This is a genomic window from Actinocrispum sp. NPDC049592 (assembly GCF_040675465.1).
In the GTDB taxonomy this organism is placed as follows: Bacteria; Actinomycetota; Actinomycetes; order Mycobacteriales; family Pseudonocardiaceae; genus Kibdelosporangium.
On record NZ_JBFAPA010000005.1, the window covers coordinates 282,628 to 340,298 of the forward strand.

General features: G+C 68.3%; 43 protein-coding genes (2 of these 43 only partly in view). 13 read left to right on the forward strand and 30 right to left on the reverse strand.

All coding sequences use genetic code 11. The features are described from left to right. The 3 genes from AB0J95_RS15970 to AB0J95_RS15980 all read left to right on the forward strand — a co-directional run. Positions 1 to 81: the 3' end of a hypothetical protein gene (locus tag AB0J95_RS15970; RefSeq protein ID WP_364757660.1), read on the forward strand. The gene continues 468 nt to the left of window position 1, outside the view; the window shows 81 of its 549 coding nt (coding positions 469–549); its start codon lies off the left edge, out of view; it ends in the stop codon at positions 79 to 81. 431 nt (positions 82 to 512) lie between these two features. Then, complete coding sequence (locus AB0J95_RS15975; protein ID WP_364757662.1) at positions 513 to 1,052, forward strand: flavin reductase family protein; 540 nt, start codon at positions 513 to 515, stop codon at positions 1,050 to 1,052. 274 nt (positions 1,053 to 1,326) lie between these two features. Further along, entirely contained in the window at positions 1,327 to 2,061 is a 735-nt protein-coding gene (locus AB0J95_RS15980) for a GAF and ANTAR domain-containing protein (protein WP_364757664.1), read from the forward strand. A gap of 76 nt (positions 2,062 to 2,137) precedes the next feature. Here the strand turns inward: AB0J95_RS15980 and AB0J95_RS15985 are convergent, their stop codons facing one another. The 12 genes from AB0J95_RS15985 to AB0J95_RS16040 form a co-directional block, all read right to left on the reverse strand. Beyond that, positions 2,138 to 2,509, reverse strand: a complete 372-nt coding sequence (locus tag AB0J95_RS15985) for an STAS domain-containing protein (protein ID WP_364757665.1) — start codon at positions 2,507 to 2,509, stop codon at positions 2,138 to 2,140. 204 nt (positions 2,510 to 2,713) lie between these two features. Further along, the gene (locus tag AB0J95_RS15990; RefSeq protein WP_364757667.1) at positions 2,714 to 3,358 is read right to left on the reverse strand and encodes a class I SAM-dependent methyltransferase; all 645 of its coding nucleotides are present in this window, start codon (positions 3,356 to 3,358) and stop codon (positions 2,714 to 2,716) included. Beyond that, entirely contained in the window at positions 3,309 to 4,352 is a 1,044-nt protein-coding gene (locus AB0J95_RS15995; protein WP_364757669.1) for an endonuclease/exonuclease/phosphatase family protein, read from the reverse strand. The genes AB0J95_RS15990 and AB0J95_RS15995 overlap by 50 nt, the downstream gene beginning before the upstream one ends. Beyond that, positions 4,349 to 5,368, reverse strand: a complete 1,020-nt coding sequence (locus AB0J95_RS16000) for a glycosyltransferase family A protein (protein ID WP_364757671.1) — start codon at positions 5,366 to 5,368, stop codon at positions 4,349 to 4,351. Before AB0J95_RS16000 ends, AB0J95_RS15995 begins: the two co-directional genes overlap by 4 nt. A gap of 7 nt (positions 5,369 to 5,375) precedes the next feature. Next, positions 5,376 to 6,674 (reverse strand): endonuclease/exonuclease/phosphatase family protein, encoded by a 1,299-nt coding sequence (locus AB0J95_RS16005; RefSeq protein WP_364757673.1) that lies wholly within the window; start codon positions 6,672 to 6,674, stop codon positions 5,376 to 5,378. Further along, positions 6,671 to 7,570, reverse strand: a complete 900-nt coding sequence (locus tag AB0J95_RS16010; RefSeq protein ID WP_364757675.1) for a class I SAM-dependent methyltransferase — start codon at positions 7,568 to 7,570, stop codon at positions 6,671 to 6,673. Before AB0J95_RS16010 ends, AB0J95_RS16005 begins: the two co-directional genes overlap by 4 nt. Then, the gene (locus tag AB0J95_RS16015) at positions 7,567 to 8,526 is read right to left on the reverse strand and encodes a lysylphosphatidylglycerol synthase domain-containing protein (RefSeq protein WP_364757677.1); all 960 of its coding nucleotides are present in this window, start codon (positions 8,524 to 8,526) and stop codon (positions 7,567 to 7,569) included. The genes AB0J95_RS16010 and AB0J95_RS16015 overlap by 4 nt, the downstream gene beginning before the upstream one ends. A gap of 5 nt (positions 8,527 to 8,531) precedes the next feature. Beyond that, positions 8,532 to 9,515, reverse strand: coding sequence for a glycosyltransferase family 2 protein (locus AB0J95_RS16020; RefSeq protein WP_364757679.1), 984 nt, complete (start codon positions 9,513 to 9,515; stop codon positions 8,532 to 8,534). A gap of 3 nt (positions 9,516 to 9,518) precedes the next feature. After that, positions 9,519 to 10,511 carry a glycosyltransferase family A protein gene (locus tag AB0J95_RS16025; RefSeq protein ID WP_364757681.1) on the reverse strand — a complete coding sequence of 331 codons (993 nt, stop codon included), beginning with the start codon at positions 10,509 to 10,511 and terminating at the stop codon, positions 9,519 to 9,521. Beyond that, positions 10,508 to 11,434, reverse strand: a complete 927-nt coding sequence (locus AB0J95_RS16030; protein ID WP_364757682.1) for a UbiA prenyltransferase family protein — start codon at positions 11,432 to 11,434, stop codon at positions 10,508 to 10,510. Before AB0J95_RS16030 ends, AB0J95_RS16025 begins: the two co-directional genes overlap by 4 nt. Positions 11,435 to 11,460: 26 nt before the next feature. Then, positions 11,461 to 12,498, reverse strand: coding sequence for an NAD-dependent epimerase/dehydratase family protein (locus tag AB0J95_RS16035; protein ID WP_364757684.1), 1,038 nt, complete (start codon positions 12,496 to 12,498; stop codon positions 11,461 to 11,463). Next, positions 12,480 to 13,916 (reverse strand): aminotransferase class III-fold pyridoxal phosphate-dependent enzyme, encoded by a 1,437-nt coding sequence (locus tag AB0J95_RS16040; protein ID WP_364757686.1) that lies wholly within the window; start codon positions 13,914 to 13,916, stop codon positions 12,480 to 12,482. Before AB0J95_RS16040 ends, AB0J95_RS16035 begins: the two co-directional genes overlap by 19 nt. A 250-nt stretch (positions 13,917 to 14,166) precedes the next feature. Between AB0J95_RS16040 and AB0J95_RS16045 the strand changes: the two genes are divergently transcribed. After that, positions 14,167 to 17,094 carry a BTAD domain-containing putative transcriptional regulator gene (locus AB0J95_RS16045; RefSeq protein ID WP_364757688.1) on the forward strand — a complete coding sequence of 976 codons (2,928 nt, stop codon included), beginning with the start codon at positions 14,167 to 14,169 and terminating at the stop codon, positions 17,092 to 17,094. Positions 17,095 to 17,688: 594 nt separating this feature from the next. Here the strand turns inward: AB0J95_RS16045 and AB0J95_RS16050 are convergent. Continuing rightward, on the reverse strand, positions 17,689 to 17,898 hold the full coding sequence (locus AB0J95_RS16050; protein ID WP_364757690.1) for a hypothetical protein: 210 nt from the start codon (positions 17,896 to 17,898) through the stop codon (positions 17,689 to 17,691). After that, positions 17,895 to 18,986 (reverse strand): hypothetical protein, encoded by a 1,092-nt coding sequence (locus AB0J95_RS16055; protein ID WP_364757691.1) that lies wholly within the window; start codon positions 18,984 to 18,986, stop codon positions 17,895 to 17,897. The genes AB0J95_RS16050 and AB0J95_RS16055 overlap by 4 nt, the downstream gene beginning before the upstream one ends. A 194-nt stretch (positions 18,987 to 19,180) precedes the next feature. On the opposite strand from AB0J95_RS16055, the gene AB0J95_RS16060 reads away from it, so the two are divergent. Continuing rightward, entirely contained in the window at positions 19,181 to 22,051 is a 2,871-nt protein-coding gene (locus AB0J95_RS16060) for a tetratricopeptide repeat protein (RefSeq protein WP_364757693.1), read from the forward strand. An 80-nt stretch (positions 22,052 to 22,131) separates the two neighbouring features. Here the strand turns inward: AB0J95_RS16060 and AB0J95_RS16065 are convergent, their stop codons facing one another. Further along, positions 22,132 to 22,530 carry a hypothetical protein gene (locus AB0J95_RS16065; RefSeq protein WP_364757695.1) on the reverse strand — a complete coding sequence of 133 codons (399 nt, stop codon included), beginning with the start codon at positions 22,528 to 22,530 and terminating at the stop codon, positions 22,132 to 22,134. Between the two features lie 6 nt (positions 22,531 to 22,536). Here AB0J95_RS16065 and AB0J95_RS16070 point away from each other — a divergent pair, with 6 nt between their 5' ends. Beyond that, complete coding sequence (locus AB0J95_RS16070; RefSeq protein WP_364757697.1) at positions 22,537 to 22,809, forward strand: hypothetical protein; 273 nt, start codon at positions 22,537 to 22,539, stop codon at positions 22,807 to 22,809. 224 nt (positions 22,810 to 23,033) lie between these two features. Here the strand turns inward: AB0J95_RS16070 and AB0J95_RS16075 are convergent, their stop codons facing one another. Both AB0J95_RS16075 and AB0J95_RS16080 read right to left on the reverse strand, forming a co-directional pair. Continuing rightward, positions 23,034 to 23,852, reverse strand: coding sequence for a MaoC family dehydratase N-terminal domain-containing protein (locus tag AB0J95_RS16075; RefSeq protein ID WP_364757699.1), 819 nt, complete (start codon positions 23,850 to 23,852; stop codon positions 23,034 to 23,036). 4 nt (positions 23,853 to 23,856) lie between these two features. After that, complete coding sequence (locus AB0J95_RS16080; protein ID WP_364757985.1) at positions 23,857 to 25,005, reverse strand: acyl-CoA dehydrogenase family protein; 1,149 nt, start codon at positions 25,003 to 25,005, stop codon at positions 23,857 to 23,859. A gap of 128 nt (positions 25,006 to 25,133) precedes the next feature. On the opposite strand from AB0J95_RS16080, the gene AB0J95_RS16085 reads away from it, so the two are divergent. Continuing rightward, a complete protein-coding gene (locus AB0J95_RS16085) occupies positions 25,134 to 26,246 on the forward strand; it encodes a hypothetical protein (protein ID WP_364757701.1) in 1,113 nt (370 codons plus the stop codon). A gap of 150 nt (positions 26,247 to 26,396) precedes the next feature. On the opposite strand, the gene AB0J95_RS16090 is transcribed toward AB0J95_RS16085, so the two are convergent. Continuing rightward, entirely contained in the window at positions 26,397 to 27,131 is a 735-nt protein-coding gene (locus AB0J95_RS16090) for an alpha/beta hydrolase (RefSeq protein ID WP_364757702.1), read from the reverse strand. A 213-nt stretch (positions 27,132 to 27,344) separates the two neighbouring features. On the opposite strand from AB0J95_RS16090, the gene AB0J95_RS16095 reads away from it, so the two are divergent. Together AB0J95_RS16095 and AB0J95_RS16100 are read left to right on the forward strand one after the other, a co-directional pair. Then, entirely contained in the window at positions 27,345 to 27,920 is a 576-nt protein-coding gene (locus tag AB0J95_RS16095) for a MerR family transcriptional regulator (protein ID WP_364757704.1), read from the forward strand. Between the two features lie 41 nt (positions 27,921 to 27,961). Continuing rightward, positions 27,962 to 30,241, forward strand: a complete 2,280-nt coding sequence (locus tag AB0J95_RS16100; protein ID WP_364757706.1) for a VIT domain-containing protein — start codon at positions 27,962 to 27,964, stop codon at positions 30,239 to 30,241. A 122-nt stretch (positions 30,242 to 30,363) separates the two neighbouring features. Here AB0J95_RS16100 and ggt read toward each other — a convergent pair whose 3' ends face one another. Together ggt and AB0J95_RS16110 are read right to left on the reverse strand one after the other, a co-directional pair. Continuing rightward, positions 30,364 to 32,130 (reverse strand): gamma-glutamyltransferase, encoded by a 1,767-nt coding sequence (gene ggt / locus AB0J95_RS16105; RefSeq protein WP_364757708.1) that lies wholly within the window; start codon positions 32,128 to 32,130, stop codon positions 30,364 to 30,366. A 303-nt stretch (positions 32,131 to 32,433) separates the two neighbouring features. Further along, on the reverse strand, positions 32,434 to 32,757 hold the full coding sequence (locus AB0J95_RS16110; RefSeq protein WP_364757710.1) for an NAD(P)-binding domain-containing protein: 324 nt from the start codon (positions 32,755 to 32,757) through the stop codon (positions 32,434 to 32,436). Between the two features lie 14 nt (positions 32,758 to 32,771). Between AB0J95_RS16110 and AB0J95_RS16115 the strand changes: the two genes are divergently transcribed. Then, the gene (locus AB0J95_RS16115) at positions 32,772 to 33,296 is read left to right on the forward strand and encodes a pyridoxamine 5'-phosphate oxidase family protein (RefSeq protein WP_364757711.1); all 525 of its coding nucleotides are present in this window, start codon (positions 32,772 to 32,774) and stop codon (positions 33,294 to 33,296) included. On the opposite strand, the gene AB0J95_RS16120 is transcribed toward AB0J95_RS16115, so the two are convergent. From AB0J95_RS16120 to AB0J95_RS16135, 4 genes are all read right to left on the reverse strand, one after another. Continuing rightward, on the reverse strand, positions 33,283 to 34,437 hold the full coding sequence (locus tag AB0J95_RS16120; RefSeq protein WP_364757713.1) for a GyrI-like domain-containing protein: 1,155 nt from the start codon (positions 34,435 to 34,437) through the stop codon (positions 33,283 to 33,285). The genes AB0J95_RS16115 and AB0J95_RS16120 overlap by 14 nt on opposite strands. A gap of 81 nt (positions 34,438 to 34,518) precedes the next feature. Further along, positions 34,519 to 36,825 carry a penicillin acylase family protein gene (locus AB0J95_RS16125; RefSeq protein WP_364757715.1) on the reverse strand — a complete coding sequence of 769 codons (2,307 nt, stop codon included), beginning with the start codon at positions 36,823 to 36,825 and terminating at the stop codon, positions 34,519 to 34,521. Positions 36,826 to 36,841: 16 nt separating this feature from the next. Continuing rightward, complete coding sequence (locus AB0J95_RS16130; RefSeq protein ID WP_364757716.1) at positions 36,842 to 39,169, reverse strand: FtsX-like permease family protein; 2,328 nt, start codon at positions 39,167 to 39,169, stop codon at positions 36,842 to 36,844. A gap of 678 nt (positions 39,170 to 39,847) precedes the next feature. Beyond that, entirely contained in the window at positions 39,848 to 40,543 is a 696-nt protein-coding gene (locus tag AB0J95_RS16135; RefSeq protein WP_364757717.1) for an ABC transporter ATP-binding protein, read from the reverse strand. Positions 40,544 to 40,680: 137 nt separating this feature from the next. Between AB0J95_RS16135 and AB0J95_RS16140 the strand changes: the two genes are divergently transcribed. Beyond that, complete coding sequence (locus AB0J95_RS16140) at positions 40,681 to 41,490, forward strand: histidine kinase (protein WP_364757718.1); 810 nt, start codon at positions 40,681 to 40,683, stop codon at positions 41,488 to 41,490. Further along, positions 41,487 to 42,152, forward strand: coding sequence for a response regulator transcription factor (locus AB0J95_RS16145; protein ID WP_364757719.1), 666 nt, complete (start codon positions 41,487 to 41,489; stop codon positions 42,150 to 42,152). The genes AB0J95_RS16140 and AB0J95_RS16145 overlap by 4 nt, the downstream gene beginning before the upstream one ends. A 30-nt stretch (positions 42,153 to 42,182) precedes the next feature. On the opposite strand, the gene AB0J95_RS16150 is transcribed toward AB0J95_RS16145, so the two are convergent. The 4 genes from AB0J95_RS16150 to AB0J95_RS16165 form a co-directional block, all read right to left on the reverse strand. Continuing rightward, entirely contained in the window at positions 42,183 to 42,851 is a 669-nt protein-coding gene (locus tag AB0J95_RS16150) for a hypothetical protein (RefSeq protein WP_364757720.1), read from the reverse strand. Positions 42,852 to 43,362: 511 nt separating this feature from the next. Beyond that, a complete protein-coding gene (locus AB0J95_RS16155; protein ID WP_364757721.1) occupies positions 43,363 to 44,022 on the reverse strand; it encodes a hypothetical protein in 660 nt (219 codons plus the stop codon). A 16-nt stretch (positions 44,023 to 44,038) separates the two neighbouring features. Continuing rightward, positions 44,039 to 50,953: an RHS repeat-associated core domain-containing protein gene (locus tag AB0J95_RS16160; RefSeq protein ID WP_364757722.1), complete on the reverse strand. Its 6,915-nt coding sequence runs from the start codon at positions 50,951 to 50,953 to the stop codon at positions 44,039 to 44,041. Positions 50,954 to 51,006: 53 nt separating this feature from the next. After that, the gene (locus tag AB0J95_RS16165) at positions 51,007 to 55,290 is read right to left on the reverse strand and encodes a LamG domain-containing protein (protein ID WP_364757723.1); all 4,284 of its coding nucleotides are present in this window, start codon (positions 55,288 to 55,290) and stop codon (positions 51,007 to 51,009) included. A 235-nt stretch (positions 55,291 to 55,525) separates the two neighbouring features. On the opposite strand from AB0J95_RS16165, the gene AB0J95_RS16170 reads away from it, so the two are divergent. Beyond that, on the forward strand, positions 55,526 to 55,963 hold the full coding sequence (locus AB0J95_RS16170; protein ID WP_364757724.1) for a VOC family protein: 438 nt from the start codon (positions 55,526 to 55,528) through the stop codon (positions 55,961 to 55,963). 46 nt (positions 55,964 to 56,009) lie between these two features. Here AB0J95_RS16170 and AB0J95_RS16175 read toward each other — a convergent pair whose 3' ends face one another. Together AB0J95_RS16175 and AB0J95_RS16180 are read right to left on the reverse strand one after the other, a co-directional pair. Further along, positions 56,010 to 56,558, reverse strand: coding sequence for a hemerythrin domain-containing protein (locus AB0J95_RS16175; RefSeq protein ID WP_364757726.1), 549 nt, complete (start codon positions 56,556 to 56,558; stop codon positions 56,010 to 56,012). 66 nt (positions 56,559 to 56,624) lie between these two features. Continuing rightward, positions 56,625 to 57,671: the end of a hypothetical protein gene (locus tag AB0J95_RS16180; protein ID WP_364757728.1), read on the reverse strand. The gene runs 1,629 nt beyond the window's last position; only the last 1,047 of its 2,676 coding nucleotides appear in the window; its start codon lies off the right edge, out of view; its stop codon occupies positions 56,625 to 56,627.

A 57,671-nucleotide genomic window follows, 5' to 3' on the forward strand; every position in this document is an offset into this window, starting at 1 on the left:
ATCGGCACCATCGAACGGTCGATGTACGACCCGGCGACGGGTGCGGTCCGCAGGTTCGTCTCCGGCTGGAACACCCCGTAACTCACGCGTGCGCTCCCAGATGGGCGAGGACGGCCAGGACACGGCGACGGCCGTCCTCGTCGGGCACGAGGTTGAGCTTGTCGAACAGGTGCCGCACATGGTCGTGAATTGAGTCTGTGAGCCCGCACGGGCTCACCCCCTTGTTCCCAGTCCCTGCGCGCGCCCGGCTTTCGCTGCGAGGCGCGCGTGCTCGGTCCAGCGGAGGTGCGGATGGCGCCGTCCACGTATCGCCTGCCCTCGTTGGACACCGCCGGTCAGCTCAACCGTCAAACGTCGACTGTAGACTGTCCGGATAGGACGTCGATTCGATGCCCGGGTCGATCTCCCGCAGCCATCGACGACTCCCCGCTCTCGACGGTTTCCGCCCACCAGCGTCGGCCGGGCCGGGCGCTCGGACACATCGCCGATCTCATCGCAGTGGATGAGATCCTGTGGTCGCCAACGGACAACAGCTGATGATGGAGGACCACGCCATGCCGTCGCCCGCCGCGGCACCGGACTTCGACTCCCTGGCCGGTCAGTTGGACTATCCGATGCTGATCGTCACGACGGCCGTTCAGGGCCGCAAGGCCGGGTGCCTGGTCGGCTTCGCGTCGCAGTGCAGCATCGACCCACCGCTGTTCATGGTGTGGTTGTCCAAGAAGAACCACACGTACCTCGTCGCGCGCTCCGCCGACCTGCTGGGGATCCACTTCCCCACCCAGGACAACCTCGAGCTGGCCACGCTCTTCGGGTCCACCACGGGGTTCTCCACCGACAAGTTCGCCCGCTGCGCCTGGCACCAGGGGATCGAGGGGATTCCGCTGCTCACCGACTGCCCGAGCAGGTTCACCGGGCGGATCATCCAGCGGATCGACACCGGCGACCACGAAGGCGTCCTCGTCCGGCCGGCGTCGGTCGGCGCCACGCTGACGTCAGCGCAACTGGGATTCCAGCAGGTACGAGACCTCACCCCCGGCAACGAAGCCTGACCGGAGACGTCAGGGGGCCGGTGCTCGCAGGATTAAGGCGGCCCCGCCGGCCCGCTGTTGGACCGACGAAGCCTGGCCGGACCACGCCACGACTTGCAAAACGGCCGGCCCAGCCTGTACATGCGATATCCAGTACAGCCCGTGCCAAAACACTCAATTTCGGTATTGAACCTGAGACCGTTCCCTGCTTACCATCACCTTCCCGTTGAACCTCCAGCGGTTGCTGCAGGAAGCTCTTGACCGACAGTCGCCTGAGGTCGAGGCGGGAGGTTCGATGCAGGGCAGTGACCAGGTCGTCGAACTGCTGGACGACGTGCGCGCCGCGATGAGGGACCTCACCTCCGCGTTGGAGGACGACTCGGGCGGCCCGCAGATCCTCACCACGATCTGCGCGGAGGCGGTACGGGTCGTGCCGGGTGCGGACATGGCCAGCATCACCGCCATCCGCGGCCAGCACGCCGAAACAGCCGCCTACACCGACGAGCGGGCCCTGAAGGTCGACGTCGCCCAGTACGAAGCGGGCCACGGGCCGTGCCTCGAGGCCGCCCGCACCGGACAGACGGTACGGCTGTCCATCGACACCGCGAGCGAGAAATGGCCGGACTTCGTCGCCTCGGCGAAGCTGCACGCGGTCCGCAGCTACCTCGCCGCACCACTGCGCGTGGACGACCGGCTCGCCGGCGCGATCAACCTGTTCGGCTTCGGCGACCACGGCTTCAAGGAAACCGACTCCAAGCTCCTCGAGCTCTACACCACCATCGTCGGATTCGGCCTGCGCACCAACCGGCGCTACCAGGAAACCCGGGCCGTCGCCACCAACCTCGAAGCGGCGATGCGCTCCCGCGCGGTGATCGAACAGGCCAAGGGCATCCTGATGGCGGTCCACAAGCTCACCGACGAGCAGGCCATGGACCGCCTCATCAAGCAGTCCCAGCACCAGAACGTCAAACTGCGTGACGTGGCAGGCGAGTTCGTCCGCCGCATGTCCACCGCGCCAGACGGTGCCTGAGCCGGTCAACCCGGCCACAGGCGCACGTGGACACCGCACGCACACCCTTGAGGATGCCCGGCGTCCACCAGCCCGGCTACGCCACCAGGTCGCGCACAGCCGCGGACACGGAGCCGCGCACATCGAACAATTCGGCCAGACCGCTGAGCTCCAGGGGGCGCAGCACCGCGGGCGCCGTGGCCACCACGCGCAGCCGCGTGCTGGCCGACTCGGCCTGGTCGCGGGCCTGGATCAGCACCCGCAGGCCCGAAGATCCCCAGAACACCACGTTCAGCAGGTCCATCACCAGGCCGGGCGGGCGCGCGGTCAGCTCGTGCCGGACAGCCGACTCCAGTGGTTCGACGGACGACATGTCCACCTCGCCGGCGACGTGCACCACCGCGATCTGGGCCTGGTGGCTTGTTCTGACAGAGATGATAGAGGGGGTGGCGAATGTGTTGATGGTCATCGGGCGCTCCTCAACAAGATGCAACCACGAAGGTCATGCACCCGGGAGGTGAGCGACATCGACCCGAACACACAAGGTCCGCAGCAACCGAGATCGCGGCCCGGCTGTCAGCTCAACCGCACCAGCTCTACGACGTCTAACCTGTCCAACACTACGGCCCTCCACCCCCAGACCGCAAACTGCTACGCAGCGTGACGGGCGTGGTCATCCGGGTTTCCTGAGGAGGAGGCCGGTGTAGAGGCGGATCGCGGGTGGGCCGAAGCGGGGAATGCGGATCTCGCGCACGACGTCGAAGTGACGGCGCAGGGCGGGTTGGAGTTTCTGGCGGCGGTCGGCGTACTGGCTGGGGCTCTCGCCGGTGGTCACGCGCAGGGCGAGGTCCCACAGCGGGGTGACGCCTGGGGTGACCACCGCGAAGACACCGCCGGGTTTGAGCACGCGCAGGATCTCCCGGCAGGCAGACTCGATGTCCGGTACGTACTCCAGGGCGCTGATGGTGACCGCGCAATCGAAGAAGTCGGCGTCGTAGGGCAGTGATTCGGCGGTGCCGCGGGTGAGATCGGCGTTGATGCCCTGCGCGGTGAGGTTGCGCTCCACTTCGGACAGATGTGGGTGCGGATCGATGCCATGCAGTTCGTCGCAGTGCGAGGCGAGCTCGGGCATGAACACCCCGCTGCCGTAGCCGATCTCCAGCAGGCGGCCGTAGGTGGTGCCCGCCAGGAGTTTGACGATGGTACGGAACCGCAGGCGTTGGACCGCACCGAGGAGCGGCCGGTAGTTCCAGTCCGGATGGTCTACCTCACTGGTCCGGACCAGCGCTGACGGCGGCAGAAGCCGAAGATCGGTCATGGTTGGTGCCTCCCATGCAGATGTGCAGTTCCTGGGTACGGTGATCGGAGATGCCGTGCGGGTCGTGGAACTCGTACCGGTGGACGCGCAGGCCGCGGGTGAAGGTCCAGTCCAGTTGCCACAGGGCCATGCCGTGGGCCGGCCACGACGCCGGCCAGCACCGCCGGGCGGCGGAATTGGCGCTGGTGAGCCGGTTGCGCAGCCACCTGAGGTCCCCCATGGCGCCGGTGCTGTTGAAGTCGCCGGTCACCAGCACCGGGTTCGGGTTGGCCTCGATGTCCGCCCGCAGGCCGTCGAACTGCGCCTTCCGGTGCAGGTTGCGTTGCCGCAGGCGGGTGTAGAAGTCGCGGGTGAACACCTTGTCATCGCGGACGAACTGGACCGGGATGTGCACGTTGTAGACAGACAGGATGCCGTTGTCCAGCTGAATGTCAGTACGGAGCATCTTGATCGTGTCGTACTCCGTACGCCACGACGTGCCGGTGGTCGGCGGGCTGACGATCGGGAACCGCGACAGCGTGACCAGTTCACCGGCGGCCGCGATGTGATACTCAGGAAATTCGGTGTCCAACCGGAGATCCGCGACCGGTCGCGGATCGACGTGCACGCCGTGCAGGCACTCCTGCAGGACGTAGATGTCGGCGTTCTTCGCCTTCAGGAACTCGTACAAACCCTTGGCGGTGTCCGCCTGATCCCAGTACTCGGTGTTCCACGACAGCACCCGCACAGCGCCAGGGCCCGAGGCCGACCGCACGAGCCCATGGCGATTCAGTCCACTGTGGCCAACACCGAGCAGCCCTGCTGACAAGGCCACAGCTGTGGTCCAGTGCTGCGCGGCCGGAACCGAGATGGCCAACAGGACCAGCGGCACCGCTACATAGCTCACCGGCGGGATCAGGTCGGGCAACAGCCACAACCAGAACCGGCCGGAGAACAACCGGTGCAGCACAACGAACACGAGCCACGCCAGGGCAAACCCCAACAGCACGTTCATGTGCGCGCCCGTTCGGTGACCGGGGCCGAATCGTAGAGCCGGCGGAAACGGGGCGATGCCAGCCATTGCAGCATGCCGGTCGCGAGCCCGCCGATGATCGTGAGGTTCACCAGGAAATGCACACCGGCGAAGAACAACGTGAAAGGCAGCCCTCGGCGCGCCAGCACGAACCGGTACATCCGGGCGTCGCAGGCGAGCGAACCGGCGAGCAGCAGCGCGGGAAGCGCGAGCCACACCGGCCCGAGGAGCAGCGCAACCGGAAGCGTGAGAACGGCGAGCGCCGCGAACACGCTACTGCCCGCCCGCGCTGGGGTCTCATACCCCTGCGCGAACCGCTTCCTCCTGGTGTACAGCGGAACCCGGGCGCGAACGCGATGGAAGAGCTTGCCGAGCAAGGGACTCAACAAGTGGTCGTGGTCGAGCTTGCCGGTCACGGCCGACGTGCTGACCATCCGGTGGCTCTGGGCGAGCCGGTTGCCGTAGTCGACCTCCTCCGTCAGCCGCAGGCGCGGGTTGAACGGTCCGACCTCGCGGAACACCTTGGCGCGGATGGCGAACATCGCCGAGAACAGGAACGAGACCTCTCCCTCCGAGGCCACGCACCAGTAGTGGTGTTGCAGGGCACGGTATTCCTCCACCCGGCTGTCGATGGTCAACGGCTCGGCATCGTCGATCCCGCACACCGCACCGAGATCCGGATCCGCCTCCAGCAACGCGACCGCGTTGGCCACCGCGTCGGGGGCGAGCGCACCGTCCGAGTCGACGAAGAACAGGAACTGACCGCTGGCCCACTCGGCGCCTCGGTTGCGGGCCACCGACGGACCTTCGTTGCGCTCGTTGCGAAGTACCGTCACACCGGCCGACTCCGCGATCCGCACCGAGTCGTCCGTGCTGGCGTCGTCCACGACGACGATTTCCAGCGGGGCATAGGTTTGCTGCTTGATGGCCGCCAGGCACAGCGGCAACGACTGGGCATGGTTGTAGTTGGGCACAATGACAGTGGCCAGTGCGGGCATGGCGTCCTCACTTGGAGTGCAGTGACACGACGACGTCCTGGAGATGGCGGCTGGACAGTCCGTGCGGCGAGACGAGATCGTAGGAGTGGATGCCGATGCCGGGCGACGTGAACGTCCAGTCCATCCGCCACAGCGGCAACCCGAAGAACGTCAGCGACACCGGGTAGAGCGACCGATCGGCCCGCCCGGCGTCCTTGAAGCCGTCGAACCCGTCGCGGTCGCCGGTGTTCGGCAGGAGGTTGAGGTTGCCCGCGATGATCACCGGATGGGGATTCGCGCGGACGTCGGCGAGCAGCCGGTCCACCTGCTGCCGTCTGCCCTCCGCCAGCCCGCGGATGTCCGCGAAGAACGCCGGGGTGAGCGGCATGACGTGCAGGAAGTACCGATCGTAGAAGAACGCGTTGTAGACCGACAGGATCCGGCCGTTCACATCGAGATCGGTGCGCAGCGCCCCGAAGCGCCAGCCCGCGAGGAACCAGATGTTCTGCGTTCCCGGCGGCTGAACCGGGTTCGTCTCCAGCGGAACCTGTGCCACGATGGGAAAGCGCGAGATCGTGAGCAGGCCGCCGATAGTGGCGAACCGGTAGCCGGGGAACTCACGGCGCAGCCGGTCGGCATCCCGCACCAGTTCCCCGGTCTCCGGTCCACTGTGGGCATAGCTCTGCAGGAGGTACACATCCGCGCGCCGCTCGGTCAGGAACTCGAAGAACCCATCGGCGCCCGAGTCCCACTGCAGTGTGTCCCAGGAAACGATGTGCAGGGCGCCGGGCGGCGCAGGCCCATCCGTCACTCCCCCGGTGAACGCCGCCGCGTTGATACCCGACTGCCCTGCCCCAAGAACCAGCGCGGCGGTCGTGAGCACCGCGGCCGCGACGCCGACTCGCCGAGTGCGCAATGAGCGCCGGACCCACAGCACCGCAAGGATGACCAGCAAAGCCACCGGCATCAGCACGAACAACAGCGGCGGCATGAGGTCCGGCAACACCCAGAGCCAGGTCCGGCCGGACAGCAGGAGATGCAGCGACACCAGCAGCACCAGGGCGATCGAGCCGCCCAGCAGCTGTCTGTCCATTCGGGACAGTCTGGTCCGGCTGAGCGCGAGCAGCACCAGTGCGGCGAGCACCAGCGGAGGTCCGGCGAAGAACAGCAGTGGCGGCAACGGGTTCGGGATGCCACCGAACCAGTAGTCGCCGGTGATCAGCTGGTTGACCGAGGTGGCGACGAGCCACAGGGCCAGGACCGCCAGCAGCGCCCGCCCGGTCCATCGCCACACCCGGGGTCGTTCGGCGGAGTCGGTGGTGGTCATCGGACCTCGAGCCAGAACGATGTGGGCTTGTACTTCTCGGTGAAGCCGATCCGGGGCCACAGCGGGTCGAGCAAACTACGCAGCTGCTCGTCGCCGTCGACGAACGCGTTGGGCAGCACGACGTCGAACCGGGCGGGCTCCGCGAGCAGGAAGGCGGCCAGCAGGTACTGCTCGGAGTAGTACCGATAGCGCCACTCCAGCGGATAGTCCTTGGGCAGCGCGATGTCGTGGATGTGCACGAGCACTCCGGGCCGCAGCAGCGGAAGGATCTCGAAGAAGAACACCGTTACGTCCGAGCCCGTGAAGACCCGGTGCGAGCCGTCGAGGAACACGATGTCGCCCGCTTCCAGCCCGGCGAAGACCTCGACGTCCGTGTCCTCGAGGCGATCGCGGATCACGTTGTCGCACAACAGGTCGACCTGTGCCCGTGGGTGCGGGTCGATGGACGTGATCGCGGTGCGCAGGCAGTGGTCGCCGATGGCGCGCCGCGCGAACTTCGTGGAGTTGCCGGAGCCGATCTCCAGGTAGCGCTTGGGATTGCGCTCGGCGAGCAGGCCGTACAGCGCGATCGCGTCCAGGGCGGGCAGCCAGCCGTTGTCCCAGTACGGTTTGTGACCGTCCCGGCTGCCGTACACGGGAATCTTGGCCAGCTGGTCGGCCAGCTCCACGAAACCGGTGAGCCGGTCGGCATAGCTCGCCCGGTTCTTCTCGATCATCGCCGTGATCCCGGGATGCTCCGGCCGGGCGAGCGGGCGGACCCGGTGGTCGACGAAGATCGGCCGGCGCAGCCCGAACGCGGCCAGCACCAGGCCGTGCAGCGTCGGGTGCCGTTCCAGCCATTGCAGCGGCCGGTTGATGGCCGGCATGGCACGCAACAGTTCCACCTTGTCCATCATGAGGAACCCCCTTTCGGTCCGGGCTTGACGGTCCACCCGAGCAGCCCGAGGACAACAGCCGTCGAGGCCAGATCCCCGACGGTGAGCACGACCCGGTTGAGCACGACCACGGTGACCAGGTCCGGCCCGGACACCAGCGTGGCCAGAGTGAGGCCGAGGATGACGTCGCGGACCCCCAGCCCGGACGGCATCACCACGGCGAGCATCCCGGCGAGCATGGACAGCGCGAACCCGCCGACCCCAATGAGGACGGCCGGGCCGATCGGTGCGCCGAACGCCACGGTGAGCAGTGTGACCGACAGCCCGGTGACCACCCATCCGGCCGCGCTCAAGCCGGTCGCGACGAGCAGCGTTCCCCTGTCGGGCAATGGAAACGCACCGGCATCCCGGCGGCGCGACACCCGCCTGACGCCCCGGAACGCGGCCGCCAGCAGGCGTGGCGAGACGAGCGGAACCAGAGCGGCGAGCAGGACCGGCAACAGGATCCACCAGACCGGGTCGGCCGCCACCAGCCGCGGCAACGCGAGCAGCCCGACCGCCATCCCGGCCACCAGGCCGAGCACCTGGCTCGCGAGGTAGGCCCCGGCCATCCGAGCCGGTGGCGCGCCAAGGGGTTTGGCCGCCACTGCGTGCGCGAGCGCCGGCCACACCCCGCCGGGCAGGTACCGCGCCAGCCCGGCGAGGAAGAACACCCGGACCGCGCTGACCAGAGGCAGACGTACGTCGAGCTTGGTCAGCAGTACCCGCCAGGCAAAGAACCCTGGTATGCCGCCGGCGATCCCGAGCAGCGTGGCGAGCACGGCGCTGGCCCAGCCGACCGTGCGCAGGCTCGTGCCCAGTCCGTCGCGCACGCGCCAGAGTTGATACGCGAGAAACCCGAACGCCAGCACGTACGCGGCCGCTTTCAGTGCACGCCGATACCGCGTTGGGGCCTTCTCCTCCAGTGTCGACACCATCGCCGCTACCCGTAGAGCCTGCGGAACGACGGCGAGACCGCCCATTGCGCGATGCCGATCGCCGCCCCGGCCGCGATGGTCAGGTTGACCAGGTAGTGCGTGGCCGTGAAGAACACGCCGAACCCGATCCCGCGCAGGCCGAACACGTACCGGTACATCCGCCGGTCGGTGGCGAGATACCCGCACAGCACCAAAAGCGGCACGGCTGCCAGCGCGGGCACACCGGTGACAAGTGGCAGGAGCACGGTTGCAAGGGACAGCGCCGCGGAAGCGCTCACCCGCGACTCGGACGAGCCGATCACCCCGGCCGCATACCTGCGCTGCAAGAAGAACGGCACCTGCATGCGGGTCCGCGTGAACACCTTACGCAGCACCACCCACAGGTTCGGGTCGTCGTCGTGGTGACCACGAACCGCGGAGGTTATCCGGATCTCGTAGCGGTCGATGAGCCGCCCGGCCACGACGGCCGCCTCGGTCTGCATCAAGTGCTCGCTGAACGGGCCGACGTCGTCCCACACCTTCCGGGTCATCGCGGTGATCGCCGGCACCAGGATGTCAGTCGGCCCCTCCGCGGCCCGCCAGTAGTAGTGGTGGAACAGATTGCGGTACTCCTTGGTCAGGCCACCCGGGTTGAGCGGCTCGGGCTCGTAGTTCCCGCACACCGCACCGATGTTCGGCTCGGACTGGAGCAGCTCCACCGCGGCCGCGACCGCACCGGGGTCGAGCGCGATGTCCGAGTCGAGGAAGAACAGGATCTCGCCGGTGGCGTTGGCCGCGCCGAGGTTGCGGGCCGCACCGCAGCCGCGGTTGGCCGGCGTGCGGATCGGCGTGACGCCAAGGGATTCGGCCACCTCGACGGAGTTGTCGGTGCTGCCGTCGTCCACCAGGACGATCTCGATCGGCGAATAACTCTGTGCCTGGATCGCCCGCAGGCACTGGCCGAGCACGTGCCCGTAGTTGTAGTTCGGCACGATGACCGAGACCAGCATGGCTCACCAGCCCTTCCGTCGATGGGTCGGCCCGAAGGCGGGATCGAGCGCGGCGCGGGCCCAGCCGACCGCCGCACCGGACAACAACGCCAGCTGGGTCAGGAAATGCACCGCGGTGAAGTACATCAGGAAGCAAGGCCCCTTCTCCCGCAGCACGAACCGCGCCAGCGCGGGGTCGGCGGCCGCGAACGCGGCAAGGCCGGCCACCGGCAGAGCGCGCAGCGCGGGCCGCAGCACGGCCGCCGGGACCGTCGCGACGGTGAGCGCCGCAGCCAGCAATCCGGCGCTGCGGTTGACGACTAGGGCGCCGCGCCGAAGCCGGTTGCGCGCCATGTACGGCAGTAGTTGCGCGCGCTGGAACTGCTCGGCCAGCAACGGAAGCAACCGGTCCGCCTCGTCGTGCCAGCCGGCCACGGCCGCGCTGAGCCGGATCCGGTACCGGGCCAGCAGGCGTTCGCTGTAGTCGTCGTCCTCGCCGCTGCGCAGGTTCTGGTCGAACCACCCGATCTCGTCGAACACCCGCCGCGGCATCCCGGCAAGGGCGAACACCGCGGTCTTGGTCAGGCCCACCGAACGGGTCAGGACGTGGTGCAGGTGCAGCGTCCGGTAGATCTCCACCAAACCGTCGTCGATCAGCGGTTCCTTGGCGTAGACACCGAACACGCAGCCACACTCCGGGTCCTCCTCAAGGACCCGCAAAGCGCCCTGCACCGCACCGGTGGCCAGCGCCACGTCCGAGTCGAGGAAGAACAGCACCTCACCGTGGCTGGCCGCGGCGCCCGCGTTGCGCGCCGCCGAGACCCCGCCGTTGACGGGTTGTTGGATCAGCGTGCAGGGGAACTCCCTGGCGATGCGCGACGAGGAATCCGTGCTGGCGTCGTCCACGACGATCACCTCGAATGGGCGGCAGGACTGGGCGAACACCGACTCCAGGCACACCCGCAGGGTCTTTTCCGCGTTGTAGCACGGAATGATGACCGAGACGCTCGGGTTCACGACGCCATCACCGCCGAACGGGCCAGCATGAGCAGCACGGCCAGACCGCCGAACCACAGGGCCACGGCGACCACCATGACCCGGTCCCGCAGCATCATCCGCAGCGGATCACCGCCGCCCTGCCGCACCACGAGCACCTGCAAATAGCGGAACAGCAGGAAAAGCGCGAACGGCGCGGACAACAGCACGGCAACCCGGTGGTAAGCGCCCAGCAGAGCGTCGCTGGACAGATAGATCAGGCCCGCGACCACCGCCAACATGCCGGTGATCGGCAACAGCTGGTTGATCAGCTCGGGGCTGTAGCCCCGCAGCGCCGGGCGATGCGCGAGACCGGCGGCCGTCAGCTCGTGCCGCCGTTTCCCGATGAGCAGCAACAGCGACACCGAGAGCACCGCGACCACCAGCCACGCGGACACCGGACGGCCCACGCTCACATAACCCTGCACGACCCGGAGCACGAAGCCGATCGCGACCGTACCGATGTCGAGCAGCGGAACGTGTTTGAGGCCCCGGACATAGGCCAGGTTGAGCGCGAGGTAGCCCAGCACCGGCCAGTACGGCCCACCGGGCGCGGTCGCGACCAGCACCCCGAGCAGGGTCAGCAGCGTTGCGCAGTACAGCATTCCGGCGCGGACTGAGACCTGGCCGGCGGCGACGGGCCGATGGCGTTTGACCGGATGGCGCCGGTCACGGTCCCGGTCGATGATGTCGTTGGCCACGTACACGCATGCCGCGGCCAGGCTGAACACCACGACGGCCCACCCGATGGCGCCGAGTTCGTGCGCGGTCCAGCTCGGGGTGTCGATGAGCGCGACCGGCACCAGGAGCACGCTTTTCACCGCGTGCAGCGGGCGGGTCAGGGCGAGGAGGTCCCCGAACCGGGGCGCGGCGCGCGACCGCCTCGCGGGACGAGTTTCGAGCATGGGCGTTCCTCACAGATGCTCAGGCGTCAGAACAGGACCTTCGCGACCGACAGGGCGCCTTGCCGCCAGGCGTCCCGGCTGGTGTTGCCGTTGCGCGACGGCGCGGTGGCCACAGTGGACTCCCGCCACCACTCGAAGGTCCGCAGAATAGCGTCCACATTGGACGATTGTGGCCGGAAGCCCAGCCGGTCGCGGGCCTTGTCGATGCTGACGTAGGAGTCGGCGAGCAGCTTGTGCAGCAGGCGCCCGTACACCGGGGACAGCTTGGTCCGTTCGAGCAGCCGCAGGACCGCGAGCGCCGGCCGCTGCGGCAGGGACACCACGCGTTTGCCGTGCCCGGCCGCGTCCAGCACCGCCTGGAAGTCGGTGCGCAGCGTGCCGAACTCGGCGGCGGCGATGTTGTAGGTGTCGTTGGCCGCGTCCTGCTCGGCGGTCAGCACCGTCGCGATCGCGGCGACGAGGTCCTCGATCGCGAGCATCTGGATGCGCACGTTGCCGCTGCCGAGCACCGGGAAGTTCCGGCCCTCCCGCGCCCACTCGAACAACATCGCGAACAGGCCCATCCGGCCGGGACCGAGGAACGTCTTGGGCCGCACGATGGTCACGCACATCCCGTCGGCCCGGAACTTCTCGGCCACCTCCTCCGCCTCGGTCTTCGCGCGGCCGTAGACGTCCACCGGCTCCCGGGGATGGTCCTCCGGCGTCGGCACCAGGCTGGGCAGGCCGTACACGGCGGTCGAGGAGATGTGCACGACCCGGCCGGCCTCGGCCCGGCGGGCGGCGGTCAGCACACTGGTGGTGCCCCGCACGATCACGTCCTGGATCGCGTCGGCCGGATAGCTCGGCAGCGCGGAAGCGCAGTGCACCACCGCGTCCGCCCCCTTCAGCAGGGCCGTCATCCGCTCGGTGTCCCGCACATCGGCGATCCGGCAGGTCCACCGCTGCGGGGTGGCCGGTGCCCTGAGGTCGGCACCCACGACATCGAACCCGTTGTCCACCAGGAACCGGGCCAGGGTGTCGCCCAGCATCCCGCAACTCCCGGTGACTACGACCCGGCCGGCCATCGCGGCACCACCTTCTCCTTGATGAACCGGGTGACCAGCCGCGGCAGGCCCTTGCTCAGCGTCGCGTCCAGGCAGTCGAGGAAGAACTCGACGTCGGCCGGCTCGACCACCAGCGGCGGCGCGGCGACCAGCGGGTTGTCTCCGTTGAGGGTGTAGTAGGTGTAGATGCCGTGATCGCGGTAGAGCGCGTCCACGACCGAGCAGGTGATCATCTTGATCCGCAGCCGGGGGTCGGCCAGCAGCCCGCGCGGTGCGAGCCGGGCCGCGAGGTCGAGGATTTTCGGCCCTCCGTCAAGGAAGATGCCGTACAGCGCGCCCGCGCCGGCGATGGCGGAGACGGTGTCCGGGTGTTGCTTCTGGATCCGCTGCAGGCCGGGCGCCAGGATCCGCTCGATGTCCCGGGCCCGCCGCGGGTAGTCGTCCTCGACGGCGATGTTCACCGCCTCGATCGCCGTGGCGGTCTCCTCGCCGAACCCGTAGTAGGTCGTGCTCGTGCTGTGCACGACGGCGTCGGCGAGGTTGTCGAACGCCTTGCGGAACACCGGTTCCCGCGCGATGTAGGCCGAGATCGATGACTTCCCGCCGCCGAACGACTTCGACGTGGTGAGCAGGTCCGGGACCAGGCCGGTATAGCGCATGAAGTGGAACAGGCTGCCGGTCTTGCCCCAGCCCGTGTAGATCTCGTCGAAGATCAGCACGATGTCGTTGTCGTCGCAGAGCTGCCGCAGCCCTCGCAGGAACTCCTCGGAGCAGCAACGCATCGTCGAGGCGCTGAACGGCTCCACGATGATCGCGTACACGTCGCAGCCGCCCCGGGCCGTACGCGCCGTGGCCACCGCCGCCCGCACCGCGTCCAGATCGCCGTAGGGAAAGGCGACCACGCCGGGGATCTCCGGAAAGCGGAAACCGCCGGTGCCGGTGAGGCTGCCGGAGCCCAGCAGCTTGCCGTGGAAACCGATATCGGCCCGCAGAATGGTGCCGCGCTTTCCGCCGTGGTATTTGTGCGCGACCTTGACGGCTCCCTCGACCGCCTCGGCCCCGGAGTTGGGAAAGAACGACATGTTCAGGTCGCCCGGCAGCAGCTGGGCGAGGTTGTGACTCAGCGTCGCAATATACGGCGAGAAGTAGGTCTTGTGCACCTCCATTCGGTGCGCGTCCTGGAAACGCCGGCGGGCGGCCAGAATACGAGGGTGGTTGTGCCCGTGGTTGAGCACGCCGACACCGCCGGTGAAATCGAGTATCTTGCGGCCGCCGGTGGTGTGCAACCAGGCGCCTTCCGCCCGTTCGACGAGCTCCCGCCCGAAACCGAACGAGGTCATCAGCGCCACCTGGCTTCGGTTGACATACCTGCGATAGAGGTCGTGCACGTGCCGTGCGGTGAGCTGTTCACAGTCGTCGAGACTCAGCAATTGAGCCACGGTTGTCCCCCTTCCGTCTACCGGACAACGCGGTTCCAACGGCGAGACTGCATCCCGCCTGTCAAGAAGTTGTAAGAGCACCGCTTGACACGGCAATGGGGAGCGGAAAGGCTTGTGTCACACGCCAGCTGGATAACCGGGACGGGATATGCGGTTTCGTGTGCTCGGCACCCTGGAAGTTCGTACCGACAGTGACCGGCCATTGCGGCTCGGTGCCACTAAACAACGTATTCTGCTTGCCGTCCTTTTGTTGTACGCCAATAGGCCGGTTGACACCGCCCGGCTGGTCGACGCGCTGTGGCCGCGCCGCGCTCCCCGGACCGCCCCGGTCGCGCTGCGTACCTACGTTTCGGCGCTGCGACAGGTGCTCATGCTGGCCAAGGGCACCGAGCTGCCGTGCCTGGCGACGGTGCCGGGCGGGTATCAGTTGCACTGCGCTCCAACCGATCTGGATCTGCTGGCGTTCGAGGATCTTGCCGCGCAAGGACGTCAGGCCGTGGTCGGCGGCCACCCGGCGCAGGCCGCCGAGCGGCTGCGGCGCGCGCTCGGGCTGTGGCGCGGCCGCCCGTTCGAGGACGTGCCGCTGGACTCGGAGTTCAGTGCCGAGCTGGCCCGGTTGGACGAGCACCGGCTGAGCGCGCATGAGGCACTGTTCGGGACGCAGCTGGCGTTGGGGCACCATCAGGACGTCCTGCCCGAGCTGCAGGCCCTCGTCGCCGCTCAGCCGTTGCGGGAACTGTTGTGGTCGCAGTGGATGCTCGCGCTGTACCGGTCGGGCCGACGGGCGGAGGCGTTGCGGGCGTACGGGGATCTGCGCAGGCATCTGGTCCGTGAGCTGGGCGTCGAGCCTGCGCCGCCGCTGCAGACGTTGCACCGCCAGATCCTCGCCAGCGACCCGGCTCTGGCTCCGCCACCCAGCGTGCGCACCAGCGGCCCACCGGTTCCCCGGCAGCTTCCCGCGGACATCGGCACGTTCACCGGCCGGGAGGCGGAGCTCGCCGCGATCGAAACCCTTGCCAGTTCGACGGATCCGCCACGGGCGTTGGTGATCAGCGCGATCGACGGGATGGCGGGCGTCGGCAAGACCGCGCTCGCGGTGCACACCGCGAACCGGCTCGCCGACCGGTACCCCGACGGGCAGTTGTTCGTGGATCTGCACGGGTTCACTCACGGCGTCCCGCCGGTCGATCTGGGCGACGCGCTGGAACGGATGCTGCGGTGCCTGGGCGTTCCCGGCGAGCAGATCCCGGTCGATCTCGATTCCAGGGCGGCGCTGTACCGCACGCACCTGGCCGGCAAGCGCGCGCTGATCGTGCTGGACAACGCCGCGACCGAAGCACAGGTCCGCCCGCTGCTCCCGGGCACGGGTGGCTGTCTGGTCCTGATCACCAGCCGCGCGCGGCTGGCTGGGCTCGCCGAGGCCGAGCCGCTTTCGCTCGACGTGTTGCCGCCCGACGACGCCGTCGCCCTGTTCGTGCGCGCGGCCGGGCCTGCCGTCGCGAATCAGCCCCGGCCGGTGCTCGACGAGATCGTCCGATTATGCGGGCATCTTCCGCTGGCGATCCGGGTGGCGGCGGCGCGCATGCGCAGCCGACCGCACTGGACCGCCGCGCACCTCGCCGAGCGGTTGCGGGACCATCAGCACCGGCTGAGCGAGCTCGCCATCGGCGGGTTGTCCGTGACCACCGCGATCGACCTTTCCTACCAGCACCTTCCGGCCGACGGACAGCGGATGTACCGGCTGCTCGGGTTGCATCCGGGGCCGGGCTTCGACGTACATGCCGCTGCCGTGCTGGCCGGCACGTCCGTCCGGGACGCCGAGCGGCTGCTCGACACCCTGGTCGACATGCACCTGGTGCAGGAGCCCCTTCCCGGCCGCTACCGCTTTCACGACCTGCTGCGCGCACACGCATGCGGCATCACCGATGCCTCGCCGACCGCCGCGGTGACCCGGCTGTTCGACCACTACGCACACCTGGCGGGCGTGGCCACGGATCTGCTGTATCCCTACCGCGCCGACCGGGTTCCGCACATCCAGCACCCGACCGGTGTCCCGCAGACCATGCCGGACAAGACCAGCGCGACGGCCTGGCTTGACGTCGAGCTGACCAACCTGCTCGCGGTCGCCACGCACGGCTCGCCGCGCCACGCCTTGTGCCTGTCCGAGTCCCTGCACAGCCACCTGCTCACCCGGGCGTCGTTCGATCACGCGATCACCTTGCACCGCAACGCTTTGCGTCTGGCCAGGTCAACCGCGGACCGGGCGGGGGAGGTCATCGCCCTCGGCGGGCTGGGTACCGTCTATCTCCTGCAGATGCGCTACCCACACGCGGTGCAGCAGTTCGAGAAGGCGTTGCACATCGCCAAAGAGATCGGTCATGCCGACGGTCAGTGCACTGCGCTCAACGGCCTTGCGTGCGTGCATCGGGCGCATGGCCGGATCGGGCTCGCCACCGAACTGTTCGAAGAGACCCTGCGGATCGCCCGCGACACCGGGCATCTGACGGCGCAGCTCGAAGCCCTCCGCGGCCTCGGCCATGTCCACCGCCACATGCGCCGCCACCGCGAGGCCACGCGCTGTCTCGAGGAGGCGCTGGAGATCGCGCGCCGGACGGGCAACCTGGACGGCGAGCTCAACGCGCTGTGGGCCCTCGGCCACGTCCACTGGCTGGAGCACCGCCGTCAGGAGGCCGCCGCCTGCCACACCCGCGCGCTGGAAATCGCCCGTTCCACGGGCAACCGGGTCGGCGAGCTGCGCGCGCTCACCGGCCTCGGTCACGACAGCCTCATCCGGGGCCGCTACGACGCCGCCACCGGTTACTTCAGCCAGATCGGCGCCATCGCCGCCGAGATCGGCGACCCCAACTCCGAGTTCGAGAGCCTGTACGGCCTCGGCCAGGTCCACCGCGCCACCGGTCGGCCACACCAGGCCGCCACCCTGCACGAAACCGCCCTGACCATCGCCCGCAACCTCGGCCAGCCCACCGACGAGGCCCGTGCCCTCACCGGCCTCGCCCACGCCCACCGCGACCTCGGCCACCCCGACCAGGCCCGCCACCACTGGCAACACGCCCTCAAGATCCTCACCGACCTCGGCGTGCACGACGCCGAAGAAGTCAGCGCCGAACAAATCCACGCCCACCTCTCCGCCCTCCCCACCCCCGCACCACAGACCTGAGTGGACCTTCCACGCGGCCCGAAGACGAATCGGTCATCGGCACCCCTCGCCCACTGTCCAATATGGACAACTCTGGATGGAGTGCCCGCGAGCCGGAAATACCGGTCCGCGCGCCTTCACCGGAGTCGAACCACTCGAACACCCCGGGCCACTTCGGGTCGAAGGCATGCAGCCGCTCGATGGGGGCCTGCCGGATGCGGCCGCGCATCCCGCGGGCCTGGCCGAGACACTCGGCGATCGCCGCCGCGAGCAGTTCGCTGCTGTCCAGGTGCGGAATTCCGGTGTGCTAGTCCGTGCCGCCTTGCCGCAAAGAGCCGGCCGCATATCTGTGTCTCGGGCCGCGGTCGGGCAGGCTCCCGACGACCCCCGGTTCGTCGAACTCGTCACCGCGGCCCGAGGCAAGCACCGAGTTCCGCGACTAGTAGCAGGACTACACGGTCCGCGAGTTCGAACCGGCGACAGTGGTGGCCATCGACCATCGCGGCGCCCGCGGATCGGGCTCGACATGTTCCGGCTGCGCTCGGACCTCCTGCTGGTCGTGCGGATACCCGAGAGTCCGGCTGACCTGCGCCGGACCGAGTCACTGCTCGGCCCTCAGTCAGCAGGTCCGATCGGCGGCAGCTGCACCGAGACGCCGTCGATGGTCCAGCCCTCGATGCCCGCGGCGGCGCAGAGCAGGTGAGCGTCGAGCACGGCCCACAGCTGGAGCACCCGAAACCGTTGTTCCACCGGCGGGTGCACCGCCGGGGCGGGCTGGACAGCCTCGCCCCGGCGGCACCCCTCCCGCGCCCGGTGCTCGGTCATTGCCGTTCGATGACGAACGGGGCGCCGGTGTTGTCGTTGCCCACGGCCCAGATGTGGCTGGTGCCCGGCCGGGCGGCGACCGCGTACAGCTCGCTGTAGTCGCCGGCCGGTGGGCTCGCGACCCGTGACCAGCGAGTGTCGTCCCACCGCAGGGTGAAGGTCCGATACTGCGGGGTGCTGTCGTTGGTGGCGATGTCGCCGACCGCCCAGACGTCGTTGGCGCCACGGGCCGCAACCGACCGCAGCACGGGGAACAGGCCTGGTGTCGGGCTGGCCACAACGCTCCACGCCGTGCCGTTCCAGTGCTCGATCAGCGTCCGGGTCGGCGCTCCCTCACTGACCTGCCCGACGGCCCAGACGTCGGCCGCGCCCACCGCCACGACGGACGTGAGGGTGTACACCGGGAACGTCGAAGTCTGCGGTGCCTTCGGCATCGGCACGAGGCTCCACGCGGTGCCGTCGAAATGCAGCGAGTAGGTCTGGTTGTGCGCGTCGGTGTCGGTGTAGGTGCCGACCGCCCAGATGTCATCGGCGGCGCGCGCCGAGAGACCGGTCAGGCTGCTGATGTTTCCCGGATTCGGCTCGGGGATGACTACCTGGGTCCATGCTGTGCCGTCCCAGTGTTCGACGAGGGACTGGATCCCGATCTTGCCCACGGCCCATACGTTGCCGGTACTCAACGCCGCCACGCCGACCAGGTCCGACCGCACCGGCAGCGCAGGTGCCCGCACCGACCAGGCATTACCGTCCCAATACAGGGCAGTGCCCTGGCGACGGCTGTAGCCGCTGACACGGTTCGATCCGACGATCCATGCGTCGTCGGCCGCGGCGGCACTCACCGCGGACATCTGTACGGCGGGTAATCCTGTTGTGCTCACCTGATTCCACGCTGTGCCGTTCCACCGCAGGATTCCGGCTGATCCCACCGCCCATGCGTCCGCGTCGGTGCGTGAGTACACAGCGGTGAGGACGCCGCCGACAGGTCCCGGAGCGGGCACCTTCGTCCAGACACCCGCGCCTGCCACGGCTGGAGCAGTGGCGAGTAGCAGAGCGGCTCCGGCGATGCCGAGAGCTCTTGGCAGAATCATGAAACCCCCTCATCGTGGAAAAGACGCCGCCCTAGGGTCCCGGTCGTGCGCACAGCGGACCTCCAGCCATGACTGTGCGTGCGCTGGATGCAGGCTGGCCTGCATCCTGTTGGAGCACGGGCGAGTAGGGATTTCGCTGCTACTCTCGCGTTTCAAGACGGGCGTGGGTGATGCTGTTTCGTGTCCTGGGATGTTTGGAAGCGCGCTCGGCCGGTGGGCAGCCGGTCCGGCTCGGCGCCGCGAAGCATCGCGTTCTGCTGTCCATCCTTTTGTTGCAGGCCAACCAGTCGGTGCACACCGAACGCCTCGAGGCCGCACTCTGGCCGGGAAAGCCGCCTCGTTCGGCGCCGGCGGTGTTACGTACCTACGTGTCCGCATTGCGGCATTCCTTGGGGTTGACCAAAACCGAGCTCGCGTCCGTGCCAAATGGCTACCGGCTGACCCTGCGGCCGGAGGATCTCGACCTGACCGTCTTCACTGACCTGCACAGGCAAGGACAGCAGGCGCTTGTGGACGGCGACCCGGCGCGAGCGGCCGAACTGCTGCGCAGCGCGCTGAACCTGTGGCGCGGCCGGCCGCTGGAAGATGTCCCGCTGGACGGGGGATGGACGATCATCCTCGACGAGATCGAGGAACTCCGGTTCACCACAGTGGAAGCGTGGGCCCAGGCCGGTCTCGACACCGGTCGTCACCACGATGTGGTCACCGAACTGCGAGCCGTCGTCACCGAGCAGCCACTGCGAGAACGCTTGTGCGAGTTGTGGATGACTGCGTTGTACAGGTCCGGTCGACGAGCCGACGCACTGGCGGCGTACCAGCGGCTGCGTGGGGAGATGGTGAGCGAACTCGGCGTCGAGCCCGGGCCGGCGCTGGCGGGGTTGCATCAGCGGATGGTCAACGCCGACCCCGGCCTGAGCACGCCCGCCGGCCGCGCGATGCCGGTCGTGCCGCGCCAGCTGCCGCCGGACATCACCGAATTCACCGGGCGCACCAACGAGATCAAGCGGCTCGACGCTTTGCTGAGCGATGACGGCGGCTCCGTGAGGATCGCGGCCGTCGATGGACCGGACGGTATCGGGAAGTCGGCATTGGCCGTGCACGCGGGGCATCGCGTGGCGGACCGGTTCCCCGACGGGCAGCTGTACGTCGACTTGCAGGGCGCTGAAGCAGGTCCCGCACCATTGGAACCCATGGTCGTCCTTGGCCGGTTGCTGCGTGCGTTGGGCGTGCCCGGTGACGAGATCCCCGAATCACCCGCCGAGGCCAGCGGTGTATGGCGAGCCATGACAGCCGACGCCAAGTTGCTGATAGTGCTGGACAATGCCCACGATGCCGCTCAGGTACGCCCGCTGCTGCCCGCCGGAGCGGGTTGCGCGGTTCTGGTGACCAGCAGGCAGGTATTGGCCACTTTGGACGGTTCGACCCACCACCTGCACCTGGAAGTGCTTTCCCCGGCGGAATCCGTGAGCCTGCTGGAGACTCTCGTTGGCGCGGAACGGATCACCGCTGACCGTGCCGGAGCCGAACGCATCGCCCGGCTGTGCGGCCATCTGCCGTTGGCACTACGGATAGCCGGAGCCCGCTTGGCCGCACGGCCGACCTGGTCGTCCAGTGCGCTCGCGGCGCGGCTGGATGACGCCACCCGGCGGCTCGACGAGTTGCAGATCGCCGATCTCGGTGTGCGTGCGAGCTTTCAGGTCAGCTACCAGTACCTGGTCACTGGCAGTGGTCCGGTCGATCAAGCCGCCGCAACGGCCTTCCCGTTACTGTCCCTTCTGGATGGTCCCGACTTGAGCCTGCCCGTGGCGGCCCGGCTGCTCGACCGGGCCGAGCCCGAGACCGAGGCGCTGCTCGAGCGTCTCGTCGATGCCCAGCTGCTGGAAACCCCCGCGCCGCACCGGTATCGGCTGCATGACCTGCTCCGGCTGTTCGCTCGCGAGCACGCCGCCCAGCGTTACGCTGTGCAGGAGCGGACCGCGGTGGTCATCCGTGCCGTCGAGTGGTACATCGCGACCACCTGGCGGACGTTCCGGCTGCTTCGCCCCGGCGACACCCGGACCCGCATGTGCGCGGACGGCGGCGCCGAGTTCAATGACGTGAAAGAGGCCTTGGCGTGGCTGGAAACCGAACGCGCCAACCTGGTCGCCGCCGTGCTGCAGACCGCGGAACTGCCTGGCGCATCAGCCGATCTGGCCATCACGCTCGCGCAGGCGCTGTTCGGCTACTTCCAGGTCCACAACCAGTGGCACGACTGGATCAGGATCAACCAGACCGCCCTGGCGGTGGCACGCCGGACCGGTGACCTCGCCGCGCAGGCCCAGGCATGCTGCGACCTCAACGTCGCCTACGACTTCCGTGGCAAGTACGAGGAGGCCATCGACTGCCTGACCGAAGGACTCACAATCTTCCAGCTCCTCGGTGACCACCACGGCCAGTCCGCGTGCCTCAACGGTCTCGGCGTCGTCTACGACAGCCAGGAACGCTATGCGGAGGCCCAGGAGTGCCTGGAGCAAAGCCTGTCGATCCAACGGGATGTGCACGATCGCCGCGGCCAGGCGTTGAGCCTGAACAACCTCGGTGTCGTGCACAAACGCCTGAACCAGGACGAACGCGCGCTGATGTGCTACCAGGAGGCCCTGGACATCAGCGAGCAGATCGGCGACGACCGGATGCGGGCGGGCGTGTTGACCAACTTCGGTGAGATCCACGAACGGCAGGGCAACTACACCGAAGCGCTGTCCTGTCACGAACGCAGCCTGCGGATGTTCCGCCGCCTCGGCGACCGGCAGGGACAAGCGCTCAACCTGGGCAACCAAGGCCGGTTGCACGAGCACCGCGGTAACTACCCGGAGGCCCTCACGTGCCTGGAGGAATGCCTTGTCATCCAGCAAGAGCTGGGTGACCGGCGCGGGCAGGCCGAATCCCTGCAACAACTCGGCTCGATCCTCTACCTGCTCGGGCACACCGACCAGGCCCGTGCGAGGTGGCGCGACTCCCTCGCGATCTTCACCGACCTCCGCCTCCCCACAGCGCATCAGCTGCGAATGCTCCTCGCCACCTCATGAATGCGGAACCTCCCAGCACCGACTGTTCACCGCCATTTCTGGAGTGGCCCCACCGAAGGGCCTCAGTCCGCGGACAAACCTCACTTGATGCCGCAGACCGACAGGTCCTCGGTCAACGGAGCCAGCACCGCCGCGAGCGCCGCCGTAGTACCGACACTCGCGGCTGGTACGTCCGGGTGATGGGCTTTTCGTGGGACGCACGTCATACCACGATGGCGGCGGGCGGCGAGGCGTACGGCCGAGGTGCGGCGCGCGGCTGGGTGGGGCCTGGTCGCGGTGGTTGTGATCGGGTTGGTGGTGTTGCTGGTGACCGGCTGGAATGGGTGGTGGTTGGTGTTGTTGGTACCCGCGGTGGCCGCTACTGTGTATCTGTTGATGTCCGGCCGTGCCGATGGCTGAGCCGACAGGCACGGGCTGAACTCGAAACGCTGGCGGGGCGCAGCACGGGACTGCAGCCGGCCGCCGACCGTGGCCGGCACGCGGAAGTGGAACTGCGCCAGAAGATCGGCGTCTACGTCGACGAGATCGTCGGCCGCGATCTGGGATTGCCCTCGTGGCTCGAGCGCTCACTGGGCCCAGGACCACGCCCCGACGGCGTGCGGGAGTGGATTGCCACCGCGACCGACGTGATCTTCTACCGGATCGTGTACCGCGTGCCCACCCTGGCCTACGCGCTGGGCGACCGGCCGGAGGCCGAAGGCGAGCGTCAGGCCGAGTACGACAGACTCGTGAAAGCCTGCGAGGACTGCCGGATGTAGTCAGGCGCCGTGCGGGCCCGATGCACGCGGTCTCAAGGCCGTAGCGGGGCCAGGAATGGGCGGCGAACACCTCATCCAGCTCGATCAGGCGGATGTCCGCGAGTGTCAGTCCGGCGCGGGTGTTCGTCGGTGTCGATATCAGCGGCGGCGCGATGACCGGCAGCCCACGTCCCGCGCCGCCGAACCGGCCGATCGGAGTGCGGAAGGGGGCGCGGATCACCGTGTCATGTCTGGGTTTCCTTCCGCAGGCCAACGGTGAGGGTGCTGCACACGCTGTCCTGGCCGCGCAGTTCGAGTGTCGAGCCGTTCATCTCGATCGTGGCGGGCTGCCCGCAGAAAAGCGGCGCCACGTTCCGGTGTGTCAGCGTGGTGACGACCGCGTCGGGATGTTCAAGTCGCAGCACCTCAGCTAGGGTCAGTGACATCAGCGGCCCGTGCACCACAAGCCCGGGATAGCCCTCGACGAGAGTGGCGTACGGCCAGTCGTAGTGGATGCGGTGCGCGTTCGCGGTGGCCGCGGAGAACCGCATCAGCAGGGTGGGATCGGTCCGGAAGGCCCACCCGTCTTCGCGGTGCAGCAACCGTCCAGGTGGTCCGGTCGGCGGTTCGGCCGGTTCCACAGCGGGGCCGCGCTCCCGGTACACGATGTCCTGGCGTTCCTCAACAACCAGTCCGTCCACATCGGACAGGTGGACGCGCACGACGACGATCACCAGACGCCCGGAGCGCCCGGTCTTCTCCGTCACCGACTCCACGGTCGCTGATCGGGTGACCGCCGAACCGATCCGAAGTGGACGGTGTATCCGCACTTCGCCGCCCGCGAACATCCGGCGCGGCAACGAGACCGGCGGCAGGAACGTGCCCCGGGCGGGATGACCGTCGGGGCCGAGCGAGCCGGAGACCGGCCAGCGCGGCAAAGCCACCCAGTGCCACAGCGGCGGCAGTTCGTCGCCCGGATGCGGGGAGTCGAACAAGGCGGCCAGCGCGGCTATGGGCGCCGGGTCGACCAGTTCGACGCTCGTCTCGGTGTGCGGTTCCCACATGCGGTCAGCCCCTGTCGCGGGCGATGAGCTGCGCGGCGATGATGTTGCGCTGGATCTCGTTGGTGCCCTCGCCGACGATCATCAGCGGCGCGTCGCGGAAGTAGCGTTCGACATCGAACTCCTTGGAGTAGCCGTAGCCGCCGTGCACCCGCAGCGCGTCCAGGGCGACCTGCATGGCGGTCTCGGACGCGAACAGCTTGGCCATCCCGGCCTCCATGTCCGCGCGCTCCCCCGCGTCCAGCCGTTGCGCGGCATCCAGGGTCAGCAGCCGGGCGGCGCGCATCTTGGTGGCCATGTCGGCCAGCAGGTTGCCGACGGACTGGTGCTTCCAGATCGGCTTGCCGAACGACTCGCGCTCCTGCGCGTACTTCACGGCGTCGTTCAATGCGGCCTGCCCCACACCCAGGGCACGTGCGGCGACCTGGATCCGGCCGACTTCGAGGCCACGCATCATCTGCGCCCAGCCGTCGTGGGGTGTCCCGCCCAGCACGGCGTCCGGACCCACGTGCCTGCCGTCGAAGACCAGCTCACACGCCTCGACACCGCGATAGCCGAGTTTCGGCAGCTTCTCCGAGATCGTCAGCCCGTCGCCCGGTTCGACGAGCAACACGCTCATCCCGCGGTGAGCAGGCTGGGCGGCACGGTCGGTGACGCACAGCAGGCCGATCAGGCCGGAGTGGGCGGCGTTGGAGATCCAGGTCTTCGTGCCGGTGATCGACCAGCCTTCGCCGTCGGGCACCGCGTGGGTGCGCATGGCCTGCAGGTCGCTGCCGCCGCCCGGTTCGGTGAGGGCCATGGTCGCGCGGATCTCACCCTCGGCCATCCGTGGCAGGTACTTCGACCGCTGGTCAGGCGTGCCGAACGTCTTGATCAGGTAGGTGATCACCGAGTGGCCGCCGATCGCGCCCGCCAGGCTCATCCAGCCCCGTGCCAGTTCCTCGGTGACCCGAGCGAAGCACGCGGTGCTGACGTCCACGCCGCCGTACTCGGCGGGCGCCAGCAGCCCGAAGAACCCGAGCTGTTTCATCTCCTCGATGAACTCGGCCGGGTAGATGTCGTCCTGTTCGAACTCACGGACCCGCGGGCGCACCCGTTCGTCGACGAACTCCGCGACCAGCGCGACCATTCGCTGTTCCTCGTCGGTCAACGTCACGTTGCCGTCCTTTCTCGTGCCTGCCGGAGCGGCGGCGGGGATCTGCTCCCGCCTGAACCGTGCCACGATGGGCTTCCGTCGGCCGGATGGGAGTTGCCGTGGCACGAAGGACGAAAAGCATACGGTTGTTGGCCAGCACGCTGGCCATCACCGCGATGGTGGCCATGCACACACCCGGAGTCATGGCCACTCCGGGTTCGCCGTTCACCGAATACGGGCCCGTGCCATCCGCGCTCCCGGTCGGCGGGGTGTGCGAGGTCGAGTTCGACCGTTCCGGAAAGCTGTGGGTGGAACAGTATCTGAGCAGTCAGATCGCCAGGTTCGATCCGGATTCCGGGCAGTTCACCAACTTTGACACCCCCATGCCGTTGTCGGTGCCGGGCGGGATGGACCTGGACGCGGCCGGCGCGCTGTGGATGCCTGGCGTCACCAGTAACAGCCTGATCCGGGTGAACACGAGCAACGGCACCATGTCCGAGGTCATGCTGCCGTGGGCGAACGCGTTCCAGACCACGCTGCTGGACATCCCGCTGCACGTGGGTCTGGCTCTGTCCAACGACATCGCCTGGGGCGCGGACAACGCGTTGTGGTTCACGCTGGGCGGCCTGGACTCCATCGGCCGCTACGACCCGGCCACCGGGCAGTTCAGCAAGTACACCGTGCCGGGCGAGATTCTGGGACAGGTGCATTCGCTGTTCGGCATCATCAAACCCGGCCCCGGTCGCACGATCGTGTTCGGCGTGCCGCAGATGAACAAGATCGGCATGATCGACGTCGACACCAAGCAGTTCACGCAGTTCACCATGCCGACGCTCGCGTCCTTCCCGGTTGGTGTGCGGACGGCGCCGTCGGACGGCTCGATCTGGGTGGGCGAGTCGCTCGGCATGAAGATCGCCCGGATCAACCCCGCCACCGGGCAGATCACCGAGTACCCGCTGCTGGGCCTAGACGGCCTGCTGACCAGCATCCTGAGCGGTATCGGCAACCCGCTGCCGATGCCCGGCCCGATCGCGGAGGGCAGCGACGGCAACATCTACGTGTCGATCAGCTTCCCGGCCGCCGTCGGCCTGGGCAACCAGGTCATGCGCTTCAACCCGGTCACCCGGCAGGTGCGGATGTGGCCCACCCCGTCGGCGGCGTCCTACCCGTGCGACATCAACCCGCACGACCCAGGGCGGATCTGGATGGGACTGCTGACACCCAACAAGATCGCCAGGTTCGACATGGCCCTGGCGAACTAGGGGTGTTCGGCTTCCGCCACGGCGTCGAGTGCCGTGCCGCTGAGGGGAGCCGTCGCCGTCCTCTTAGGACCCTCGAGGCGATGTCGTGCGGCTCGTCCAGCACAAGCCGCCATCGAGGAGGACCGAGGCCCTCCTCGATGGCGGTGGCTGCTACAGGTCTTGCTTCAGGTGGCGGGCGAGGAACCGGTTCCCGTCCTCCCCCGCGTGCTGCGGGACGCCGGTGTGCCCGCCCATGTTGGCGTGCAACGACTTCTCCTTGGAGCCGAAGGCGTCGAACAGGTCGAGGACCATCTGCCGGTCGTTGCCCTCGTCGTCCCACTGCAGCAGGACGTGCAACGGAATGGTGACCTGCCGGGCCTCCTCGAACATGCTGCGGGGCACGTAGCTCCCGGCGAACAGGACGGCGGCCGAGATGCGCGGCTCGACCACGGCCAGGCGGGTGGCGATGGCGATCACCCCGCCCGCGAACCCGACCGGGCCGCCGATCTCGGGCAGCGCGAGCAGGGCGTCCAAGGTGGCCCGCCATTCCGGGACCGCCTGTTCCACCAGCGGGAGGACGAGCCGGTCGACGATGTCGTCGGTGACCGGTTCGCCGGCCGCCAGCGCCCGGCGCAGGTCGGCGCGTGCCTCGTCGACGACGGCCAGGCGGGGCCGGTCACCGCCGCCGGGGAGCTCGATGGTGGCCGTGGCGTACCCCTCCGCCGCGGAGTGCTGGGCCCGGGCCACCAGCCTGGGGTACATCCGCCGTACTCCGCCGGGGTGGCCGAGCAGGATCAGCGGGGCCGGGACGGATGCGGGTGTCCACAGGATGCCGGGGACCTCGCCGAGGGTGAACTCGCGCTCGAGGACGTCGCCGTCGAGGCGCTGTTCAGAAGTGAATCGCACGGTCGTGCCTTTCGGGAGTGCTCGCGAACGGCGCTCCCGGGCGACCTATCGCCCGACCGTGACCTCAGAGGGGAGCACCCATGTCGTCAGGTTCACGGGTACCACCTCCTCGGTCTCTCGCACGGCCACCGGAAAGGTAGCAGCGGCCGCCGCGGTCCGCCAACGGTTTATTGGACGTTGACAGTGTCACGTTGACAGTGTCATTGTGGAGCGGTGGACGAGGACGGGCTGTGGACGTTGGAGCAGCTCTCGGAGCGGGTCGCCGACGCGCTGGCCGTGGACTATGACGGGCAGCCCAGCGGCCGGGTCCGGGAGCTGCCCACCGGTCGCACCATCCGGTGGTACACCACCATCGGCCTGGTCGACCGGCCTGCCGGGATGCGCGGGCGCACCGCCCTGTACACCCATCGACACCTGCTGCAACTCGTCGCGGTGAAGCGCCTGCAGGCTGCGGGCACCTCACTCGCGGACATCCAGCGGCAGCTGGTGGGCGCCACCGACGCCACGTTGGCGGAGCTGGCCAGGGTCACGGGGGACGCGTCCAGGCCCGCGCTCCGGCCCGGACGGTTCTGGGCGGCCGCGCCTGCGGCCGCCAACGGTGACAGTGTCAACGACGAGTCGCTGGCGCGGACCGTACACGGCGTCCGTCTCACTGACACTGTCACGGTACTGCTCGACGCCGCGACACGAGCGCCGGACGCGGCCGAGGCCGCCGCCATCCAGGCCGCCGCCGCACCACTGCTCGACCTGCTCAGCCACCTGGGCCTGGACAGAGGGGACAGAACATGAACGTGGATCTGCGGGGTCCAGAGGCTGCCGAGGATGCCGGTATGGGTTGTCTGCGCACGTCGCGAGGCAACCTACCGCTCGACGAGATCGATGTGCGGGCCACCGTCACCGGCCTGGCCAGCCAGGTCGAGCTCACTCAGGGGTTCGTCAACGGCCACACGGAACCGTTGGAGGCCACCTACATCTTCCCGTTGCCGCCGCGGTCCGCGGTCACCGCGTTGCGGATGCTCGTCGGTGATCGGGTGGTCGACGGTGTGCTCAAGGAACGCGGTGAGGCGAGGGAGGACTACGACCGCGCCATCACCGGGGGCAAGCGCGCGTCCATCGCCGAGGAGGACCGGCCGGGCGTGTTCACCATGCGGGTCGGGAACATCATGCCCGGTGAGCGCGTCACCGTGCGGCTGACGCTGGCCGGGCAGCTGCCGTTCGAGGACGGCCAGGCGACATTCCGGTTCCCGCTCGTCGTCGCGCCCCGGTACATCCCCGGTTCGCCGCTGCCCGACGGTCAGGTCGGCACGGGGACGGCGCTGGACACCGACGCGGTGCCGGACGCCTCCCGGATCAGCCCGCCGGTGCTGCTGCCCGGCTTCCCCAACCCGGTCCGGCTGTCCGTCGGCGTGGACATCGACCCGGCCGGACTGCCCTTGTCCGGCATCGAGTCGAGCCTGCACACGGTGGTGACCGAGGGACGGCATGTCCGCCTCGAACCGGGTGAGCGCGCCGACCGTGACTTCATCCTGCGGCTGCGGTTCGGCGCCGAAGACGCGGTGTCCACGTCGCTCGCGGTGTTGCCTGACTCCTCGGGTGGCACGTTCGCGCTGACCCTCGTTCCCCCGGCAACGGCCCGCGCCGCCCGGCCAAGGGATGTTGTGCTGGTCCTCGACCGGTCGGGGTCGATGGAGGGCTGGAAGATGGTCGCGGCCCGGCGCGCGGCCGCACGCATCGTCGACACACTGACCACAGTGGACAAGTTCGCGGTCCTCGCGTTCGACCACACCGTCGAAACGCCCCCGGACCTGCCGGGCGGGCTGGTGGAGGCCAACGACCGCAACCGTTTCCGGGCGGTCGAGCACCTCGCCGGGCTGGATGCCCGCGGTGGCACCGAGATGCTGGCGCCGCTGCAGCAGGCCGCCCGCCTGCTGGGCACCGAAGGTGACCGCGATCGCGTGCTGGTGTTGGTCACCGACGGGCAGATCGGCAACGAGGACCAACTGCTGCGGTCGCTGTCGTCGGAGTTGTCCGGCGTGCGCGTGCACACCGTGGGCATCGACCGCGCCGTGAACGAGGCGTTCCTCCAGCGGCTCTCCGGGCTGGGCGGCGGGCGGTGCGAGCTGGTCGAGTCCGAGGACCGGCTCGACGAGGCCATGCAGCACATCCACCGCCGGATCGCCACTCCCCTGGTGACCGGCCTGCGCGTGACCGCGGGCTCGTTGGCTGTGGACCCGGGCTCGCTTGCGCCGCAACCGTTGCCTGACCTGTTCGACGGTGCGCCGGTGGTCATCGGCGGACGGTTCACCGGGCCGGCGACCGGCACGGTCACGGTCACCGGCGATGGCTGGCAGACCACCGTCACAGCCACACCGAGCGACAACACCGCGCTGGGCGCGGTCTGGGCGCGGGCGCGGATCCGCGACCTGGAGGACAGCTACGTCACCGGCGGGCAGACCGAGCACGAGATCGTGGAAACCTCGCTGCGCTACGGGGTTCTGTCCCGGTTCACCGCGTTCGTGGCAGTGGACGACGAGGTGGTCAACGAAGCGGGCGGCCTGCACCAGGTGACCCAGCCGGTCGAACAGCCAAGCGGCTGGGCATCCCTCAGCCGGTCCCGGCCGGCCATGCCCTTGGCCGCCCCGGCCCCAGAGCTGTTCATGCCGCGAGGAGGAGGCTACGGCTCCGCCCCAAGCTTCGCGGAAGACAGCTTCGCGCTCGCGGAGGAAAGCGAGGCACTAGGTGTGATGCCGGACATGATGCCGCCATCACCACCCGCCCGGGCGCGGCGGGATGCGGCGCCGGAACACCAGACAGTGCAGGAGTTCGCGGCTGTCGAGCTGTGGCGGCTGCAGTCGTCCACGGAAACCGACCCGGCGAACCGTGCCGGTGCGCTGAGGGCCCTGGCGGACCGGATCCGCCGCCTGATGGCGGCCTGGACGGCGGAGGACGAGCCGGCGGCCGCCCGCAAGGCACTCGCGGACCTGGCTGTGCAGCTGTCCTTCTTCGGAAATGACCCGGCCGACGTCGACCACCGTTGGCAACACGCCATCACCACGCTGGAAAGCCTGACGATGAACCGCCCTCGCCGCCGCACGTTCTGGAAACGCTGACACACAATGACAAGGGCCGCACCGTGCGCCATGGTGCGGCCCTTGTCGCTGCGCCCGTTCTGGGCTCGCCCTTTGAAGCGCACAGCGCCCCGCCGCCACGGTCGGCGGCGGGGCGCTGTCGTTCAGTGGCGTGGACTCACCACTGCGGCGGCGGTGCCATGCCTGCGGACCGGTTCGCCCGCGGCGAGGATCTTGCCGTGTGGCAGGAACTCCAGACCCGCGGCGATGCCGATCGCACTCACCTGGTTGAAGGACTGGCCGAGGGCTTCCAGGCCCTTGGTCGACGGCTGGGCGAGGTACGCGGGTTCCGCGTCGGTCTTGGCCGTGTTGCGTTGCGACATCCGGGGTGCCGCGATCGCTTGCGGCAGGGTCATCCCGAGGTCGATCCGGTTGATCAGGATCTGCAGCACGGTGGTGATGATCGTTGCGCCGCCAGGGGAACCGACCGCGAGGACGGGTTTGCCGTCCCGCAGCACGATGGTCGGCGACATGCTGGACCGTGGCCGCTTGCCCGCCGCGGGCAGGTTGGGGTCGGGCGCGGCGCCCTGTGTCGGCGCGAAGTTGAAGTCGGTCAGCTCGTTGTTGAGCAGGAACCCGCCCACCGAGATGCCCGAGCCCCCGGCGGACTCGATCGTGTTGGTGTAGCTGACGATGTTGCCGTAGCGGTCGGCCACGACGAAGTGGTTGGTGTGCTGTTCCGGGGTGACCTGCGCGGTGGCGGCGGGTACGGTCGCGCAGCCCTTGCCGTTGGGATCGCCTGGCGCGACGGGGCTTGTGGCCGCCTTGGCCGGGTTGATCAGGCAGGCACGGGACTTGCCGAAGTCCGGGGACAGCAGCTGCGGCGGGACCTTCACGTACGCGGGGTCGCCGATGTAGCGGTTGCGGTCGGCGTACGCCAGTCGCGCGGCCTCGATGACGTGGTGCTGCGCCTGCGTACTGTCCATTCGCGACAGGGTGAAGTTGCTGAGGATGTTCAGCGTCATGCCCACGGTCGTGCCGCCGCTGGACGACGGGGCCATGCCGTAGATGTCGTAGCCCCGGTAGTTCACGCGGGTCGGCGCCCGCTCGATGACCCGGTAGTCACGCAGGTCCGATAGCTTCATCGAGCCAGGAATGGCCGTGATGGCCGCGTTCTTGCTCAACGGCGGGTGCTGCACGGCGTCGACGACCGCCTTGCCGATCGAACCGCCGTAGAACGCGCGAGTGCCCTGCTTACGGATCTGCCGGTAGGTCTCGGCCAGGTCGGGGTTGCGCAGCACCGAACCGGCGGCCAGCGGTTTCCCACCTGGTAGGAACAGCTTGGCGCTGCTGGAGAAGTTGGCGAACTTGGTGGCGTTCGCCGCGGTGTCCTCGGCCAATGCGGGGTCCACCACGAACCCACGCTCGGCCACCCGCTCGGCCGGCAACAGGTTGTCGGCCAGACTGAATCGACCCCACCTGCGCACGGCCTCCTCCCACGTGGCCAGCATGCCGGGCACCCCGACCGAAAGTCCACTTTGTACGGCGGTGTTGAAGTCGCGCGGCTGTCCGGTCGCGGGATCGACAAAGAGCTTCTCGTCAGCCGCGGCCGGAGTGACCTCCCGGCCGTCGAGCGTGGTGACTTTCCTGGTCCTGGCGTCGTAGTAGACGAAGTAGCCACCACCGCCAAGACCCGCCATGTACGGATCGGTCACGCCCAACGTGGCGGCCACGGCAACAGCCGCGTCGGCGGCCGTGCCTCCTCTTCGCAGCACGTCGATCCCGGCCTGGGTCGAGTCGGGGGTGTCGGAAACGACTGCCCCGCCATAACCTTCGGCGACCGGCTGCTTCGACGGCGCCTGCCCAGCGAACGCTGAGCCCGCAACCGCGGGAGAAACGGTCAGGCCGGTGACGGCGCCCAGCGTCACCACGACATGAAGACTGGCATGAAGAATCGGCCGTTTACGCATCGGCATCCCTTCCCGGGCAGCGGTGACCGGGTCTCCGGCGGCACCACATCGTCGCCCGTGAACCTCTGTAGCAAAGGTCTAGCACCCAGGAAGCCGTGTCTGAAACGAACTTGAGCCAGATTTAGGGAACCCGCCCCGAACGCGCTCACCCCGGCGATCACCCACCAGGTCCCACACTATGAGAAGCCGTATCGGCAGAACCTCAAGACGCCACCGATTTCGTGGGCCGGCCAGAACCGACTCGCCTCGACCGCCCAGCCGCTCCTACCCAGTTGGTCTACAAAGGACCGTCTCTGGATGGTTCTTGTTCGACCTCGGCGGCCGCGTCGCCGAACACAACGACATGGGCCTGCGTTGCGGCGTCCACATTGGACGACGCCACAGTAGCGCGGTGGCTGCCGCCACCTTCGAGGCGTGCTCCGTGTCGGCGGCCACGGTCACCCGGTGCCCCGCTTTGGTGGCGGCGTCGCTGAGCGCGCCGCCGACGTTGCCCGCCCCTATGATCGCCAGACTGGACGGCAATCTCGCCGCCCGGCGATGAGTTTCGCGCGGTGGTCCGGTCAGTACTGGTGAGGCGTTGTTCCGCACCGCGAGGAGGAGTGATGACGGTGACCGAGCCGACTGGCCGGATGGTGTCCGATTTCAGTGAGCCGGGCAGCCCGGGTGTGGCCTGGACGGAGGTCGAACGGGTGCTGCGGGAGTCGGAGATGTTCTGGCTGTCGACTGTGCGCCGGGATGGGCGTCCGCATGTGGCGCCGCTGCCGGCGATGTGGCTGGATGGGAGGCTGCACTTCTGCACCGGCGCGCAGGAGCAGAAGGCTCGCAACATCGAGGCGGATCCGCGTTGCGTGCTGACCACGGGCTCGAACACGTACCGCTCGGGTCTTGATGTGGTCGTCGAAGGCGCCGCCGTGCCGATCACTGACGAGGCCGTGCTGACCCGGTTGGCGGGGATGTGGCTGGACAAGCTCGACTGGCGGTTCGAAGTCGTGGACGGTCAGTTCAGCGACTCCACGGCGGGCGACCACCGGGCGGTCGTGTTCGCGGTGACGCCGGTGAAGGTGTTGGCGTTCGCCAAAGCCCCGTACAGCCAGACCCGCTTCACCTGGCCCGCTACACGGCCTTGACGGGTTGCCGCAGGATCGTCTTGAGCTTGGCGGGAGGGGTGCGGCGGGCGTCGCTGAGGTAGATCTCGTGGTGGTCGCCGTTGAAGGTGAGGTTGTTTTCGGGGAAGTAGACGTTGTGCAGGCGGTCGAGGGTGGGGGTTTCGTCGTCGTAGGAACCGATGTGCAGAATCTGCACGGAGGTTCCCTCGGTGCGGGTGTGCAGCCGGATGCCTTTGAGGGCAGGGTTTTCCTTCTTCTTGGCGACGGTGTCGACCGCGGCCTGGACCATGTCCTCGGTGATCCAGTCCGGCTGGTTGATCATCAAGGTCCAGGCCCAGGTGTCCTTGTTCCGGGTGACGAACGCGGTGGGGTCGTCCGCTCGCCACAGTCCTTCCAAGGGGCCGACCACGAAGTCCCGGCCGAGGGTCTTCTTGCTGGCGAACTTCAGCGTGTATGCCACGCCGTACAAGGCTTCCACGGCGTTCGCGTACTCGGCCGCGGTGTTCGGGTCGCCTCGTCCGTCGACCGCGATGTACCGCAGCTCGGGCACGTCGACGACGACGAAATCCTTCGACGGCGGCGAGTAGAGCTCCTTGTAGGCCTTCTTGACGTCGTATTTGTCCACAGTAGACTCCTGGGTGAACGTGCCCACGGTGGCCTCGGTCCAGCCGATGTCGGCCCTGAGCATGGTCTCGCTGTAGTCGAAGATGGCGGCCGCGGCCGGGGGCAACGGTTCCTGCGCGGAACGGGCGGTGCGCACCTCGGCAAGCTGGTCGCGCAGTGCCTGCAGGCGCGCGGTCAGGCCGGTCACCACGTCCGCTTCGGGCAGGCCGGGGCTGTTGGCCATCGCGATCAGCACCCGCGCCCGGATCGGCGTCAGCTCGGTCAGCGCCTCGCGCGTGGCGGCGGCACACAGCTCGTGGCCAGCCTTCGTGACCCGGTAGGTGGCGCGCGACTTCGCCGACGCTGGGGCGCTGGTCGCCTCGATCAGGCCGCGTTTGGCCAGTTTGTCGAGCACGTAGTAGATGGAGGAGAACCCGAGCGCGGTCCAGGCCCGGACGCCGCGCTCCTCGATGACCCGCTCCAGCTCGTATCCGTGGCGCGGTTGTTCGGCGAGCAGGCCGAGCACCGTCAGCTCGCCATCGGTCAGCGCTGAAGTCACGCTGCTATTCTAGCGCTAGAATAGCGGCGGATGTCCAGATGCCCGTTCCGGCGGCTGCGGCCGGAACGGGCACACCCCCAGTCAGCCGAGAACCACCCGAGTGACCAGGTTGGGGTCGCGGGCGATCTCCGGCTCGGTGAACAGACCGGTGACCCACTGTTTACCGGCGTAGAGGCGGGTCTGGTCGGTGTGATGCGGCGAGGTTCTGTCGGCGGACTGGCTGTAGAGCTGGATTGTGCGCATCCGCGGGCCGGTCCTGGTCAGCTCGACGGCCATGATGAAGCTGGAGCCGTGCGGGATCGCGCCGATCGGGCCGGGGCGGCCAGGCACCGAGATCACGTTGAAGCAGCCCTCCGGCCCGCTGCAGCCCTGGACCGGGATGCCTTCGTACTGCTGGACCGCGTCAAGCGGCACGTCCACGGGGACATTGGCGCTGTTGAACGCCTGCACGGTATCGGCAAAGGCTTGGCGCGCAATGGGGTCCTCCGCGTTGATGCCACGTGGCGTGTGCACCGGATCGGCCGGGTCGAATGGCATCCGCCACAGGTTCACGCCGGGCCGCCGGGCCAGCTCGATGAAGGCGCGCCACAGGAGCGCGCCGCGGCTCTTCGGACCGGTGTCGCCGGTTCCGTTCCACCCAGCCAAGGCAGCACACGCGGCACGGACGTCGACGGGCTGGCCGTTGCGGGCGGTCAGGGTCGGATTGGCCTGGCACATGGCCACGATGGCGGCCCGGCCTTGTTCGGCGGTGAGGTTGCGGTTGCCGAGCATGGTGGCTTGCAAGGTGGACAGTGTGAACCCGGGGGCGCCGAGGCCGTCGCTGCCGTCGAGCCGGTCGGCGATCATGTCCAGCCCAAGACGGGTCCGGGGCGAGCGTTCGGTCCCGGAGTCGCCGACGATGCTGGGATAGCCGGTCAGCGGCGCGGCCGGGTTGGCCAGCCACGGGCTGTCGTTGGAGTTGCTGACGTGGTCGGCGCGGATGAGGCTGGGCAGCCGCCCCGGCCCGAACCGCCCGGGAACGATCGCGTCCGGGTCGTTCCCCCAGCCACACGCGGCGCGGCTGCCGTCGAGGATCACGATGCCGATGTCCGGTCCGGTGCCGCATCGCGCCCGCTGTGCGTCGGTGACGTGCGGGACCATCTGGATGTCGCCGTAGTAGGTGGTGCCGGTGGCGTCCGCGGCGATCGTGTTCACCCACGGCAACCCTTGGTGGCGAACAAGAGCGGCCTGCAGTTCGCCGACGCTGCGAGCGCGGCCGATGGCCAGCCACTGGTCGATGACCCGCAGGTTGTCGGCGTTGGCGTCGTGCAGGACATACGCTGTCGTGGCCGACCATTCCAGGGGACCGGGGTCTTCCACCACTGGCCCGTCCGGCGTGCCGTACAGGGTCCTCGTGACCTGGGTGATGGTGCCGTCGTTCTGGCGCACGGACACCGTCACCGGCTCCGCGGTCATGTGGCGCGTCTGGCCGTCCACCAGGTAGCTGGTGGGATCGCCGGGGACGAGGCTGAGTTTGGTGAGGGTCACCGTCTGTGCCTCGGCGGAGGTGTGCGTCCAGCCGAGCCGGTCGGTGTGGCCGATGACGACCACCGGCAGGCCGGACATCGCGGCCCCGCTGACGTTCAGCTGACCGGGGATGGTCAGCTGCTGCTGGTAGAACCGCCAGTCGTCCTGCCACAGGAAGTGCGGATTGCCCAGCACCATCCCGGTTCCGCCGGTGGTGGCCGCGCGGCCCAGGCCGATTCCGTTGCTGCCTGGGGATTGTTCGGTACGCCGCAGCTGAACCGGCGTGGTGGCCTGAAGAGCGGCGCCGGGAGGCTGCGCCGACACGATCGGTTCCTGCATCGCCTCGCCGCCGGTGAACTCCGCGACCTGGTAGGTGCGTCGCCACACGTCGAGCTCGGTGATCGGCCGGACCCATCCCGCGCCGCGGCAGGCCGGATCGGGCAGGTTCGCCACGCCTTTCTCAGCCAGGTAACGGTTGTAGCCGGCCACATAGCCGCGTACCAGGTTCCGTGCCTGCTGCGACGGGCCTTGTGGGGCGGCCAGCAACCGTTCGACCACATGGGACTGGTTGACCCGCTGGTGGTAGAGGTCGCTGTCCAGGTTGCTGGAGCCGCTGGCGCCGGCCGCGTCCGGGCCGAACCATCGTGACCGTTCAGCCGACAGCGTCACCGCGATGTCGGCCATCACGCAGGCGTTGTCCTCGGCGAACGCGTACCCGAGTCCCAAGCCGAGCCCTCGGTAGTCCGCCGCGAGGATGTGCGGGATCCCGTACGACGTCCGCCGCACCACCGCGCCCTGTGCGGGACTGGCAGCGGCGACGGGCAGGCACAGCGCCGAAACCCCTGCCAGGGCAAGACATAACGCACCCCAGTGCCGGATCATTGGTGTCCTTTCTGGACTATTCGTTGTGCAGGACGGCGGCGATCGACGTCCGGGCCGCGCTTCGGGCCGGGACGAACGCGCCGAGGACGGCGATGACGATGCCCGCGAGGGCGAGCAGAACGAGTTCGGGAGCGCGGTAGACGTCCATGAACACGTCGACGGCGTCGGCTTGGCCGGCGTGCGCCATGGCGGGGACGACCAGTTGGTGTATGGCGAACCCGACGGGCACGCCGATCAGTCCGCCTGCCACGCCCAGCGCGCCCATGGAGGTCACCATCATCACCGTGACCTGGCGCGGGGTCATCCCGATCGACTTGAGCATGCCCAGGTCGCGGCGGCGTTCGCGGGCGTTGAGCAGGACGGTGTTGAACACGCCGAGCGCCGCGACCGCGCCGAGCAGTACCGTGAGTACCACGGCGGCACCGATGATGATCATGGCCGTCGACGATGAGCCGTCCCGCGGGGGTAACGCTTGCAGCCCAGGGTCTTTCGCTTGCACGGCGCTCACATAGGCCAGCCGGTCGGTGTCCGGGGTGAGCTTGACCTGGTAGGACTCGGCACGCGTGCCCGGTGCGAGTGCGTCGAGGGTCTGCCAGGAGCCGAAGATCTCGTCCGCGTTGTTGGTCAGCACGACTCCGACGATCCGCACCTGGGTTCGGTTTCCGCGCAGCTCGACGGTCATGGTGTCGCCGACCTTGAACCCGCGCTGGTTGAGGAACCGCGACGGTGCCACCACCTGGCCGGGCCCGTCCGGCCAGTGCCCGGTCAGCACGCGCGGGCCGAGGGTGGTGGTGTCGCCGCGGTAGAAGAAGATCGTGGTGTTCTGGCTGCCGCCGGCCACCTGGGCCTCGACCTGGGACTCGGCCATCACGTTGACCGTGCCCGATAACGACCGCAGCATCGCCTCGTCGTCGGCGTCGCTCAACGTGGCCGCCGCCGGGCCGGAGCTTCCGGGGGTGACCGGCACCGGAAGACCCTGCGGCCGCCCGGCTAACAACTCGACCCTGTCGTTGTACGACGGCCGGACCGCGTCGTCGTAGGCGGTCATCGACATCGTCACGCCGACCGCGAGCGTCACGGTCATCACGCCGAGCACGACGGCCGCCAGCGTCAGGACGCTGCGAGCCGGCCGGGCGAACGGCACGCCCAGGCCGAGGCTGACCGATCGCGGCAACCGGGTGCCGCTGAGCTGCCGCTGGATCCGCAGCGCCCGCCCGATCCGTTGCGTGCTGCCCGCGCTGATCGCCTGCGCGGCCGACAACCGGCGCGCCCGCAGCGCGGGAACCAGCGCGGCTAACGCCACCAGAGCGGGCATGCCCAGCACCGCGACGACATTCACCCACGGGGCGAAGCTGATGTCGCTGAGCCCGAAGCCCTCGACCGCGTCCTGCACGATCGGCCGGGTGAACAGGTTGCCGGTGACCGTGCCCACCACGCAGCCGATGACCGACGGGATCGACACCATCACCAGGTAGACCGCCATCACCTGGTTGGAGGTGAAGCCGAGGGCCTTGAGCACGCCGATGTGCCGGAAGCCCGCCACCACTGCCCCGCTGACCACGTTCGCGACGATCAGCACCGCGACCGTGAGCCCGAGGATCCCGAAGATCATCAGGAACGGGATGAACACCCCCAGCTCGGAGGTGGCCTTGTCCTTGACCGTGAGGTACGACAACGAACCCAGCAACGCGTCCGGCGCCAACCCGGCCGTCACCGCGGACTCCCCCGCGCTGACCTCAGCCGCCGTGCCGGCCGCGGCGAACCGGTACAGCATCTGGAAAACGTTCGGCTGTAAGGATTTCACCTGGTCCGGAGTCACCCAGGCGTCGGCGGAGCCGCTCACCGAGTAGGCGAGCCCGACGACAGTCAGCGTGGAACGCCCGGGCAGCGAGATCCGTGACCCGACGGCGATCTGGCCGCCGGTGCCCGGGGCGCGGTTGAGGACGATCTCGCCGGGTCCGGTCGCCCACCGGCCGCGCCAGACGTTCAGCCGGTCGACCGGCCCGCCGGGATCGGCCCGGCCCACCGTCGTCAAGGTGCCTAAGAAGGCATCGCTCGACGCGGTGTCCACAGTGACCTGTCCGAACGGCCCCGCCGCCGCCTGTGCTGCGGTGGCGGCCTGGGTGAGCTGCGCGCTGGACGCCTTCGCCTGGTCGAAGGCGGCCACCACGTGGGCGCCGTTCTGCTGAGCGAAGGCATGGTCGAACGGGGCCGACGCCGAGTCGAGCAGCCCCACCGCCATCACAATCGTGGCGGTCGACACCCACACCACAACGCCGATCACGATCGTCTGCAGCTTGCGCCGCCGCACCGCCGCACGCGCGGCCCGCCACACCGCGTTCATGAGGTCCCCTCCCAGCTGCGCTCACACACGACCCAGCCATCCCCCACTGCGACCACCCGGCTCCCCCACCGCTCCACGCTCATGAGATCCCCTCCAAGCCGCTCGCACGCACGACCCAGCCATCCACCACTTCGACCCCGCCCCCGCACCCCGCGACCCACCGCACCCCACTCACGAGATCCCCTCCAAACCGCGCTCACGCACGACCTGGCCGCCCAGACGACTGACGCATCGCCACACCACGTTCATGAGGTCCACTCCAGACTGCTCTCGCTCGCCACCCGGCCAGCCACAACCACGACCACTCGGCTCGCCCACCACACCCCGCTCACGAAGTCCCCTCCAAACTGTGCTCACGCAGCGATCCATGCGCCTGGCGCACCGCGCGACCCGCCACACCGCGCTCACAAAGTCCCTCCAAGCTGTCCTCACTCGCGACCCAGCCACCCTCCCGGCCACGACCACCCGGCTCCCCACCGCGAAGCCCGCCACACCCCGCTCACGAAGTCCCCTCCAATCCGTGCTCACGCACGACACAGCGATCCGTGCGCCTGGTGCACCGTGCGGCCCGCACACCGCGCTCATGGCGTGCGCTCCAAGCTGTTCTCACTCGCGACCCAGCCACCCTCCCGGCCACGACCACCCGGCTCCCCCACCGCGAAGCCCGCCACAGCGCGCTCATGAGGCCCGCTCCAGGCTGTTCTCGCTGGCGACCCGGCCGTCGACGACCTCGATCACGCGGCTGGCGCACCGGGTGGCCAGCCGTTCGTCGTGCGTGACCAGCAGCAGCGTCTGGCCGAACTGGTTGAGGTCCAGGAGCAGGTCCATCACCTGCTCGCCGGACCGGCTGTCCAGCGCGCCGGTCGGTTCGTCGGCCAGCAGCAGGGCAGGCCGGTTCATCAGCGCCCGCGCGACCGCGACCCGCTGCCGCTCCCCGCCGCTGAGCTGGGCCGGGTAGATGTTCCTGCGGTCGGCGATGCCCAGCTCGCCGAACAGTTCCAGCGCGCGGCTGCGGGCCTGCCCGGCCTTGGTCCCGGTCAGCTGCGCGGCCAGCGCCACGTTGTCCAGCGCCGAGAGGTCGTCCAGCAGGTTGAAGAACTGGAAGATCATGCCGATCCGGCGGCGGCGGAACAGCGCGAGCCCGGTCTCGTTCAACGTGCCCAGGTCGGTGCCGTGCACCACCACCGAGCCGGAGGTCGGCCGGTCCAGGCCGGCGACCATGTTCAGCAGCGTGGACTTGCCGCTGCCGGACGGCCCCATCACCGCGACGGCCTCCCCGGCCCGGATCGCCAGCGACACCCCGTCCAGCGCGACCGAGTCGCTGTACTCCTTGCGTACGGCCGTCAGCTCCACGACGACTTCTTCACTCCGCATGACCGCAATCCTGCGCAGTGCCGGTCCCCGGATCATCAGTCCGGGGAGGTAACCGCTCGATGGTGGTCATCCCGTGGATGTAGTCACTGCATCCGGGGACTGATGCGTCACGCCGCGTGCTCTGGGACAGTGAACGTGTGTGGGAGCTCGGGGCCGGTTGGCTGATCGTTGCCGCGGCCGCCGGTGTGGCTGCCGCGGTCCTGGCCGTGCGCCTGGCCAAAGCGCGACGGGCCTACACCCGGGCGATGGAGGAACGCGGCTGGCTGCTCGAGCGGGAGCGGGAGACCGCCGCCCGCACCGCGGTCGACGCCGAACGCGCCCGGATCGCCCGGGAGCTGCACGACATCGTCAGCCACAACGTGAGCGTCATGGTGGTGCAGGCCGGGGCCGCCCGCCAGGTGCTCACCACCCAGACGGATGACGCGGCGGAAGCCTTGCTGGCCCTGGAAACCGCCGGGCGGGACACGATGACCGAGCTGCGGCACATGCTCGGCCTGCTCGCGCCCGCCACCGATGGCGAGGACCCGGACCGGCTCTCGCCGCAGCCCAGCCTCAGCCGGCTCAGCGGCCTGATCGACCGGATCTGCTTCGCCGGACTGCCGGTCGAGGTCCGCATCTCCGGCGAGCCTCGGCCGTTGCCGTCCGGTGTGGACCTCACGGCGTACCGGATCATCCAGGAGGCGCTGACCAACGCGCTCAAACACGGCGATGGGCGAAGCGCCGAGGTGACAGTGCGGTACGCGGACCACTATCTGCGCGTCGAGGTGCTCAACAGCGGCCCGAGCGTGCTGTCCGGAACGGCTAGCAGCAACCGGGACACCGGCGAGGGGCGCGGGTTGCTGGGGTTGCGGGAACGTGTGGCGGTGCTCGGCGGCGACCTCGATGCCCGGCGGCGGCTCGGCGGCGGGTTCCGCGTGCGGGCCCGGATTCCCCTCGAGAAGCCATGAACGCACCCCGGGTCGTCATCGCCGACGACCAAGCCCTGGTGCGCATCGGCTTCCGGATGATCCTGACCTCCGGCGGCATCGACGTCGTCGGCGAGGCCGCGGACGGCGCCGAAGCCGTGACCGCCGTCCGCGAGCTGCGGCCGGACGTGGTGCTGATGGACATCCGGATGCCCACAATGGACGGTCTGGAGGCCACCCGCCGCATCCTCAAGCAGTCCAGCACCTGCCGCGTGCTCATGCTGACCACGTTCGACCTCGACCGTTACGTGTACGACGCGCTCGCCGCCGGCGCCAGCGGCTTCCTGCTCAAGGACGTCACCCCCGAACACCTCGTCGCCGCGGTGCGCCTGGTCGAGACCGGCGACGCCCTCCTCGCCCCCTCGATCACCCGCCGCCTCGTCGAACGCTTCGCCTCCGCCGAACCCCCACCCCACCCACCCGCCATCCACCGCGACCTGGCTTCCCTGACACCACGGGAACGCGAGGTGCTCACCCTGATCGGGCAGGGCCGGTCCAACTCCGAGATCGCCGAGGACTTCACCCTCAGCGAGGCGACCGTGAAGACCCACGTCGCCCGCATCTTCGCCAAACTGCAGCTGCGCGACCGCGCCCAGGCCGTCGTGCTCGCCTACGAAACCGGCCTCGTCTCGCCCGGCGGGTGACCTGTCCACTACGCGGGTTTGGGCGAGCGTTCAGGTGACGGGCCCTTGGTCGGCATGGATATCCCGCCTGTATCGAACCCAAAACGCGATAACCGCGGCAGCTATGGCCCACACCCCGCAACTCGCCACAATTACCAAGCACAGCTGCCACCAGACCGCACCTTCATATACCAACGCTCGAGCGACAAGAAAGGCCACGACGGAGTCCGCGAGAAGAAAGGCGACCAGCATCGACTCCGCCAAGGTCTGAGTACGAAAAAGGCGCCCCCGAATCACCGGATGATCCAGCGACAATACGTCGAACTTCCGCATGTCGAACTGAAGGTTCGAGTCCGCTTCGTAGACATACCGGCGTATGGCGATGATGACACCCTGATAATGCCACAGCACCAACCGGAGTTTGCGGACGTTTGCATACATCGAACCGATGATCAAAGCATAGAACGCGAGAAAGATCGACGTTATCAGCAGCAGCCTCCCACTCGCGGAAACTTGAGATGTCAACGGAATGGAAAGAGCGATCGCGCCTAGCGTGATGGAGAACGCATAGCTGACGTACTGACCTCGAAGTAACTCCAGATGCCTGTAGTGCTGCCACGCCTGACCGAATTCGTCCCGGAGCAGGTCTCCAGTCTGAACGCGCGACGACACGGAATGCCGCACCGACTTCTCGTCGGCTCCCAATTCATTGTCGGGCATGGAAGAACGTCCTTTCGAGACGGTATCGACACCATCACCCAGCCACAGGTAAGGGCGTCTTCCGCTCGCGATACATCCCCCTTCTGTCAAACAACAAAGTAGTGACATAAGTGTAGTCATGACACCGATCGACCATATGGTTCGAGTTGAGAAACAAACATAGGACAGCACTGGAATGACGGCCGCCTGACGCAACCAGATGATCCTCATCGATATCGCAACGAATGTGAGCGTCGGGATTCAATACGAACACCCTTTCGGTCCGCGGTAAGCGAGGAGCCGGTGAGCCTGCACTGGACTATCCGTACGCCTGCCACCTGCGTGACTCCACTAGGGGAACTCGTAGTCGAGATGTGACCAGAGAAGGTCGATCAGGCACGCCAAGGCTCGGCCGACGTTCGCAGTACTCGAGTGGGGTGCAGAAAGCAAGAAGATCGCGGCTGAGGGGCGCTTAGGTGGGGTTGACATCCTCGATCGGCACCGAGCGGCAGATGATCTGCAGGCCCCGAACCTAAGCCTTGGCCATGTACCGGAACAACGCGTCGTACTGGGTGCGGAAGGGGGCGTTGCCGTAGGCGTGTTCGGCGAGGGTGGTGGCGGCGGGGTGATCGCCGATGGACAGGGCGAGGGCGACGCCGAGGGCGGGGCGGTTGCCGGGTGGGAGGTCGGGGGCCAACAGGGCCGCGGCGGGGTTCTCGGCGGCTTGGTCGTCGCGGATCATGGCGAACAGGCCCGCGGCGGTGGCGGTCTCGCGCATGTAGGGCACGACGGAGTGCGAGATGGCGCGGGTGATGGGCTTTTCCAGGCCGGCGGCGCTCTCCGGGTCCTTGAACAGCCACATGCCCACGCGTTCGCGGGCGATCGACTCGATGGGCGCGGCGATCGTGCAGGACGCCGAGGGGTCCGGGTCCTGGGGGACGAGGTCGCGGTAGATCGCCTGGACCTGTTCGGGCACGGTGATGTGGGTCCGCAGGATGAGCTGGGCGCTGTCCTTGGCGTAGGTGGGGCGCACCTGGAGGGCGAAGCGGACCTCCTGGCGGATCCCGTCGACCGTCCGGGTGAAGGTCAGTGCCCGGCCGCTGAAGCCCTCCGCGGTCAGCAGCGCCAGGGGTTCGGCGCGGACCACCGGCTCGATGAACCGCTGGTAGTCCGCCTTCGCCGGGAGGGTCATCCGCTCCTGCCTCCTGCTATGGGGTGATCACGTCGAACACGCCCACGATAGTCATGCCGTCGGACTCACCGACGCCGGTCGCGGTGTTGCCCTGGCCGACCCAGGTGTCGAACGAGGTCTGCTCCGGGGTGCGGGAGGCGCCGCCGGACTTGACCTCGATGCCCAGGTAGCGGCCGTTGCCCACGTCGATCGCCCCGTCGTAGTAGCGCAGCTGGCCGCCGTTGCCCCGCACACCGACGGTTCCCCGGACCACCTTGAGGCCCTCCGTCTCCAGGTGGTCCCAGGCGTTCGCCTCGGCCGAGGCACCCACCCGGGCTCCGGTCGATCCGGCGAAATGCCCCTTCGCGTCCCGGATGGACCCGTCCGGGTACTTGAACGTGCCGTTGCCCAGGGGAATCCGGCAGGACGAGTTGTGCACCAGGATCGGTGTGTCCCCGGCCAGCACGTAGAAGGTGTGCGTGGTGCCGACCGTGAGGTCGTACATCACCGCGAGGCCGCCGAAGTTCATCGCGCCGGTGAGCGTGGCCCGCTCCCCCGCCGGGGTCAGGAACCCTTGCCCGGTCCGCACCTGCCCGGCCGGGATCCAGCTGCCGTGGACCGGGTTCCAGATCTCGTGGTTCTGCGAGGTGTGCACGACCGCCGGGCGGCCGTCCTTGCCGGTGACGGTGAGGTCCGTGAGATCGCTGTCGATGTTGATGTGGACGTCGGTGACCGGCTGGGACGCCGACTCGCCGGTCTGCGGGTCCGTCGCCTTGACCCGGTCCCCGACCTTGACGTCCTGAATGTCCTTTGTGGACCCGTCGGCCATCAGCACCTTGGTGCCCGGCGCGAAGCTCTTGCCGCCCAAACAGTCCTTGAGCAGCTCGGCGCCGTTCTCGGCCGTCTTGACGTCGTTCGCGGCGTTCTCGGCCTTGGTGCCCGCGTTGAGCGCGTCGTCGACGAGACTGATGCCCTTGACGGTGGTCAGCGCGGTGCCCGGGACGACCGCGATCGGCGGGCCCGCGGCCTCGGCCAGGCCACCGACGATGGCGCCACACGGTTCGACGATCAGGCAGATGCCGCCCGCCACCACGCCGCCCAGGATCAGCCAGCGGGTGCCCTCGCTCAGCTCCTCCGGCGGGACGTAGCCGGGGATCGGATCGAGGACGTACTCCTCGCCGTTGAGCGGATACCACTCCCCGTCGTTCTCCTGGAAGTGCCGGTTGAGGTCCCGGATCAGCGGCGGTTTGGCCAGTTTGGACAGATCCAGCACCGGCTTGCCCTTGGAACCGACCTTGGCCGGGTAGTTCCCGTGCGTCGTCGGCCATCCCTTGCCGCTGTTGCAACCGTCGCAGTAGTGGCCCTGGTTGCCGGAGCTCGGGCTGGTCGACGGCGTCCCGCCACCACACGGCGGGCAGTCCACCCCGATCTGGTGCCCGGTGTAGAGATCGCAGCTGTCGCAGTACTTGCCGGTGGGGTCGCTGTGGTCGACCGGGTTGTTGCCGGCGTACGCATACCCGTTCCAGGACTGCGGATCCTCCAGATCCATCACCGGGTCGACCGCGGTGAACCGGCCGATCGCCGGGTCGTACTCCCGCGCTCCCAGATGGACCAGGCTCGTGACGTCCTGATAGCCGCCGATGAACGAGTGCTTGTCCGGCCACGACACCGGCGGCGTGCCGCGGACGTTGCCGAACGGGTCCATGAACCGGCGGGACACCGAGAGGCTCGACGCGGTGATGCTCGCGGTGGCCGTGCCGTGGTGGTCGGCGACCTTCCACGTCAGCCCGGCCGAGGTGCGGACGGCGACCTGCTGCCCGCCGTGGTTGTAGAAACGCATCCCGGTCGCGGTGGACGTGCCAGTCGCGACGAACAGCTCGACGTCACCGACGGACAGTGTCGTGCCGGTCGAGTCCTTTGTCAGTAGCCGGTTGCCTTCGGCGTCGTACACATAGGACGAGACCTTGCCCGCGGCGTCGGTCGCGGTGGCCACATGGCCTTCGATGTCGTAGGTGAAGGTCTGGGTCGCACCGGCCTTCGTCCGGGTCAGCGTGTTGCCGGCCTTGTCGTAGGTGTAGGAGTCGGAACTGGTCGCGCCCGGACCGGTGGTGGTCGCCGACGTGACGGCGTGCGGCTGTGGCGAGCCCGGGTTCGGATACGCCAGCGTCGTGACGGTGTTACCTGACGCCGTGTGATCCGTTTCCGTGGAACGGTTTCCGGTGGCGTCGTGGGTCCACTCTGTCCAGTACGGCGCCGGGCCACCCAGCGACGCCGTGCTCGGCGCCGCGGCACAGTCTCCTGTGGACGGTGTCCACGCCTGGGTCAGGCGCTGCAGGTAGTCATAGCCGAAGCACTGGGTCTCGGCGACGTCGGTGACCTTGGTCAACGCGCCGGACGGCGTGTAGGTGTACGCGCGGTTGGTGACCCACTGGTCGGTCGCGGTCGCCCGGACCGTCGCCGAGGAGGTCAGCCGGTTCGTGCCGTCCGCGTAGGTCCAGGTGGTCGAGACCTGTTTGGGGTCGTCGGCGGCCGCGAGATTCATCCGCAGCGGCTGGCCGAACGCGTTGTACTGCGTCTCGGACACCAGGCTCGTGCCCGCGCCGCCGCCACCGTTGGCCGCGTACGTCTGCGTCGGCTTGCCGAGGGCGTTGTAGGTGCGGAAGATCGTCTCTTCCGGCAGGCCGCCGACACCCGGCGACGTCTCGCGGGCGACCGCGCCGGTGAGCGGATCGTAGGCGAGACCGAACGAGTACGAACCGGACAGCCCGGTTTCGTTGCTGGGAATGGTGAACTTCGCGCCGGTCGGCCGTCCGCCGTCGTCGTAGCCGGTGACACTCTTGACGTACGCCTTGCCCGAGACGAACCGCACCGAGGTGGTCAGCGCGCCCTTCAGCAAGGTGTCGTAGGTGAACGAGGTGAGTTTGGTGCCGGTCGTCGCGGTGTCGTAGGACGCGGTCTTGCGGCCGAGGTTGTCGTAGGTGAACACGACGACCTTGCCCAAGGAGTCCTTTGTGGACGTCAGTTGCCCGGCGGCGTCGTAGGTGGAGGCCGACAGGCCGGTGTCGGGGTCGTTCTGCGAGATCTTGTTGCCGTGCAGGTCGTAACCGAACGTCCAGGTGTTCTGGCCGGTGGTGTCCTTGACGGTCTCCACCTGACCGGCGCGGTTGTAGGTGTAGGTCGTGGCGTCGGCGGGGTCGTTCGGGCCGGTGTGCGCCAAGTCCTTGTACGCCAGCGTCTTGACCTTCTGGCCGAGACCGTTGCTGATCACCGCGGTGGCCGTGCCGCCCGTTGGCGGGATCGTGGTGACCCGGTCGCCGTCGTAGGCCGTGGTGGTGCGCCACTGCTCGACACCGTTCTGCAGGTAGATCGTGGCGGTGCTGCGGTTGGCCGAGTCGTAGTGCGCCATCGTGGTGTTGGGCACGTCGGTGTCCTGGACGACCAACAAGTTGCCTTGCGGCGCGGCGCTGTTCCAGTACGAGTTGTGCGCTTTCCAGGACCGGCCTTGCGAGTCGAACAGGGTGTCGGTGACCACGCGGCCGCCGCCCGAGTACGACGTCGGTTCCTGCACCTGCACGGTCCGGCCCAGGCCGTCGACGATGTTGTACACCGACGAGTACTGGCCCGACGAGAGCAGCCGGCTGGAGGTCACCACACTCGGCGAGGTGGTGTTGACGGCGTAGCTGAAGGTCGAGGTCGCGGCGGCGTTGGCGGCTTTCGAATGCCCTGGCGTCCAGACCGCGGTGAGGCGGCCCAGCGGGTCGTAGGTCATGTCCGTGCGCAGGCCGGACTGGTCGACCTTGGTCGTTGGCAGGCCGGAAACGGGGTCATAGGTGGTGCTTGACGTGAACGACGTGGGAACACCGGCTACCGTGACGGGCGGGCTCGTCGTCGTCACCTGCGTGACCGGCCCGCCAGTGGCCGGTGTGTACGCGGTCGTCGTCTGCCGGTTCAGGCCGTCCGTTGTGGACACCGGGCGCCCGTAGACCGTGTCGTAGCTGGTCTTCTTCGCGATGAAGGTCGGCGGGCCGTTGGCGGGCCACGTGTCCAGCGTGTCGGCCTCGGTCAGCTGGCCTGAGGTGGGTGCGACGCCCTCGCCCTGGCCGTCGTACCGGTTGCGGCTCTCGGAGATGATGTTCGCGCTGGTGGCCGGGTTCGTGTCGGCGCACGGCCCGGAGATCTTCTGGACCGTGCTCGGATACGTGTGGATCCAGGCATCCACATTGGACGGATAGGTCGTGCGCGTGCAGATCATCTGGGCCGGGACGCTGACGTCGCCGTCCTCCTCGACCGTGACCGGCATGCCCTTGTCGTTGAAGGTCGACGCGGTGCGAGTGTTGCGCCACGAGTTGGTCGCGGCGATCCAGGTCCGGGTGCGGGTTCCGGCCTTCGCGGTCACGAACGACTGCACGCCGTTCGTGTCGGTTCCGGTCGCCGCGGTCGACCAGGGATCGCTCACCGTCCCGGTGAACACGTTACCGTCCAAGTAGGACAGTGACTCGCGCTGGAAGCCGGCGTACTGCGGCGAGTCCGGGATGGACTCGTTCAGCGAGTTCTTCACCGGGACGCTCTTGGTCCCGCTCGCGGCCCTGTCCCCGTCCATGCCACGCATGAACAGGTCCTTGACCACGGTCTGCGGACCGGACGGGTCGCCCGGGTTACCGGTGGTCGTGACGACCTCGCCATAGCCACGCCACTGTGACCAGGTGCGATAGGCGTTGTCGGTCAGGAAATTCTCGTCGAAGTGCCAGGCGGCGCCGCCCTGGTAGTCGTAGTGGGTCCGGTTCTGCACCGAATGCGCGCTGCGGCCGTCGGTGTAGACGTCCGTGACGACGTACTTGTTGAACCAGTCCAGGATCGGGTCGGTCTTGCCGCCGGGCGTCCAGTACGCCGGGAAACACCGGGTCGTGTTGGTCGCCGGATCCGGCGCGCCGCCCTGGCAGTCCGGTGCCGAGTAGTCGACGGTCATCGTGCCGCCGAGCTCCCCGGCGACCGTGGTGATCCGGTAACGCGACAGGCTCGTGTAGTTCTGGCTGGCGAACGTGCGGTTCGACTTCGCCGTGCCGCCGAACGTGGTCGGCGGCATCGCCAGCGACCCGCCCACCAGTCCGGTGTGGACGACGTTGTCCAGCCACAGCACCGGGTTCGAGCCGTCACCACTGACCGGGAAGGTGTGCGCCAGCGTCCACTTGTCCCGGTTGTTCCAGCCGCCAGAGCCGTTGGAAACCTGAGTGGTCACGGCGGTCAACCGCTTGCGGGTGAAGAAGGTCGGGTACACGTTCGGGCATGGCTTGCCCTCGGCGCAGATCTGGTCCGCCGGCACATCCGGCCAGGAGGACGCCGTTCCCGAGTTCAACTGGCCGGGATCACACGTGATCGTCCCGGACGGCAGGCACCGCTCGGCCGTGTCGAACACCACCCGCGCGGGAGCCTGCGCGTAGGCGCCGCCGGCCTTGGTGTTCAGGCCGTACTCCATCCGCAGCAGGTACCCACCGCGCATGTACGAGGTGCCCGCAGTGGAGGTGTTCAGGTTCAGGCCGTAGTAGTTGGTCTCGGGCTGGTAGTAGTAGGCGATCTGGTTGCCCTTGGGATCGACGACGTAGTCGAGGTTCCACCGGTAGGCCTGCTGACACCACGAGTTGGCGAACGTCGCCTGGTGACAGGGTTCGTTGTCGTTGTTGCCGAAGACAGGGGCGGTGAAGGTCGACTGCGTCTCGGGCTTGCCGTCGGTCCAGCCCGGCAGGTGGTTCAGACCGAAGAAGTACTGGACGCCGTCGGTGGTCGTGACCTTCCAGTACTCGCCGTCCTTGGCACCGTTGGCCGCGCCGGTCAGGTGCTCTACTTTGGACCCGTCATCGTGTTGCGGATGCCAGGAACCGTTGTCCTTGTCCTTGACCATCGGGCCGCTGTTGGCGCCCAGCGAAAGGGTCGCGTTGTCCGTGGCCCAGCACTGGTCGCCGGTCTTGGTCTGGCCGTTGTTGCCGCCCAAGTCCTTCGCACACGACTTGTAGGCCCGCTCGATGAACCCACCGACGGACAGGCCCCAGCCGTCGCCAACCCACGACGGCTGGTTGTTCGTCGCCGAGGTCGCGCCATCCACGCTGCCCGACGAGTAGCTCAGCGACAGACCGGGCGCGTCACCGACCGGAGGCGACGGCAACGTCAATGGATAGTCATAGTTGAACGCACCACTCGAGCCGCCGGCCGACCAGGATCCCGCCGGGGACAACGAAGTGGCGCTGAGGTCACCCTCGCCGCCCTTGGCCCCGGCCACGGCCGCGACCACCATCGGCGCCGCTGCACCCGGCTCCGGCCGCGCGCTCCCGGTCCGGACCTTGCCTTCCGGCAACGTGATCTCGCTGCGCAGGTGCCGGTCGGCGGTGTTCGCCGTCGGCAAGGGCTTGGACACCCGGCACTCCGGTTTGTCCGGAGTGGACAAAACACAGTCCGGATAGGACACCAGGGTCAGCCGATGTCCGTAGTCCGCGCCGAACGCCGACGCGATCCCGGCGTAGTCGACGTCCACCGACAACGGGCCGGAAAGGTCGCCGGACACCGGCGCGACCTTCATCAGCACACCGGGTACGCCCGCCCGGTCGGACGCGGCCCGGTCGAGCGTCTCGATCCGCACGCGGCCCGGGTCGGACTTGGCAGTCTTGCGGCCGACCGTCAGCGGCACTGCGGTCTTGGCCATCGTGGCGACATCGGTCTCGGCCGACGCCGCCGCGGGCCACGCCACCTGCTGCGGGGCCTTGAGCACCTTCTGCTGGGACTCGCTGACCGGCAGCGGGCGCGATCGGTCCTCGCGGCCCGGCACCGACTTCGCCGTCTGCAACGCGGGCAGGTTCCAGCCCAGCCCGTGCCAGCCGCTCTTCGGCGGAGCTGCGATCGCGGTCGTCGACGTCCCCACCATCAGGACCGCCGCGATCGCAGCCGTCAGACTTCTGCCACGCACGCGTACGCTCATGTCGGCTACGCCCCTCAGTGTGCGAAGTTTCCCAAGGTGTCTCAGTGCCTGACCTCGAACACGGCGCCCGGATCGTCAGCGGTCCGGTCGTCCTTGATCTGGTCGGCCGTGCGGACGCCGGAGTACAGCCGGACCCCGGCCACACCGCCGCGCCACGGGTTGACCGCCGCCCCGTTCCAGTAGCCCTCGCCCATCACGACCGAACCGGTGTTGTTCCAGCCGAAGACGTTGGTCGAACAGCCTTGCACGCCAACCGCTCCGGACGAGCTCAGCTCGGTGTTCTGCAACTGGCCGTCGATGTAGAAGCAGGCCCGGTTGGCCGTGGCGTCGAACGTCCCCGCCAGATGCGTCCACTTGCCCTCCACCGGGGCGGCGTCGCCGAGCATGAACCGGCCGGTGCTGCCCGACATCATGAACGTCCAGCGGCCGCCCCACTCCGGGTGGTAATCCAGCGACACCGGCATCTTGGTGCCGTCGAAGATGCTCACCGCCGTGGCGGTCCCACCGGCCAGGGCGTCGTCGCGCACCCACGCCTCGATGGTGAACGACTTGTCGGTGCGGAAGAAGTCCGGCCGCGGCCAGGTCACCTTCGCACCCGAACTGCCCGGGTAGGAGGCGAACGCGCTGTCACCGTTGGTGGTCTCGCTGACCGAACCGGTCGCCGTGCCCACCGCGGGCGTCAGGCTCCACACACTGTCCACGTAGGACTGCCCGCCGAGGCCGGCCACCTGGCTCGCGGTCAGCGCGCGTTGCCACATCTGGACGTTGTCGATCGTGCCCTTGAACGAGTGGATCGGGTTGTTGTCGAAGTCGTAGGCGCCGACCGTGACATGTCCGGTGGCGTCCCACGGGACTCCGCTGAACGTCTTCGTCCCGGCGAGCTTCCCGTTGACGTACATCTGGATCTGCTTGGTGTCGTTGTTGTAGACGCCGGTCACCAAGGTCCAGACGCCGGTCTGGCTCACGCTGTCGGGCTTGTAGGCCCAGTCCGTGGTCGCCGAGGACGAGTCGCTGGTGTTCAGGCCGAAGATCCACGCGTGCACGTCCGGCGAGTAGCGGATCTGGAACCCGGGCCGGTGCACCCCGGACTGTCCCAGAACCCCTTGGTACGCGGTGAGATCGTCCAGCTTCACCCAGGCGGACACCGTGAACGACTGCGAGGTGTTCACCGCCCGGCCGGTGGAGTAGCTGTAGCTACCGGCGGTTCCGTTGTACTGCAACGCGCTTCCGGTCTTGCCGGCCACCCAGGCCGCGTTCGTGGTGATCAGGTTGTTCTCGTAGCCGGCGCCGTTGTTACTGGCGTCGGAGACCGTGGTGCCGTTGTTCTCGTCGAACTTCCAGTAACCCTGCAGCGATGGAATCGGTGCGGGCACATAGGTTCCGTCCTCCTGGCTGCCGGTGGCACCGGTCGCCAGCTTCGTCCCGGCCCCTTCGGCCAGGCCGAAGCCCGCCCGCGGCACCGCCACCGTGGCCAGGTCGTGCACGTCCTGGTCGGACAGGACCCGTTGCCACACCTGGACATCGTCGACGAAGCCGGGGAACTGGTCGACCCGGGTGCCGGTCCACTTGGCGCCACCGACGACGAACTGGCCGTTGGCGCTCCATATCGGGTATGGCAGCAGCGCCGTGCCGACCTTCTTGCCGTCGATGTACAGGGCGGTCTGCCGGGAGTTGGCGTCATACGTGGCGGTCAGGTGGGTCCAGGTGTTCAGTTGTGGGACCGCCGAGTTGTCCGCCGAGGTCGTGCGGACCGCGTCGCCGACAGCGTCCGTGGCAGTGGTGGAGAACGTCCACTTGCCGAAGTCCGCCGAGTACTGCAGGAAGAACCCGCTGACCTGGTCGCCGTCCTGGGACGCGACCGTGTAGTACGAGTTGGTGTTGTTCAGGTACGCCCAAGCGGACACCGTGAACGACTTGGAGGTGTCGATCACCTTCGCGGACGTCTCCAGGTACCCGTTGTTGGTCAGGTACATGCCGCCGCGCGTGCCGTCCTTGGCGCCGAACGCGTCCGCCTGCGTCCACGAGTTGCCCTTGCTGTACCCCTCCGCCCAGGAAGCGCCGCCGCGCAGGGTGAGCGGATGCGGGGTCTCACCAGGGTTCAACGTGGCCACGTTGTCCGCCGAGGTCGTGCCCCAGGTGTCGTCGATCCCCCAGGCCCCCTTGAGGAATTTCGCGGAGGTCAACGGAGCCACGACATACGCACAGGCATTGCCCACGGTGGTCAGTGGCGCCGCACAGGTGGCGTTCGGACCGGGCAGGCCCGCCTTGCTGACCGCGCGCACCTTCAGCAGGTTCTGGTTGGCGTTGACCGCGGTCAGGGTCAGGGCCGCGGTGGCCGTGTTCTTGCCAGTGCCCTGCTCGACGAGCCGGTTCGCCTTGACGCTGGGCGAGCCCTGGGTCGAGGGCTCACTACCGTCCGTTGTGTACACGAACCGGTCGATGTCGAAGATCTGGTTGGCCATGTCCACCTGGACGTTGAACGTCGCGGTGTCGCCCTGGTTCACCGGGGCCGTGCCACTAGGAGTCAGCTTGGGTGCCAACGGAACCGCGGTGTCCACATAGAACTCGCAGTCCCAGTCCCAACGGGGTGACCAGAGTTCCCCGTCGTTGACCCGCATCGCCCACTTCCAGATCCCGTCGCCGGTGATCCAGCCGGACGGGAGTTGTATTCGCGCCAGGGCTTCCTGGCCGGGCCCGGGTGTGCCGACCCCTGGCATGGCATCGATGTTCTCGTGCCAGGTGCCTGCCACGTCGGCGCCGTAGGGGCCACCGCTGGTGGCGATGTGGATGTTCAGGCTGCCGCCGTCCGGATCGGACACTCGCGCCTGGACGGTGGGCGTCCGGGTGGCGATCCACGGCCGGTCCTCGCCCTTGACACACGGCACGGTGCCGTTCTGCATGGCGTGCCCGACCGGGTCGTTCGGCGTCGAGTCGTACCAGACCTCCAGGTACGGGTTGAGCCCGAACCGCCGCCACGAAGTGTTGTTGCTCTCGGAGGACCCGATGAGCATGAAGGTGAGGTTGCCCCAGCCGTGCGAGGCCGCATAGGCCACTCCCCGGCCCGCGTCGAACTGCGACACCACGCCTGGCGCCTTGGACTGGTTGGTCGCGTTGTTCGACCCCATCCGCTCGTCGAGGTCCGGGATGTTCGCGATCCACGGCTGGTGGTCGAAGTCGGTGCCCGGGCCGAAGCCGTTGGCGACGTACATGTCCGTCTGTGTGGCGGAACCGGGTCCCCACCAGGAGTAGAGCAGCGGGACGTTCAGGCTGGCGCGGTGGATGGTCTTGCCGGACACCGCCCAGGTGGCCATCTCCACATAGGACCGTGAGTAGCCGGAGCTGTCGGTGGTCTGCAGGCCGGCCTTCAGGTCGCTGAGGTCGCCGGAGGAGGCATCGTAGTTCTTGGCTGTCCGGTAGCCGGACTGGACCACGATGTGGTGGTTCTTGCCGCACGCATTGCAGCTGTACTCCGGGTCCAGGTACACGGGGTACTTGGTCGCCTTGTCCGCCAGGAAGTCCTGGTCCGGGATGATCGCCACGGCCTGGCCGGTGACCTCGGTGCCCATCGTCGCGCCGCGGGGGCTCTCGCCCTTGCCCGCATCGCCGCTGGAGTCCCACATCCGGGTCGACGTGCCGGTGAACACCTGGGCTCCCTTGGCGTCCACGACCTCCAAGTTCGGCTTGTCCGCGGCGCTCTTGGCCTGCGCGCGGACCTGGGTGTTGCGGGTGTGCGAGGCGAAGGTGATCTTCCTGAGCTTCGGGTTCTTCGCGGCCTCGGCGGTCTTGACCACGAGGACCTCGGAGAAGCCGAGCACGTCGGCGGTGACCTTCAGATCCACGCCCGGCAGGACCTCCGGGTAGACGGCGACCGCGCCGTCGAGCCTGGGCTCGGGCAGCTCGCCGTCCCAGCCCAGGCCGACCTCGTTGCCCTCGTGGGCCAGCCGGGCCAGCGGCCGGCCCCTGCCGCCGCCGGACAGGGCGAGGTCCACGGCGGCGGCCTTCGGGGCGACCGTCCCATCAGGACGCTTCACCAGCGTGGTGTCGACCGGTGTCCAGTTGTTGTCCTGTTTGACCCGCACCGGCCGCTCGTGCTGGCGCCAGGTGAAACTGCCGTCCGGGTTGGCGAAGTACTCTTCGGTCTCGGTGGTCTTTCCGGCGATCTGGACGGGGTTTCCCGTTTCCTTTGCCTTGACCTGCGCGGCGGTTTCCTCACTGCGCGGGGCGGCCTCCGCGGTCCGTACGAGGCTCAACGCGGTCAACGCCGCCGCGAAAATGGCGCCCCATCTGCGCGTTCTGGACGCGCGCACGCCAAAGCCGGTACTCATTGGGAGCCCCCCATGGTCTCACCCGCCCGGCCAAGCTGGCCGGAAACCGCGACTAGGGGCACTCAACCACGTGCGAAGACGCTTGTAACTAGTCCGAAAGGCCTACTCACCCGGCGTATCCGATGTGGACCGGATCGCGATGGCAGGAACCCGCCACCACGTGATGATCCACAATGGACGTCACAACCGCGGCCACTGTCTTGTCTCCGCTGCAACCGACTGTTGGGAGACACCAGTGAACGACTTCCCCGCCCCCGACCAAGGGCTGGTCGTGACGAACTTCCTGACCGTGCGTGACGTAAGGGTCTCACGGGAGTTCTACGCCGGCATCTTCGGCGGCCAGGTCATCCGCCCGGAGAACCCCGCCGTCGTCCGGATCGCGAACACCTGGATCATCATGAACCCGGGCGGCGGCCCCACACCAGACAAACCAGACATCACCCTGACCGCACCGGAACCCGGCGACCCCGTGTCGGCCTTCCTCAACGTCCGCGTCGCGGATATCGCCGCGTTCTACGCCGACGCCCGCGCCAAGGGCGCCGAGTTCCTCACCGAACCCCTCGACCGCGGCTCCGAGCTGCGCTGCTACCTGCGTGACCCCGACGGCTACCTCATCGAGATCGGCCAGACCACCGGCCTGCCGCACGGCGTCACGGCCGATGATCCACAGTAGACGGAACGGGCGGGTGAGACCACCCGCCCGTCCAAAGGACACCGGTTCAGGACGACTGCGACTGCAGGGCCCTGGACAGCTGCTCCCTGGTCATCCCCGACACGCCGGTCAGCCCGGCGTTGCGGGCCTGCGTCATCAGCTCCTCCTTGGTCGCCTCGCCGGGCCGCTCGCCCAGGTGCTTGGCGCGGCTGGCCGCGAAGGCCTTGCCCAGCTGTGCCCGGCGGTCGTCGTCCAGCTGCGAGCGCATCCCCGGCAGGACCTCGGATTCCTCCTCCTCGACGTGGTGGGTGACCGCGTCGACGATCTTGCCGAGCAGCTCGTCGTACTGCGAGCTCTCCGGGTCGGTCTGGGCGAGCTTGGCCAGCATCTGCTCGGCCTCGGCGTGCTCGTGCTGGCTGTGCGCGATCTCGTCGGCCTCACCGGCCTCCTTGGCGGCCACCGGGTAGACCTCGGCCTCCTCCGCCCGGCTGTGCGCGGTCAGCAACGCGCACAACACGGGCGTCAGCAGCGGTCGTTTCTCCGGGTGCTGCTTGAGTTCCCCGAACAACCGCTCCACCTCGCGGTGGTCCTGCATGATCAGATCAACGACGTCCACGGCTGTTCCTCCTGTCGATGAGCCGCTCCACGTCAGCGAATACCCACGCCGTCCAGGTTCAACCCATCAGCTCCGGATGCGCAGCGCGTCGACAATGCCCACCGAGGTCGTCTTGTTGACGATCTTGATGGTGTGGTTTCCGTTGGCCAGCCCGGTCTTGGTGTAGACGACCTGCTGGCTCTGCCGCGGCCCGGGGACGAACAGGTTCACGTTGGCCTGGAAGGCGTTGTCGATGTAGACGTCCACGTTTCCCATGTCCCCGTTGCGTTCTGACAGGTAGTCCACGCCGGTGCCGGTGAACGTGTACTGCGCGGTGGCGCCGACGGTCTCCGAGTGGTGCACGTCGTCGTTGAAGTCACCCAGCCCTCGGCCGGTAGCGGCGTGCCAGTTCGCGTCGTAGGTCAGTTGCGTGTCGTTGACCACGGGGTTGTTCGTGGCACTGATGCCGAGCGTGGAACTGGTGTTGGCCAAGGGCTTCGCGTCCTGGTTGGCGGTGCCGGAGAGCGTGACGTGCGTGTACGAGTCGAGCTTCTTGGCGGTGCGTTCCACGACGTAGCTCGTTCCAGCGGCGGTGGCGAAGGCGATCTCGGTGGCCGAACTCGTGGTGATGATCGCGTTGTCGGACAGCCGCCGGACCTGAACCTGTTGTGTTCCCCAAGGGTTCACCACTCTGGCCTGCTTGCCGTACAGGCTCTTCACGCCGACGTACTTGACTTCGCCCGCCTCGCGTTCCGAGCTGACCAGGAAACCGTCCTTGGCCAGCAGGGTGAACTTGCCGACGAACGTGGAATCCGTTGGCACCGCCGGGAAGACGCGGATCTTGTCGTTGTAGCTCTGCAGCAGCGCCTCGTTCAACGCCGACAGGTGCACTCCGAGGTACTCGAAGACACCGTTGGTGTTGCTGGTCAACCCGTTGGGGAAGTTCTGGTACTTCTGCAGCATCGTCCGCATACCCTGGAAGGTCTGGTCACCTAGGCCAAGCCGGGCGGCTTGCACGGCGTCATTGGCCCAGACGTTGCCGTACGGGAACGGCCGCTGGTTCCACGTGTTCAGCGCCGTCTGGTAGTCCGGGGCGCCGATCCCGGTGACGTTGTACGGCCAGATCAGTTCACT

What these genes read in the sequence shown, in the direction of transcription:
- AB0J95_RS15980 (WP_364757664.1), top strand. Translation starts at nt 1,327, where the DNA reads ATGCAGGGCAGTGACCAGGTCGTCGAACTGCTGGACGACGTGCGCGCC.
- AB0J95_RS15985 (WP_364757665.1), bottom strand. Translation starts at nt 2,509, where the DNA reads ATGACCATCAACACATTCGCCACCCCCTCTATCATCTCTGTCAGAACA.
- AB0J95_RS15995 (WP_364757669.1), bottom strand. Translation starts at nt 4,352, where the DNA reads ATGAACGTGCTGTTGGGGTTTGCCCTGGCGTGGCTCGTGTTCGTTGTG.
- AB0J95_RS16005 (WP_364757673.1), bottom strand. Translation starts at nt 6,674, where the DNA reads ATGACCACCACCGACTCCGCCGAACGACCCCGGGTGTGGCGATGGACC.
- AB0J95_RS16075 (WP_364757699.1), bottom strand. Translation starts at nt 23,852, where the DNA reads ATGTGGGAACCGCACACCGAGACGAGCGTCGAACTGGTCGACCCGGCG.
- AB0J95_RS16125 (WP_364757715.1), bottom strand. Translation starts at nt 36,825, where the DNA reads ATGATCCGGCACTGGGGTGCGTTATGTCTTGCCCTGGCAGGGGTTTCG.
- AB0J95_RS16165 (WP_364757723.1), bottom strand. Translation starts at nt 55,290, where the DNA reads ATGAGTACCGGCTTTGGCGTGCGCGCGTCCAGAACGCGCAGATGGGGC.
- AB0J95_RS16135 (WP_364757717.1), bottom strand. Translation starts at nt 40,543, where the DNA reads ATGCGGAGTGAAGAAGTCGTCGTGGAGCTGACGGCCGTACGCAAGGAG.
- AB0J95_RS16145 (WP_364757719.1), top strand. Translation starts at nt 41,487, where the DNA reads ATGAACGCACCCCGGGTCGTCATCGCCGACGACCAAGCCCTGGTGCGC.
- AB0J95_RS16015 (WP_364757677.1), bottom strand. Translation starts at nt 8,526, where the DNA reads ATGGTGTCGACACTGGAGGAGAAGGCCCCAACGCGGTATCGGCGTGCA.
- AB0J95_RS16035 (WP_364757684.1), bottom strand. Translation starts at nt 12,498, where the DNA reads ATGGCCGGCCGGGTCGTAGTCACCGGGAGTTGCGGGATGCTGGGCGAC.
- AB0J95_RS16115 (WP_364757711.1), top strand. Translation starts at nt 32,772, where the DNA reads ATGACGGTGACCGAGCCGACTGGCCGGATGGTGTCCGATTTCAGTGAG.
- AB0J95_RS15990 (WP_364757667.1), bottom strand. Translation starts at nt 3,358, where the DNA reads ATGACCGATCTTCGGCTTCTGCCGCCGTCAGCGCTGGTCCGGACCAGT.
- AB0J95_RS16050 (WP_364757690.1), bottom strand. Translation starts at nt 17,898, where the DNA reads ATGACCGAGCACCGGGCGCGGGAGGGGTGCCGCCGGGGCGAGGCTGTC.
- AB0J95_RS16155 (WP_364757721.1), bottom strand. Translation starts at nt 44,022, where the DNA reads ATGACCCTCCCGGCGAAGGCGGACTACCAGCGGTTCATCGAGCCGGTG.
- AB0J95_RS16150 (WP_364757720.1), bottom strand. Translation starts at nt 42,851, where the DNA reads ATGCCCGACAATGAATTGGGAGCCGACGAGAAGTCGGTGCGGCATTCC.
- AB0J95_RS16130 (WP_364757716.1), bottom strand. Translation starts at nt 39,169, where the DNA reads ATGAACGCGGTGTGGCGGGCCGCGCGTGCGGCGGTGCGGCGGCGCAAG.
- AB0J95_RS16030 (WP_364757682.1), bottom strand. Translation starts at nt 11,434, where the DNA reads ATGCTCGAAACTCGTCCCGCGAGGCGGTCGCGCGCCGCGCCCCGGTTC.
- AB0J95_RS16000 (WP_364757671.1), bottom strand. Translation starts at nt 5,368, where the DNA reads ATGCCCGCACTGGCCACTGTCATTGTGCCCAACTACAACCATGCCCAG.
- AB0J95_RS16010 (WP_364757675.1), bottom strand. Translation starts at nt 7,570, where the DNA reads ATGATGGACAAGGTGGAACTGTTGCGTGCCATGCCGGCCATCAACCGG.
- AB0J95_RS16055 (WP_364757691.1), bottom strand. Translation starts at nt 18,986, where the DNA reads ATGATTCTGCCAAGAGCTCTCGGCATCGCCGGAGCCGCTCTGCTACTC.
- AB0J95_RS16100 (WP_364757706.1), top strand. Translation starts at nt 27,962, where the DNA reads ATGGGTTGTCTGCGCACGTCGCGAGGCAACCTACCGCTCGACGAGATC.
- AB0J95_RS16020 (WP_364757679.1), bottom strand. Translation starts at nt 9,515, where the DNA reads ATGCTGGTCTCGGTCATCGTGCCGAACTACAACTACGGGCACGTGCTC.